The organism is Pseudovibrio flavus, assembly GCF_009711345.1.
GTDB classification, from domain to species: domain Bacteria; phylum Pseudomonadota; class Alphaproteobacteria; order Rhizobiales; family Stappiaceae; genus Pseudovibrio; species Pseudovibrio flavus.
The window spans coordinates 1-57671 of the sequence record NZ_SMMA01000048.1 but is presented as its reverse complement, the minus strand read 5'-3'; the positions used below and the strand labels follow the sequence as shown (position 1 = coordinate 57671).

The window sequence follows — 57671 nt, the reverse complement described above, 5'->3', positions numbered from 1 at the left end:
AATTGGCGCATTGAAAAGAACGACCCTCTTCGCAGCGAGGAAGAAGGCAGCGCCGCTGGCAACGCTATCTTTGCTCCAATGCCGGGTCAGGTAAGAGCCATCAACTGCGCTGTTGGCGATGAGGTCGCAGAAGGCGATACACTCATCATCACAGAAGCCATGAAGATGGAGCACAGCTTAACGGCCCCGCGTAGCGGTGTAGTGTCGGAGCTGCTGGCAACCATTGGCGACCAGATCGAAGAAGGTGCTCTCCTGCTTTCCTTGGAAGAGGCTTGATGCATGCTTCCTAGAAAAGACAGCTACGAGGAAATTTGCGAGGCCTTCGAGTGGCAAATACCCGAGCATTTCAACATCGGCACCGATATCTGCGATAAATGGGCGGATATTGAGCCGGATCGTGAAGCGCTGGTGTTTGTGCGAGAAGATGAACCGACAGACACCTACAGCTTTGGTCAGCTAAAGGCGCTATCAAACCGCCTTGCCAATTACCTGACTTCTAACGGCGTTGAGCAAGGAGACCGTATCGGCATCCTACTGCCTCAAGCCCCGCAAACGCTTACTGGACATATCGCGGCCCACAAAATGGGCGCGATCTCCATTCCTCTATTTGCCCTGTTTGGCGAGGAGGCGCTCCACTACCGCCTCGAGAACTCAGGCGCGCGGGTACTCATCACCAATGATGATGGCGCACGCAAACTGGAACAACTGCGCGACAAGCTTCCTGACCTTCAGCTCATCATAAATATCGATGGCGGCAGCTTCGGCTGTGTTTCCTTTGATGAAGCCATTAGCGAGCAATCAGAGAACTTTGAGCCGGTAAACACCAAGGCAGATCATCCTGCTCTGATCATCTACACTTCCGGTACAACCGGTCAGCCTAAAGGGGCTCTGCACGCCCACCGCACGCTGCTAGGTCATCTACCGGGTGTAGAGCTACCGCATAACATGTTCCCGCAGGAGGGCGACCGGTTCTGGACCCCTGCCGATTGGGCATGGATTGGCGGCTTGCTGGATGTTCTCTTTCCCTCCCTTCACCACGGCATTCCGGTTGTTGCGTGCCGCTTCAAGAAGTTTACCGGAGAGGCTGCCTTTAAGCTGCTGGCGGAGCAGAAAATCCGCAATGCCTTCATTCCGCCAACCGCGCTTAAACTGATGCGGCAGGTGGAAGAACCGCAGACCCGTTGGGACTATCGCCTGCGCTCTATCGGCAGTGGTGGTGAAACCTTGGGGGCGGAACTGCTTGACTGGGGCCGCAAAACCTTTGGTCTCACCATCAACGAGTTCTACGGCCAGACGGAATGTAATCTGTGCGTTGCCACCAATGCGGACATGATGGGCTCACGTGGCGGTTACATGGGTAAAGCGGTGCCGGGCTTTCAGGTTGATATCGTCGATGACACGGGCATTCCGGTTTCCAATGGAACGCTTGGAAACATAGGCATCAAAAAGCCGGTGCCGGATATGTTCCTTGAATACTGGAAGAACCCAGAAGCAACCGCCAAAAAATACTGCGGCGATTATCTCATGACTGGCGACCAAGGCATCAAAGAGGATGATGGCTGGATTCGTTTCGTCGGCCGCGACGATGATGTCATTACCTCGGCGGGATACCGCATTGGCCCCGGAGAGATCGAAGACTTCCTGCTCAAGCATGATGCCGTGGCCATGGCTGGCGTTATCGGCAAGCCGGACAAGGTGCGTACGGAGATCGTCAAAGCCTATGTGGTGCTGAAAGAGGCGGTGGAGCCATCCGTTCAGCTCGCAGAGGAACTGGCGCAGTTCGTCAAGACGGGCTTGGCAGCACACGAATACCCGCGCGAGGTCGAGTTCGTGGATGCGCTGCCAATGACCACCACCGGAAAAGTAATCCGTAGGGAGCTTCGTGAGCAGGCTAAAAGGGAGCTGGGAGACACGTGAGCAAGCATCTAACGATTTTCGAAATGGGGCCTCGGGACGGACTTCAGAACGAAAAGGTCCATATTCCTACCGCAGACAAGATCGCTCTTGTGAACCTGCTCACAGATGCTGGCTTTCAAAAGATTGAAACAGCCAGTTTTGTATCCCCCAAATGGGTGCCGCAAATGGCTGACGGGGCAGATGTACTTGCGGGCATCTCACGAAAGCCGGGTACCAAGTACACAGCGCTCACCCCTAACATGAAGGGCTACGAGCGCGCCAAAACCGCAAACGCTGATGAAGTGGCAATCTTCGGCTCGGCTTCTGAAGGCTTTTCTCAGGCAAACATCAACTGCTCGATCGCAGAGAGCATTGACCGCTTCAAACCAATCGTTGAAGCAGCAAAGGTTGATGGCATTCCTGTTCGTGGTTACGTCTCGTGCATTATCGCCTGCCCTTATGATGGCCCGACCGATCCGGAGCAAGTTATCGCCACCAGCCAGATGCTGCTGGATCTCGGCTGCTATGAGGTCTCGCTGGGTGACACCATTGGGGCAGGAACGCCGGAGAACACGAAACGTCTGCTGGACGCCATGACCAAAGTCATTCCTGCGGACAAGCTGGCGGGCCACTTCCATGACACCCATAACACCGCTCTTGCCAACATCGAAACGGCAATCAGCTACGGCGTCACCACGTTTGATGCTGCCGTTGGCGGCTTGGGCGGCTGCCCATACGCACCGGGCGCAAAGGGTAACGTCAACACGCTGGAAGTCGCCCAGTTGGCAGAGCGCCTCGGCTTTGAAACCGGCCTTGAACTTGCCAAAGTGGAAGAAGCACAGAAATTTATTCTCGACCTGAAACAGGTACTTGCATGACCTACGAAACAATCCAAGTAGAACGCAGCGCCAACGGTATCACCACTATCACGCTGAACCGCCCTGAAAAGCACAATGCAATGAACGCATTGATGATGGACGAGTTGTGCAACGCTGCCGAAACGCTCGATCAAGATGACAAAACCCGCGTTGTTATTCTGGCAGCCTCGGGCGAGACCTTCTGTGCAGGCGGAGACCTGCGCTGGATGCAGGCGCAGGCTGAAGAAGACCGCAATGGCAAAATGAAAGAAGCCAGCCGCCTTGCAGGAATGCTGAAGCGACTGGATGCAATGAAAAAGCCGCTCATTGCCCGCGTTCACGGCAACGCTTTTGGCGGCGGCATCGGCCTTTTGAGTGTTTGCGATATCGTCGTGGCATCAAGCGGTTTGAAGTTCGCTCTTACCGAAACGCGCCTTGGGCTTATTCCAGCAACCATCGGACCTTATGTCGTGCGCCGTATGGGCGAAGGCAAAGCCCGTCAGGTCTTCATGAACGCGAAAGTCTTCGACACAGAGCGCGCCCATGACCTTGGCCTTGTTTCCATCGTTGCTGATCCGCAAGCTCTGGAACACGCCGTTCTGGCTGAAGCGAAAGCCTTCTTCGCCTGCGCACCGGGCGCTGTTGCTGATGCCAAAGCTCTTTGCCAACACCTTGCGCGAACGCAGCCTGAAGGCCAGATCGAGCACAGCATCAATATGCTGGCAGATAGATGGGAAAGCGAAGAAGCGCAAAATGGAATCTCTGCGTTCTTTGGCAAAAGAAAACCGGATTGGCAGCTATAACGCGTGTATCCCATAAAAATACAGCTCTATCCGGCTTAAGTCAGCCGAAATGCCTTCTTCAGAAAAGCACTTCAAATTCACAGAATGATGCAGTAAAAGGCTCCTGTTTTTAAGGGGCGGCGCTCTCGGCACCATTTAAAATGGTATAGCACGCCTTGCCCCTTTTCCCTTTTCTACGGCTCTGTTAGGTATGGCCGATACATATCTGGTAATTCGGTTCCTAAGTGGCTTCTTCCCAACTCACCCTTCATACGCTGTTCTTTATAGGTGCTGTTGTTCTACTCAACGCCATTGGCGCAGGGTTGATAATTCCCGTCACACCAGAATTGGTTGCAACGCTAGCGCATTCCAACATTTCTGATGCCGCAGCTTGGGGCGGGTATATCGCCGCAATCTACGCCGTCATGCAGTTTCTGTTCGGGCCTGCCATGGGTGCACTGTCAGACCGCTGGGGCCGACGACCCATCCTGCTGATCTCACTAGCAATTCTCGCTCTGGATTATCTGGTGATGACGTTCGCGCAGAGCCTATGGGTGCTGTTTACGGGGCGCCTGCTTGCCGGTATCGCCAGCGCTACCTACGCAACGGCCTATGCAAGCATCTCGGATATTTCGCAGAACGGACAAAGAGCGACACGCTTTGGTATGGTTGGCGCGCTGATTGGATTAGGCTTCGTTATCGGGCCTGCCATCGGCGGTTTACTGGCGACATTCGGCCTGCGCGTACCGTTCTACATCGCCGCTGTCCTCCTAAGCCTCACACTCACTTACGGCCTGTTCTACCTGCCGGAGACATTAGCAAAAGAAAATAGACGGCCTATTGAATGGAAGAGAGCAAACCCCATAGGTGCGGCCGCCCAAGTACTTAAAACGCCAGTGCTTCACTGGTTTTTTGGCGCCTTGATCCTCTTCCACTTTGCAAACTTCGTTTATCCAGCCGTTTGGCCGTACTTCACTATCGAAGCGCTGAACTGGACTACAACGCAGGTGGGCCTATCCCTGGCAATTGTCGGCATTGGCTTTTCTGGCGTAAAAGGCGGCTTGATCCGGTGGGCCGTGCCTCGTCATGGTGAGGCGAAAACTGCACTGTTTGGCTTTGCTTTCGGCATCGTAGCCATGATTGGTTTTGCCTTTGCCTCGACCACTCTTTCTGTCGTCGTGCTGCTTCCGCTGTCTGCGCTTGGCGCTCTCATCCCGCCATCCATTACGGCGCTGATGTGCAACCTCGTGCCAGATGACAGACAAGGTGAGCTACAAGGTGCCCTCACCTCTGTGATGGGGCTGACACTTGTTCTCTCGACATTGATGATGACGCAGCTGTTTACATTCTACACAAACGGCGCAACGACCGTCTATTTCCCTGGCGCACCGTTCCTGCTGGCGGCGGTTTTGATGGTATCCGCGCTGCTTCCGTTCGTCATCGGGCTAAAGAAGGCGAAGAGGAAAGCTGCTGCACTGGCTATCGCCAATGCGTAGCGATGCGTAGACGCACTTCCTTTTCCATTGCTTGCCGCAATTGTAACTCTGAAAGCAGATGCATGGCCGCCCGCTTACCGTCATCGGTGGAGGCACTATGATAGGCTCTGTACGCTTCCCTAACTGCAGCGCTTAACTGCACTTCTCGCGGCAACACGCCGTTATCCGTCATAATGCGATAACCGGTTGGCTCGGTGGGGTTCACCTTTCATAGGAAGTGCGGGCAGGTAACGGCTTGCCCTGCCCTTTAAGATTGTCCAGTTTGCCTTGGGATTTGGCTGTCTGGATTTACTGCTCTGCCAACCATTCAAAGCTCATTGAGATCCGTCCTTCTCGCTGAGCACTCAGAATGGCCCGAACCCTATTTGTTTGCAAGGTTTGCGCGCGCGTCCTTTTCTGCACTGAGCTGCATCTGCAAGTCGCTCAAACGCTGCATTGCTTCGCGTTTTGCATCGCCCTCGGCGGCATTAAATGCGCGCAGCGCCTCGGCAATCTGCTTCTTCAGATCTTCCTCACGCTTCAAGCTTCCTGCATCAGAAGCAGCGCTGTAACCCATTGCCTGCGTTGCAGACTTAACGCCCAAACCGTAGCGGCGGGGGATAGCTTTACCCTCACCGGAAAGATTTTTCAGCTCACCGCGAGACTGAGCCATATTGATCTGACGTTCGATAAGTTTGTCGAACATATGCTGAGCGTCCTCTGTTTGGCCGCGTAACACCGCGGTTCTCATATTCATCTCCAATATAGAGATAGAGTTAGACGCGTATAAGGCGAGGAGGCGCAATGTCGCGGCTGCGCCTCTTCATACTGACTGGATCCCGCGTCTAAGCGCGGGATGACTGTGTTTCAATATTGAGCCACGTGCCGTTCAAATGAGGAATTTGGCGCGACGCTCCAATTAGCGATACCAATACCAAACCGTCATCAAATACCGAAAATCTCAAGTATACACCACGACAATGCTAGCATTATCTCCAGCCATAGCGAATGGCCCTTGCCAGTTGTGGTCCCACTGCGCAGTTACAGGATTCCATGTAAGGGCCAATTCACCAGTGCCCCCTCCTGTTGGGGTGGCGTAAACAAAATAGTTCATACCTGCCTGCATTTGGCCGACGTTCTCAGACGCATTTGATTCCAGCGTACGGTTGCAAATTTGAATTGCAGTGGCGTCACCTCCGCCCGCTTCATGAACCTTGAACGTAACTTCACCCGCATTACTGTTTTGAACCGACAGTTCCATCGTTATTCTCCTACTTTTAACTCTTGTTTGTGCGATTAGGAGACGTTGGAGGTTAGTGTTGTGTGACTTCCCTTCAGAACTGTCCTTAATGCAAAGTTTCTCCTTTAGGGCGCAAACGACGAAAAAAGCCGGTCCCCATGGGAACCGGCTTCTTAATGCGTGTTCTAAAATTGAACCTTAGCCACCAAAGTCATCAAGCATGATGTCTTCGCGGTCTACGCCCAGATCAATCAGCATGTTGATCACGGACTGGTTCATGATTGGAGGACCACACATGTAGTACTCGCAATCTTCTGGCGCGGCGTGGTCCTTAAGGTACTCGTTGTAGAGTACGTTATGGATGAAGCCGGTGTAGCCATCCCAATCATCATCGGGTTGAGGATCGGAAAGCGCTACGTGCCATGTGAAGTTCGGGTTTTCTTTCGCCAGCGTTTCGAAATCTTCCACGTAGAACATTTCGCGCTTGGAGCGCGCACCGTACCAGAAGGTTACCTTACGCTTGGTCGCAAGACGGCGAAGCTGGTCGAAGATGTGCGAGCGCATAGGAGCCATACCTGCGCCGCCGCCAACAAACACCATTTCCTTATCGGTATCGCGTGCGAAGAACTCACCAAACGGACCGGAGATCGTTACCTTGTCACCTTCTTTGAGGTTGAAGATGTAAGAGGACATCAGACCCGGCAGGATACCTTGGGAACCAGGAGGCGGCGTAGCGATACGCACGTTGAGCATGATGATGCCCTTTTCCTCCGGATAGTTCGCCATGGAGTAAGCGCGAACGACAGGAACATCGCTCTTTGCTTCAATATCCCACAGCTTGAACTTGTCCCAGTCCTCACGATATTCCTCGGCAACGTCGAACTCCTTGAAGGAGTGCTTGTATGGAGGACATTCGATCTGGATGTAACCACCAGCGCGGAAGTTCACGTTCTCGCCTGCAGGCAGTTCCAGAACCAGTTCCTTAATGAAGGTCGCAACGTTGTCGTTGGAGCGAACAGTACACTCCCATTTTTTCACGCCGAACACTTCTTCAGGCACTTCGATCTTCATGTCCTGCTTAACAGCAACCTGACAGGAAAGACGCTCACCGCAGCGCGCTTCGCGCTTGGTGATGTGGCTTTCCTCGGTCGGCAGAATGGAACCGCCTCCTTCGTGCACTTTCACGCGGCACTGGGCACAGGTACCACCACCGCCACAAGCGGAGGATACAAAGATTTTCTGGTCCGCCAACGCGCCGAGAAGCTTACCACCGGCAGGAACCGAAATGGTCTTCTCGCCGTTGATCTCGATGCTGACGTTACCGGAAGAAACCAGCTTGCTGCGGGCAACAAGAATGATAACAACCAGAGCCAGAACGATAAGGGTGAAGAGTGTAATACCCGATGCAAAATCAGCCATCTAATCGCCTCCCTTACAGTTTCACGCCGGAGAACGCCATGAAGCCCATGGCCATCAAACCAGCGGTGATGAAGGTGATGCCAAGACCCTGCAATCCATCAGGAACGTCAGAGTATTTCAGCTTTTCACGCACACCAGCCATTGCGGTAATTGCCAGCGCCCAGCCGATACCAGAAGAGATACCGTAGACGGTGGATTCAGCGAAGTTGTAGTCACGCTCAACCATGAACAGGGAACCACCAAGGATCGCGCAGTTCACGGTGATCAGCGGCAGGAAGATACCCAGCGCGTTGTAGAGCGCAGGGAAGAACTTATCGAGGATCATTTCCAAGATCTGAACCATCGCCGCGATAACGCCGATGTAGGAAATCAGACCAAGGAAGCGCAGATCCACGCCTTCCAGACCAGCCCAGGAAAGAGCGCCTTCATTGAGAAGGTAAGTGTAGAGCAGGTTGTTCACCGGAACGGTAATCGCCTGAACCACAACAACCGAGATACCAAGACCGAGCGCTGTCTCGACCTTCTTGGAAACGGCAAGGAAGGTACACATGCCGAGGAAGAAGGAGAGCGCAAGGTTCTCGATAAAGATCGCTTTAACGAAGAGAGATACCAAACCTTCCATGATTAGTGACCTCCCTCTGCTTCCATGATTTTAAAGTCGCGCGCTTCAACCTGTGCAGGCTTCCAAGTACGGAATGCCCAGATCAGCAGGCCAATAACGAAGAACGCAGATGGTGGCAGCAACAGCAGACCGTTAGGCACATACCAGCCGCCGTTGTTTACGGTTTGCAGGATCTGCACGCCGAACAGGGAACCGGTGCCGAACAACTCGCGAATAACGCCAACCAGCAGAAGGATCAAAGAGTAGCCAAGACCGTTACCGATACCGTCGATGAAGGACGGGATTGGAGGGTTTTTCATGGCGAACGCTTCTGCGCGGCCCATCACGATACAGTTGGTGATGATCAGGCCAACGAAAACGGAAAGCGTTTTGGAAATCTCATAGAGATAGGCTTTCAGAATCTGGTCAACGAGGATCACCAAGGAGGCGATAATTACCATCTGCACGATAATGCGGATGGAGGAAGGGATCTGGTTACGAATGCAGGAGATGAAGAAGTTGGAAAGCGCGGTAACCGAAGTCACAGCCAGCGCCATCACCATCGCCACCTGCAGGGAGCTTGTTACCGCCAATGCGGAACAGATGCCCAGAACCTGAAGGGTAATCGGGTTGTTGTCGACGAGCGGGTCGAGCAACATCTCTTTTTTGCTCTCAGCCATTAGGCATCTCCGTTCTTCAGGTTTTCAAGGAATGGCTTGAAGCCCTGCTCACCCATCCAGAACTTGATAAGATTATCAACGCCGACGGAAGTGAGGGTTGCGCCTGCAAGCGCATCAATGTGGTGAACGCCGCTACCTGCTTTATTCACGCCGATTGCTACATCGCCATCAAGGTCATAAACCTGCTTGCCCGGCCACAGGGCCATCCATTTCGGGTTATCAACTTCAGCGCCAAGACCCGGAGTTTCAGCGTGCTCGTAGAAACGGAACGCGGATACTTCATTGCCATCAGCATTAAGAGCGATAAAGCCGTAAAGGGTGGACCAAAGACCGTAGCCATGAACCGGCAGGATAATGCGGGTGATTTTGCCAGCATCGTCGCGCAGCAAGTACACGGAAGCCACTTTTGCCTGATTGCGAATAGACGCGATGTCGTTCGCAGGCTCAAAGCTCATGGAAGGATCTTTTGCAGCGGTGCGCTGGTCGTAGGTGTTCACATCGTAAGCGTCGGTAAACTTACCGGTCTGCATGTCGACAAGACGTGGTTCGATTTTCTCGAACGCCTTGGCAACATCAACGCCCGGCTCGTACAAACCAGCCACTTTAAGAATGTTGACCTTCTTATCCAGCACCTTGTTGAGCTGCTGCTGAGGCTTGAGCATTACGGCTGCGCCCGACACGATCATCGAACAGAACAAGCAAAGCACAACAGCAACAGTGATAGTGCGCGGAGCAGAATCGAGCGGCATAGCTTTAAAGCGTGCCAGAAGACCCTGCTTCTGTGGGTTCATTTCTTGAGAATTAGGCATGGCGCTTCATCCTCCGGCTGATGTTGGCTTTGACCACGTAGTAGTCGATGAGAGGCGCGAAGATGTTGCCGAACAGAATGGCGAGCATCATGCCCTCTGGGAATGCAGGGTTCACCACGCGGATGAGGATACACATCACGCCGATCAGCGCGCCGTAAATCCAGCGACCTTTGTTGGTCATCGCAGCTGTTACCGGCTCGGTTACCATGAACACCAGACCGAACATGAAACCGCCGGTTACAAGGTGCCAGTACCAAGGCATCGCAAACATCGGGTTGGTGTCAGAACCAACGATGTTGAACAGCGTGGACAGGCCGATCATACCGATCAAACAGCCTAAGATCAGACGGTAGTTCGCAATGCGGGCAGCCACGAGGAACACACCGCCAATGGCAATCGCCACAACGGAGGTTTCACCGATAGAGCCCTGAATGGTGCCAAGGAAAGAGCTGGTCCAAGTGATGCCCTGAGCTGCAAGACCCTGAAGACCTTCAGCAGCTGCTACACCCAGCGCAGTTGCGCCAGAGAAGCCATCAACCGGTGTCCAAACGGTATCGCCGGACATGGACGCAGGATAGGCAAAGTAAAGGAACGCACGACCAACCAGCGCCGGGTTGAGGAAGTTCTTACCAGTACCGCCAAACACTTCCTTACCGATGATCACACCGAACGCAATACCAAGGCCGACCTGCCACAAAGGCGTGCTGGCTGGCAAAATGAGGGTGTAAAGCATGGAGGAAACGAAGAAGCCTTCGTTCACTTCGTGACCACGGACCGTTGCAAACGTCACCTCGATCACACCACCCACAGCAAGCGTCGTGATGTAGATAGGCAGGAAGTACAACAGGCCGTGAACGACGTTGGCAAAGATGCTGTCCGGATTAAATCCGATACCTAGGGTAGACAGAATCCATGCACGCCAGCCCGGAACAACGTCCAGACCCATCGCTGCGATTGCAGAGTTGGTCTGATAACCGGTGTTGTAAAGGCCGAAGAGAATAGCAGGAATGGTTGCCAGAACCACATAGGTCATGACGCGCTTAAGGTCAGCGTGGTCACGCGCATGCGGTGCAGCGCTTGTTACAGTCTTGGGAGTGTAAACAAGCGTGTCGACCATTTCGTAGATCGGATAGTACTTTTCGTACTTGCCGCCCTTTTCAAAGAGCGGCGCATATTTATCAAATTGATTGCGCAAGCCCACGGGTCAGCCCTCTTTCTCGATCTTTTCAAGGCTGGCGCGTAGAGCCGCGCCATATTCGTTCTTGGAATGGCAAATGAAGGTGCACAGTGCGAGATCTTCTTCATCCAATTCCAGCGCGCCAAGCTTTTGCGAAAGGTCTGTGTCGAGAGTGACCAGAGCGCGCAACAGCTGGGTAGGCAGAATGTCCATCGGAACAACGCGTTCGTAGGAACCAAGCGGCACCATCGCACGCACAGAACCGTTACGGTTTGTACCGAACGGGAACTTCAGCGACGCACGCAGCAAAGAAGACGGGTGCACATTCAGGTTTGACCATTTGCTCATGAAAGGACGAACCCAGCCAAGCACATCCTGCTTGCTGTCTTCTTCCATGAGAGTGACCTGATTGTGGTAACGGCCAAGGTAAGCGAACTGGCCTTCAGCCTTCGTGCCGGAAAGCACTGAACCGCTAACCACGCGAACAGGCACATCCAGATTGATCTCGCCTTCCAGCAAGTCAACCAGATCAGCACCAGCGCGGGTTTCGATAAGGCGAGGATTTTTCGCTTTAGGACCGCTGATAGCAATCACACGGCGGGTGTCCAGCTTACCGGTCAGGAACAAGCGACCAATCGCAATCACATCTTGATAGCCAACAGACCATACGGTCTTGCTTTCGTTAACCGGATCAAGGAAGTGAATGTGGGTGCCAGCAAGGCCTGCCGGGTGAACACCATCAAACGCAGCCATCTGCACGCCAGCGATATCAGCGCCAGGCAGTTGGTCACGTGAATAATGACAGAGGAAAGTACGGCCATCGGTCAGTTTGGAAATAACCTCTAGACCTGCCTCAAAATCGCCACGTGCACCGTTAATGATAGTTCCCGCATCAGCTGCAAGCGGGTTGGAATCCATCGCGGTTACAAAAATAGAATGAGGCACGCTGCCGTAGGCAGGCACCTTCGAGTATGGGCGAGTTTTGAATGAGGTCCACAGGCCAGACTTGGCCAACTCTTCACAAACAGCTTCGCGACTCACGTCGGAAAGGGCACCAGCTTCGAAAGAGGTGTAAGAGACCTCTTCTTCCTGCGCATCCAGACGGATGACAACAGTTTCGAGAACGCGTCGTGCGCCGCGATTAATCGCTTCCACGACACCTGCACCCGGTGCAACATAATTGATTTCAGGTGACTGTTTGTCGACAAACAGCGGATCACCTTTTTTCACTCGGTCGCCTTCGGCAACCAGCATTTTTGGCTTTAGGCCAACAAAGTCACCACCATTTACGGCTACACGACGAACAGGAGCGCCTTGCGAAATCTCCTGCTGTGGTGCGCCGGTAATCGGCAGATCCAGTCCTTTACTTATCTTCATCCCTTAACCCGTCAGGCTCCAAGAGGGCGTGGTTCACGGTGGACTGGCGGGATAGTACCGGACTTTACTGCGACCATCGCGCCGCAGCGCAATCATGTCGCAGAGACAGGCACTTGACTCATGCCAATAAAATAGCAATCCGCACATGTATTGATTTCAGCAATAAACCCGAAATTGCCGAACCCATTGAAAGTTCCACCGTTTTTACTGTTTTTCGCTGCACAGCACACCGGAGTTTGTGTGCCGCACTCAGTAAAATTTTATAGGATCGTGGTTACCCTGATACGCATTTGCATTCAATAGAAATCAACGTATTTTCCGCGACGTTATGGTGATAACTACGTATTTTAATCCCCAGCAGAAGGTGGATATGTTGTCGCAGTGCGACGAACAGACGGTTTCAAGTGAAACTTTTTGCTAAAATGCGTCTGTTAGGTTATTTGCGTATTCTACTTGACATCTCCGTAGTGAGAAGTGCTAGGGCAAAACCGAATTTAAAGGCGTCTTGAGTTGTCTATGCGTTTGTTTTCCATTTTCGCTGCTTTGCTGTTTCTTGCAGCCTGCAGCCCTGAAAACACCTCCCGTGAAATCTACAATGTCTCTGGCTCGACCATGGGCACAACCTACAACATCAAAGCAATCGTCCCTGAAAGCGCCATCTCTCAGGAAGAATTGCACTCTGAGGTTGAGATGGCTTTGACAGCGGTCAACAATCGCCTCTCCAATTGGGTAAAAACTTCGGAAGTAGAACGCTTTAACGCCTCAACCAGCACTGAGTGGACACCCGTTTCCGGTGACATGGCCATCATCATGGAAGAGGCATTTCGCATTCACGACCAGAGCGCTGGCCGCTTTGACGTAACGCTCGCGCCGCTTATCGATCTGTGGGGGTTTGGCCCGTCCAAAGACACACCAGCGCGGCCAAGCCGCGAAGCTATCAAAGACGCGCTTGATTCCGTTGGCATGCTAACCATGCTTGAGTTCGAGGCCAGCCCGCCTGCCCTTCGCAAGATCAACCCGACCACCAGCATAAACCTTTCAGCAATTGCAAAGGGTTACGGTGTAGACAAGATAGCCCGAACCTTGGAAGAAAACGGGTTTTCCGAGTACATGGTTGAGATCGGCGGCGACCTTTATGCGAAAGGTAAAAACGCCAAGAATACGCCGTGGGTTGTCGGCATTGAAAAGCCAGTCAGCGGTGAGCGCGCCATTCAGGAAATCGTCAAGATCAGCAACAAGGGTCTGGCCACTTCCGGCGATTATCGCAACTACAAGGAAGTTGATGGCAAGCGCCTATCCCATATTATAGATCCGGTTACTGGCGAGCCGATTGATCACAAACTGGCATCTGTCACAGTAATTGCAGATACTGCAGCCCGCGCCGACGGCTTGGCAACAGCCCTGCTGGCGATGGGCGACAAGCGCGGCATGCGCATGGCCGAAGCCAACGGCATCGCTACTTATATGATAGTGCGGAACGGCAACGAATTCGTCGAACTTGCCTCCCCCGCATTCACAAAACTTCTAAATGAATCAGAGCAGTCTTCGGAGAACAAATGACCACTTTCGTAATTGCTTTTTTTGCACTGATCCTAGTTGTCGCCGGCATGGCCATTGGTGCGGTCTTCCGCAATAAGCCAATCACCGGCAGCTGCGGCGGCCTCAATGCAATTGAAGGCTCAGATCGTTGCGTAGTCTGTAAGCGTGAAGTGGATCCAAATAGTCCGCTTGCTGAACAGCTTCGCCCATGCAAGCGCCGTCAGCAACAGCAAGATGCCGCTTGATTTGGTAGGGGCTCGCGATAGAGCCCCTTCAATCTTTACGGGCGATTAGCTCGTAAAATCAAAGCTGCCGAAGACCATTAGCGCAAAGCTGATAACGGCAGCTGAGCCAAACACCCAGCAACGGTTCTGCCAGCCTTCGTTTTGCTGTCGCCAGTTATCGCGAAACAATCGGCCAGTGATTGCAAACGTGATCAGGAAAACGATTCCCCACCATCTTGGCATATCTTGAAAAAGGCTCAAAAACGCGTCCATTGCCAACCGTTTCTTCAAATGACATTACATCTGTTCATCTATGCCAGTTCTGAAGCGCGGGCAACTATTACAATGGCTTAAGCCTAGCCTTCTTTCAAAGCCATACCCCCGCCTGCCCTAATCAGCCGCTTTATGAGCCCCGTAGGCGCAAACCAAGCCGACAACGGCACCTTCCAGTACGAACCAGAATGGATTAGCCGCAATGCCAGTCACGCCAAAGGCAGCTGTTGTGAGCGCCCTGAACAGATCATAATTGAACAGCACGATGATAAAGTTCATCCAGCCACCAACCCAAGGCCCCATAAACCACCAGCTGACATTAAAGGGCGTTCTAGCGACTCGATAAAATATCACCCCCAAACCGGCCACGGCTCCAACGGTTATGTACCAGAGCAAAATGCCTAGGCGCAGCATCCAGTCTGCATCTGGCCAAAGATATGGCGTAAGGAAAAAGCCAATTAAACCAAAGCCCAAACCGATAAGTTTAGCAATGGCGACGGCTCTGACATAAGGCTCACTGTAAAACATTAGACACTCCCGAAATCCTGCAATTGGAATTTGTGGTGAAATACGTTCGCTGTGTTCGTCCTTTTCTGTGCCTCTCTTTTGTATTTGGTAGTGGACTTGCGAAAAGTCTACACGTAAAAAGCAGCTGTGAGTCTGTTTACAGGGTTGCCAGCCCGCCTCTTTGCAGAGAGTTAATCACAGCAGCAAGTGCCAAGTTGACGATTTCATAGATGCACAGTACAAGGCGCCCTAAGAAGAACAAAGGCAACAAGAATGCTTTTCATTCCGCCCCGACAGATCGGGGTGAATGCTACTTTCCTCGAAAGAAAACTACATGAACCTTCATGACGGAGTTGCTCCGGCGCTCGCCACAGCTTTGGAAGAGCGCGGCTACACCAGCTTGACACCTGTACAGGCGTCTGTTCTTGAAGCAGATGCCGACGGTAAAGACCTACTTGTTTCTGCACAAACCGGATCCGGTAAAACGGTAGCTTTCGGTCTGGCGATCGCACCAGAATTGCTTGCGGGCCAGGACGAACTTACCCCGACCCAGGAACCGATTGCGCTTGTTGTTGCACCAACTCGTGAGCTTGCACTTCAGGTTAGCAAAGAACTCGGCTGGCTTTATGCCAAAGCAAAGGCCCGTATCGCAACTTGTGTTGGCGGTATGGACATGCGCAAAGAACGTCGCAATCTGGCGATGGGCACCCACATCGTTGTAGGTACCCCTGGCCGTCTGCGTGACCACATCGAACGCGGTTCGTTTGACACTTCCAACCTGCGCACCGTAGTGCTGGATGAAGCAGACGAAATGCTGGACATGGGCTTCCGCGAAGATCTGGAATTCATTCTGGGTTCTGCGCCGGTTGAACGCCGCACCCTGATGTTCTCTGCAACGGTACCAAAGCCAATCGCTAACCTTGCAAAGCAGTATCAGAAAGATGCCGTTCGCATTTCCACCATCGCGGAACGTGAACAGCATAAAGATATTGAATATCGCGCCCTTCAGGTTGCTCCTAACGATCGCGAAAACGCAATCATCAACGTACTGCGCTTCTACGAAGCTCAGAACGCAATGATCTTTGCTGGCACCCGCGAAACCGTAAAGCACCTTGCAGCACGCCTCGGCAACCGCGGCTTCTCCGTTGTTGCGCTTTCTGGTGAACTGTCCCAGAGCGAGCGTAACCACGCACTGCAGGCAATGCGTTCCGGCCGTGCCCGCGTTTGTGTGGCAACCGACGTTGCTGCCCGCGGTATCGACTTGCCGAACCTTGATCTGGTGATTCACGCTGATCTGCCAACAAACTCCGATACCTTCCTGCACCGTTCTGGCCGTACCGGCCGCGCAGGTCGTAAAGGTGTTTGTACTCTGATCGTGCCACACACCCGTCGCCGTACCGCCATCCGTCTTCTGACTGGTGCAAAGGTAAAGGCTGACTGGAGCCCGGCACCAACGGCTGACGAAATCATCCTGAAAGACCGTGAACGCCTGTTCGCATCTGAAGTTCTGACCGAAGCGCCGAACGAAGATGAAGTACCAATGATCGCCGAGCTGCTCGAAAAGTTCAGCCCGGAAGCAATTGCTGCTGCATTCCTTCGCAAAGCACAGGGCGACATGCCTGCACCGGAAGAACTGCTTGCAACTTCGGTTGAAGCGCCAGAAGAGCGTAAACCACGCACCAAGTTTGAAAACGGTGTTTGGTTCCGCCTCAACGTTGGCCGTAAGCACAACGCTGACCCGCGTTGGTTGCTGCCAATGATCTGCCGCGCTGGCCATATTTCCAAAAACGATATCGGCTCTATCCGCATCTTTGATGCAGACAGCCGCTTCGAGCTGCCTGAACATCTGGCAGACAAGTTTGCGGAAACTGTAAAAGTTCATGGCACTGGCGAAAAGTCCATCACCATTACCCGCATCGAAGGTAACCCTGAGCGCGGTAACAGCGGTGGTCGTCCTCCTCGCAAGAACTTCCGCGGTGAGCGCTCTGGTGGCGGCTTCCGCAAAGGTCCACGCGGCGAAGGCCGTGAAGGTCGCGAAGGTGGTCGTGAAGGCCGCGAGTTCCGCGGTAAGCGCGACGGCGGCGGCAAGCGCGGTGGTGACCGTGACCGCCGTGGCCCAAAGGGCGACAACTAAGTTAGAAATTGAAAAAGGCGACCCTCGGGTCGCCTTTTTTATTGCTTCTCAGCAGCTTACTGCCAGCGAATGGCAGAGGAAATAAGTCCGGCCACTTCCAGCGCTTTCCAGTCACCGCCGTTCTCCGCCATCACCATCAAACCGGAACCGAGCGCATTCGGCGCTTGCATCGGCACCGTTACCGCACAGCCATCAGTCATATTGATGATAGAAGTGTTGCGCAGTGCCAGAGCATTCCACGTCTTGAAGTCCTCAAGCACATCATCAAGGGTTGGCGCAACGCAGGCTGTCGTAGGCGCAATCAGCACATCATAGTCGGTGAACAGCTGGGTGTAGGCATCAATAGCATCGCGGCGTTGTTCCCGTGCTTCATGCAATTCCGGCGCGCCTACAGAATGAGCCATCATCACCCGCTCGATAATAAACGGATCACCTTGACGGCGTAGCCCTTCCATGTGAGCACGATGGTTCTGATAGGCTTCAGCTCCGACTATGACCGGATTGATGTTCTTGGCTTCCATCGCAAACGGTGCAGGTGCTTCCTCGATATCCGCACCGGCATTACGAAGGCAGCGAAGCGCCCGGTCAAAATCGGAGGAAACCTGATCATCGAGGTCATCGGTCATTACCGTTTCCAGTAGACCAATCCGGATACCACGCAACCCGCCAATGGTTGGCTCTGGTCGGCGCTGTGCACTGAGCACGGAATAAAGATCAGCGCACAAGTCGAGCGAACGGGCTAACGGACCAATACTGTCATAGCTGCCGGAGAGCGGAAAAACGCCCTCCATCGGAACACTCTGGCTGCTTGGCTTGAAGCCAAAGAGGCCGTTAAACGCAGCCGGAATACGCACAGAACCACCGGTATCGGTACCGAGCGCCGCATCACATAGCCCCAGCGCCACACTAGCCGCAGCACCGGAAGAAGAACCGCCACTGACACGTTCATCATCCAGCGCGTTGGACGGTGTACCGTAATGCGGGTTAAGCCCGAGACCGGAATAGGCCAGCTCACTCATATTGGTTCGCCCGAACGGCAAAACACCAGCAGCTTTGAGGCGTGAGATAACAAGCGCGTCCCGTCCGGCAGGCATACCGCCAGAATAGTAGGCTGAACCTGCGCCGGTTACGCAGCCGGTCTCGTCAAACAAATCCTTGATGGACATGGTAACGCCCAGCAACGGCGGGCGCAGTGCTGCACTTTGCGCACGTTGGTCCATCGCTTCCGCTTCTTGAGTAATACGAGCGGCGTCGAATTCGGTAAAAATGCTGGCGGCGACATCGTGGTCAAGGTCCATAACCCGATCAATGCCGCGCCGTGCGCCATCCTGTGCCCGAAAGAACAGGGAATGCGGCCTACGCCGCGCTTTTGCTACTGTCATAAACCGTCCCCCCAAGAAAAGAGGCAGCCCCTACTAGAGGGACTGCCCTGCCTAGATTAGCGCTTAGGCTTGTTAAATGCAGCTGCGAGAGCCGCAGCCATTGCATTGTTAGCGCCGCTATCTTGCTGCCCACCACGCGGACCATTTCCACGAGGACCATTGCCCCGTGGCGGCTGGTTACCGCGTCCGCCGCCGCGCTGCCCGTCGCGGTTCTGGCGCTCACGCACCTGCTCGCGGGCTTCGCCGCTGTCTTTCTTCATGGTCAAACCAATGCGCTTGCGAGCAACATCAACCTCGACAACGCGCACCTTCACAATATCACCCGCCTTCACCACCGTATGCGGATCAGACACAAACCGGTCTGCAAGTTGGGAAACATGAACAAGGCCATCCTGATGCACGCCGACATCAACGAACGCACCAAAGTTGGTTACGTTGGTGACAGTGCCCTCAAGCATCATGCCAACGCGCAGATCCTTGATAGTTTCAACGCCCTCTTGGAAGGTAGCGGTCTTGAACTCAGGACGAGGGTCACGGCCCGGTTTTTCAAGCTCGTTGAAAATATCCTTCACCGTCGGCAAACCAAAGCGTTCGTCAGTGAACTCTTTCGGGTCCAGAGCAGACAGCGTGTTGGAGCCCATAATCTGGCGCAGATCACGGCCACAGGCTTTCACGATCTTCTCGGCGACCGGATAAGCTTCAGGGTGAACGGAAGAAGCATCAAGCGGGTTGTCACCGTCATTGATGCGCAGGAAGCCCGCGCACTGCTCGAACGCTTTAGGGCCAAGACGAGCCACTTTCAAAAGCTGCTTGCGATTTTTGAAAGCACCCACGGTATCGCGGTGATCAACGATGGACTTGGCAAGACCTGCGCTCAAACCGGAAATGCGGGTGAGTAGCGGAGCAGAAGCCGTGTTGAGATCAACACCAACGGCGTTCACCGCATCTTCCACAACACCATCAAGCGCACGGGCCAAGCGGGTCTGGTTGACGTCATGCTGATACTGACCAACGCCGATGGATTTTGGCTCGATCTTCACCAGCTCCGCAAGTGGGTCCTGCAGACGGCGGGCAATGGAAGCTGCACCGCGCAAAGAAACGTCCACATCCGGCATTTCCTTGGCTGCAAGTTCAGAAGCGGAATAGACCGAAGCACCCGCTTCGTTCACGATCACTTTGGTTGGACGGTAATCGACCGGAATTTCTTTAATTACGTCGCCAGCCAGCTTATCCGTCTCGCGGCTTGCAGTGCCGTTGCCAATCGCCACCAGCTCAACACGGTGCTTGGCAATAAGCGCCTTAAGCACAGCCATGGAGCCAACAACGTCGTTGCGCGGCGGATATGGATAGATGGTTGTTGTCTCTACCAGCTTGCCGGTGGCATCCACGACCGCCACTTTCACGCCGGTGCGAATACCCGGATCAAGACCCAACGTAGCTTTCGGACCAGCAGGGGCTGCCAGCAGCAAGTCTTTCAAGTTACGGGCAAAAACGTTGATCGCTTCTTCCTCGGCTTGCTCGCGTAGTGTGCCCATAAGATCAAGCTCAAGGTGAAGGCCAATCTTCACCTTCCACGTCCAGCGCACCACATCAGAGAGCCAGCGATCCGCAGCGCGGCCCTTGTCTTCAATGCCAGCAGCACGGGCAATCATACGCTCGACAGGCTTAACTGCCGACGGATCATCCTCATCAACCACCAGATCAAGCTGCAAAACGCTCTCATTGCGTCCGCGCAGCAACGCCAGCGCGCGGTGACTCGGGATTTCCGCGTACTTCTCGGAATACTCGAAATAATCGGAAAACTTGGCGCCATCCTGCTGCTTTCCGTCGGCAACGACAGATTTGACCACTGCATTCTTATTTAAATAGTCACGCAGCTGGCCAACAAGCGCAGCATCCTCGGAAAAGCGCTCCATCAAAATCTGACGGGCACCGTCCAATACGGCTTTTCCATCCGCAAAGCCTTTTTCTGCGTCGATGAACGAAACAGCTTCAACCTCAGGATTTTTCGTCGGATCAGAAAGCAGTGCGTCCGCCAAAGGCTCAAGACCTGCCTCGCGGGCGATCTGTGCTTTGGTGCGACGCTTCTTACGGTAAGGCAGGTAAAGGTCTTCCAGCTCCGCTTTGCTCTGGGCAGAAGCGATCTGCTTTGCCAACTCGTCGGAGAGCTTGCCCTGCTCGTCGATGGACTTGACGATTGCCACACGGCGATCTTCCATCTCGCGCAGATAAATCAGGCGCTCATCCAACTGGCGCAGCTGGGTATCATCCAGACCGCCGGTCACCTCTTTACGGTAACGGGCGATGAAGGGAACAGTGGAGCCCTCATCCAACAGCTGAACCGTTGCACTTACCTGCGCAGGCCGACAGCCAATCTCTGTAGCTATTCGCTGGGAAATACGCAGCGCAACATCAACGGGCAAATCTTTGGCTTTTGGGGAAGAGGCTGTGTCCGGGTTCAGGTCTGCCATGAAGGTCTCGCATAATCAAGCACTTGAAAGACATGCAAGGCAACCAAGACAGGCTCCCTCGCATACTAAGACCCGAACGATACGCTCCCCATTGCGGCAACAAAAGGACGTTCTACAATATTCTCACAGGAGTTAATCAAAACAATTTGACCAGCCTCTAGCGGATCTTGGGATGCCAGAGGTTCAACGAAGAGGCGCACTCGATCTCAGGGTTTTGAACTTCTGATATCCGTGTTGTTTTAAGAAGACCTCTAGATGAAATGGCACTTGCACCGAGCGCGGGCCAATATTGACCGAGACCAAAGCATCTTTGTTGTCGCGAAATAGATCTAACTCGAAATACCCACCAATCTGATCCGAATACGGTGAGAATTTCAGGTCGCCCAAGGCGCTGGTGGTGTTTGTTTTTTTGCCATCAATATCACCATCCATCCCCACCCCCTCACTCATAAGTAGGGGAGAGTGAATAAGGCGAACCTCCTGCTCGCTTGCAAAAGCTGGGTTTTTGATACGCAGTGACGCCTGCGCGAATAACATCTGCACTTCGATCGGAAGGCTTTCTGCAGTCCGAACCTGCTCACCAAACAACGAAAAAAGATTTTCAATTATATCGGAGACTCTATCTGGTTCATATATAACCTCTGCACATCCGAGTTGAAGATCTTTAACAGAAAGAATATTGCGCATTGGCACTGCGCGCGTAATTCCCAGAACAGAGCTGTCTACTCCAAAGCATACGCCGGAAGCTTGATTAGCGTATGAACGCCACATTCCGAGATCATCGCCCAGCTTTGAGAAGCTAGAAAAATAGAAGTCGGGCGTATTCGCTCTCCATGTTTCCCAAACTTCATTGGGGTTATTTTTTACTTCCTCAAAATGTTCCTTTTGCAAGCGTTCTAATAACAGACTTGCAAACCAGTTACCCTCAGATAGATCATTCATCCGACCTGACCAGCCAAGTCTAATAACTCCGCTTGTTACGATGCTGTAGAAGGCCTCCCAACTACAATAATGATAAATCACTCCTTTATAGGGTTGATTCTCAACTACCTCGATCACCTACCGACGCCCCAAAAAACTCAAAATAGCTCCACAATGCAGAGTGCAGCCAAACTGCAAACCACTAGTATTTCGCGCCCTTACGAACTAGAAGTCAATCGCAGCAGTTAAAAAGAAACGCTGATTATTCTCTACCGCACCACTGTAATGCGCTCAGCTGCGCGGGTTACGGCTGTATAGAGCCAGCGCTGCTTGTGATCGCGGAACGCCCAGCTCTCGTCAAACAGCACAACATCGTCCCACTGCGAGCCTTGGGATTTGTGAACGGTAAGCGCGTAGCCATAGTCAAACTCGTCCGCACGGCGGCGGATGGCATAAGGAAGCTGGTTCGCCCCCTTCTTCAAACATGGCAGGCAGAACCTTCACCTTTACGGATGAGCGGCTCATATCATCTTCAGAAACCACATCGAAGCGGATGGTATTGCCACGCGGCGGGCGCAAACGCTGCACCGTCCAAAGACCGCCATTCAGCAAGCCCTTGGTCTTGTCGTTGCGAAGACAAACCAGCTTATCGCCAACAGCAGGCATCTGCGTGGTGAATTCTTTCAGTTCGCGAATGCGGTTATTGTAAAGGCGGCGCGTCTTGTTGGTGCCAACCAAAACCTGATGCGCTGCAAGGATCTGCTCTTTGTCGATCTGGCGACGGCTGATTACCTTACTCTCGCCATACCCGCCCCAGTCTAGCTCACCGCCATCGCGAATGGTCATGGACATACGAACAATCGGGTTATCCTGCGCCTGACGGTGTACCTCGGTCAGCATCACATCCGGCTCGGCTTCGGTGAAGAAACCACCACCTTTTACAGGCGGCAACTGGGCAGGATCACCAAGTACGAGCACCTTCTTGCCGAATGACAGTAGGTCACGGCCCAGCTCTTCATCCACCATGGAGCATTCATCGATGATGATCAGGTCTACTTTTGCAGCAGGGCTATCACGGTTGATGGTGAACTGAGGGCTTTCATCCTCATCGTCCTCGTCATCCTTCTTGGTGCCCTTTGGACGGTAGATCAAAGAGTGGATGGTAGAGGCATCATCGCAGCCCTTCTGGCGCAGAACATGGGCAGCCTTGCCGGTAAACGCGCCAAAAGCGACATCTCCGTCAATGCCTTCCGCCAGATGGCGCGCAAGCGTGGTTTTGCCGGTTCCCGCAAAGCCAAACAGACGAAACACCTGTTTGCCGCCCTTTTGGCGCAGCCAAGCGGCTGTATCCCTAAGCGCGTCATCCTGTTGCGGCGACCAATCCATAAACCATTTCCCCACGTGCTATTTCGGTGTTCGGCCGTATGTAAACAAATTGAGCCGCCCCGTCGCGTATTTTTCCGCAATACCTGTAGAAAGGTGAATTAAACGGCAGAGCGTAGCCAAGCTGCACCAACGCAGCCTTTCCACCCGCTGCCGCTACTATTCTATTTGCCTTCAAGCGACGACAAAAGTTCGCTCAAAGCATAACGGGTGTGGTTGTTCCGCCCGCTCACTGTCTCTGCATAAAGCATGGAGTTGAGGATCGCCTCTTCCGTTGCTTCCGCCGTTGCACGGAACACGCGGTCAATACGGCGCTCATCAATCTGCTCAACCGTCATCGTGCGAGCGCGGGACTGGGTGCGCACCGGATCAGACGTTGTGAACGCCAGCGCAATATCACCACTACCATGACCAAGGAAGGAACCGGTACGGGCCAAGCCGACAGACGTGCGCCGCGCCACACGCTTGAGCTGACGCTCGCTCAATGGAAGATCGGTGCCGACGATCATGATGATGGAGCCTTTTTCCGGCCCGTGTTCGCGCTCTTCCACCAGCGGCTGCAGCTTGTCGCCCATTTCCTTGCCCGCCATGATGAAGTCAGGCAATCGGCCCATATTGGAAAGCACCATAACGCCAAGCGTATAGTCGCGCTTGCCAACCTTCACGATGCGCGAAGCACTGCCGATGCCGCCCTTTAGGCCAAAGGCACTCATGCCACGGCCAGCACCGACAGCCCCTTGTTTGAATTCCGGCCCAGCATTTGCTAGCGCTTCCCACACATGGTGCGGGCGCACATGAAAACCGCGAATGTCATTGATAAAGCCGTCATTGCACTCAAACACACAAGCGTTCACCGTGCCAGCTTCGCGGCCGATTTCCTGCGTTTTGGCGCACATATACTCAACAACGCCTTCGGTAACCGCGCCCACGCTCAAGGTATTGGTCAGCAGAATTGGTGTTTCCAACTCGCCCAATTCCTCGATCTGCATAAGACCGGCGCTCTTACCGAAACCGTTAAACACCTGCACCGCTGCGCGAGCGCGTACATGGAATGGATTTTCATTACCGATACGAATTGCCGTAACACCAGTCTGGATATGACCGTCAGCCAGCGTGACATGACCGACATGAACCCCTTCGACATCCGTGATGGCGTTGCGTGCCCCCTTTGGCAGCTCACCAATAGCGAAGCCCTGCTTGGTACTCATGGCCTAGATTTTCTTTCTTAAATTTTTACCCAACGGAAGGAAAATGTTGACGCAATGGAATTTGCTGATTATCGGCTCACAGCCGGAAATTCTGAAAGTTCCAATGCAAGACAACCTACGTCCAAAATGATCTAAGATCATACTTGACCGTAAGGCTACAAAAACACAGCAGCAGACATAACGAAAGAGAAAAATGCTCAAGAAATCACCGGAACTTCAAGGTATTCTGCTGGCTTGCCTAGCATTTCTTGCGTTCTCTTCGTCTGACGCTATGTCAAAGCAAATCGTAAGCTCCATGCATCCGTTCATGCTGGCGCTTATCCGCTTTCTGGTGCAGATGGCGATGGTCTGCCTTGTCTTTCGAGTTTGGCGTGACTGGACTGCGATTTACACCAAGCGTCCCGTATTGCAGGTCATCCGCGGCATTGCGCTTTCCGGCGTTACTCTAGGCCAGTTCCTTGCCCTCCAACACCTGCAGCTTGCCGAGGCAATTGCTATTTTGTTTGCGATGCCGTTGATTGTGACCGCCCTTTCCGGCCCTATTCTGGGCGAATGGCCGGGTATCCGCCGTTGGAGCGCAGCCCTTGTCGGCTTTGCCGGTGTGCTTGTTGTGGTACAGCCGGGAACCGGCGCAATGCACTGGGCAGCAATATACTCATTCATGGGTGCGCTATCGTTCGCCGTTTACACGTTGCTGACCCGTATTCTTACAGCGACCGAGACAAACGAAAGCCTGATGTTCTACAGCGCATTGGCTCCGGCTATCGCCTTGGCCCCTGCTGGCCTCTATTATTGGGAAGCGCCGCAAGACCCGTTTATCTATCCACTTATCGCAGGGGTTTGCTTGGCCGCGATGGGTGGGCACTACATTTTTACCCTCGCTTACCGCCTTGCACCGGCGGGTTTGCTTTCCCCCTTCATGTATACGCAGATCATTTGGATGATCTTTTTCGGTTACATTTTCTTCCATGATGTGCCGACGACTTATACGCTCCTTGGGGCAGCCATCATCATTTCTTCCGGTCTGTATACGCTTTACCGAGAGGGAATTCGAAAGAAAGAGAAAAAAGCTTAAAACTACGCATCAATACGAACCGACATTTCCGCTGGAATGGTAGATACGTTAGGAAAACATCCTCCCTTTCGAAAGCCAGCAAATGTTGCGCGATGCACCCGTCCTCAAGGGCATAGTCTTAATCTGCATATCCTTCTTCAGCATGACCGCGACCGACGCGGTCACCAAATTTGCGGTGCAGAGCATTCATCCAATTGAACTGACGTTCTGGCGCTTTGTCGCTCAGGTCGTTGTTGTCTTCTTTCTCTTCCGTCTCTGGAACCATGTAGACAAATTGAAGACAAGCCGCCCAGTGGCAAACCTTGCCCGCGGCGTTTGTCACGGTATCACCACCGCGCTTTTCTTTCTGGCAGTTCAAAGCCTTCAGCTGGCGCAGGCAACAACAATTCTGTTTGCCATGCCGCTGATGGTGACTATTTTGGCAGGCCCAATTCTGGGTGACTGGCCAACCCGCGCATCCATTGTTGCAGCGGCCGTTGGCTTTGTCGGCGTGATCATCATTACCGACCCGTTTGGCGGTAGCATCAATCCGGCAATGCTATATGCGGTTGCTGCTGCGGTTGTTTACACCGGCTATACCCTGCTCACCCGCTCGCTTGTGCGCACCGAGACAGATCAGACCTTGCTGTTCTACTCGGCTGTTGCCGGTTCCTTGGCGCTCCTGCCGATGGCGTATCCCTACATCGGCGTCGGCGAAGGCAAAGCATACTGGCTCGCCTGCGTTATCTGCGCCGGCGGCATGACAGCCCACTGGATTTTCCAGCACGCATACCGGTTTGCATCGGCAGCGGTTCTTACACCGTTCATGTACACCCAGCTGATCTGGACCGTGATTATCGGCTACCTGATCTTCTCGGATATTCCTCCGCTGACAACAGTGCTCGGCTCTGTCGTGATTATCGGTGCAGGCCTTTATAACTTCCTCTACGAGCGCAACGCGCACAAGAAATCACGCGGGCAAAAAGAAAGCCCCGAGGTTTCCCCGGGGCCTTCTGCTGCCGAATAATCGCGGAGTTTCCGGTTAACGGAAAGTCTTGAGATCGCAATGGTCCATGTCGGCGTAATCTTTATTATCGCCCGCCATGGACCAAATGAACGCATAAGGTCCGGTACCACAGCCTGTGTGGATGGACCATGCAGGACACAGAACAGCCTGCTCATCGCGTACAACTATATGGCGGGTCTCGGTCGGCTCTCCCATAAAATGCATAACCAAGCTGTCCTCAGCCATATTCCAGTAGAAGTACACTTCTGAACGGCGCTCGTGTGTGTGGCATGGCCAAGTGTTCCATGCCCCGCCATCTTCCACCATGGTCATACCCATTGAAAGCTGGCAGGACGGTGCAACATCCGGATTGACATACTGGAACACCACACGGCGGTTTGACCCTTTGCCGATCTCGATGCGCTTTGCATCGGCATGTCGCACAACGCGGGTCGGAATAGCCGCGTGTGCAGGACTGGAAACCAGATAGAAGCGAGCAGGGTTTTCAGGATCAAGGCTTTCAAAGCGCACATCCTGACAGCCCATGGAAAGATAAATCAGATCTTTGGCTTCCAGATCGAAAACCTCGCCATCCACCACAACACGGCCCTTTCCGCCAATGTTCATGGCACCAGCCTCACGCGCAGCAAGGAAGGTATCGTGGCCAATAGGCTTTGCGCTCCATAGCTTGATCGGCGTGTCGAGCGGCATGATACCGCCAACAATAGTGCGGTCGATATGACTGAAGGTCATACGCGCCTCGCCACGGGCAAACAGGGATTCGATCAGGTAGTTTTCGCGCAGCTCAGCACTATCCATACCTTTGGTTTCTTTAGGGCTGCACTGTGGTCTGACTTGCATTGTTTCCTCTAGCGGGTGTTTCCCGCCCTCTTCTGCTCACTAAAAGAAAAAGGGCGTATCGCGATGTCTCGTGATACGCCCTTATGATGGTCTAGCTCTGTAGCTCTTATGCCAGAACTGCGCGGTCGATCTTTACGATCGCCTTGCGGATTTTCGCTGCGCCGGAGTCAGCAGCGACCAGTGGACGGTGCAGTTCGTGCGGGTAGAACACTGCGAAGTCGCCTGGAGCCAGAGCGATGAACTTTTCGTCTGCGATTTCGGTGCAGAATGCTACGTCGTTCGCTTCGAGAAGGTTTTCGGTGATTTCACCAACTGGCTTATGACCCCAGCCGATTACTTCCGCACCTTCGATCAGAATCTGAACGTCGAGGTACTTAGCGTGGAATTCACCACGGCGTTTTTCGAAAGCTTCTGTTTCTGCATCAGCTACAAGGATGAAAACTTTAGAGCCATCGCGTTCGTAGCGGCCTGCTACTGGGTTGGTTGCGAGAAACTCTTTAGCGTCCTTGATGATTTCCAGAAGCTGCGGGTGAGCGAAAGGAACGATATCCAGATTGTCGAGATTGGCGCTGAGCATTGAAGCCTCAAATCGAGCCGCTTATCTGCGGCCATATTTTCTATTTGTTGTCGATGGGACCATCCCCGGCGCACGAGGCGCCGGGAACGATTTCAGTCAGGCTTAGAGAGCTGCCTGGATCTTTTCGATCATTTCAGGACCGAACTGCTTGTTGAACACTTCCCAAGTTGCAGTCACAGCTGGGTGAGCCTGGAATGCAGCTTTGTCAACGTTACGGTTCACAGCCATGCCACGGTCAGCAAGATCGGTGATGAAGCCTTCTTCTTTCTCGATGGAAAGTTTACGCTGGTAGTCGGTAGCGTTCTGAGCTGCTTCTTCAATGATCTTCTGCTGTTCAGGAGTCAGAGAGTTGAACTTGTTCAGGTTCATGGAGATGAACAGAGCAGAGTAGGAGTGCTCGGTCAGAGACAGGTACTTCTGAACTTCGTCGTAACGGAAGGAGTGAGTTACGTTGATAGGGTGTTCCTGAGCGTCCACAACGCCGGTTTCCAGAGCGGTGTAGAGCTCTGCAATTGCCAGAGGCTGTGGGTTGGTGCCCAGTTCAGCAAACATCGCGTTCAGAGGAACGGATGTGTTGGTGCGCATTTTGATGCCTTCCAGGTCAGCAGGAACCACAACTGGCTTCTTGCTGTTGGTTACGTTGCGGTAACCGTTTTCTGGGAAGGACAGACCCTTCATGCCGAACTTGGACATGTCGTCCAGGATCTTCTGGCCAACTTCACCGTCCAGCACTTTGTAAGCGTGGTCGCGGTTAGCGAACATGTATGGAAGGTCGAATGCAGCAGTTTCAGGCATCATACCGTTCATGATAGCCAGACCGGTCATCTGGATATCAACGATACCGGAGCGAGTACCGTTCAACATGGTCTGGTCGTCTCCCAACTGACCTTGTGGGTATGTTGTAACAGTGATTTCGCCGTTGGTACGTTCAGCAACTTCTTTAGCGAAATGCTGAGCGAGGGATTCCTGAAGATCAGTTGGAGGAGCAGCGTGAGCGAATTTCAGCTCAAGTGCCATGGAAAGAGAGGTTGATGCCAGAAGCACTGCGGCAGCAACGAGACCAACTGTTTTTTTCATTGTATTTCCTCCAGTTAAAGTAGTTCTTGCGAACTTAACCCGCGATCAGATTCATCGGTACGATGATGATATCGGGGAAGATGGTGAACAGGATCAGCAGCACAGAGTAGACACCCACGAACGGGAGAATGCCGACGATCGCTTTTTCAACTCGTAGTCGACCAACACCACAGACAACGTTCAGCACAGTACCAACAGGTGGTGTGATCAAGCCGATGCAGCAGTTCATGACAAACATCAGACCGAAGTAAGTTGGGTCGATGCCTGCTTCTTTAACAACTGGCATGAGCAGTGGAACGAGGATCAGTACGGTTGGGGAAAGGTCCATAACCATGCCGATTGCGAACACGAGAAGCATGATGACGAACATCAGCATACGTGGGCTTTCGACAAGTGGGCCAAGCAGAGCAGCAAGCTGCTGTGGAAGCTGAGCAGTAGTGATGAGCCAGGAAGCAACCATCGCACAGCCAACCAGGAACATGATCATACCTGCGGATTTACAGGAGTTGACCAGAACTTCGTAGAACTTGGCCAGTGTCAGTTCGCGGTAAACGAATGCGGAAATGAAGATTGCGTATACGGCAGCAACAACAGCAGCTTCGGTAGGGGTAAAGATACCAAAACGGATACCGATGATGATGATGAATGGCAGCAGCAGAGCCCAGAAGCCGTCTTTGAATGCAGCGCGACGTTCTTCATTATCGGCCTTTTCATAGACTGCAAGGTTTTCGTTGCGCATCATCCAGCGCCAGGTCAGAACCAGAGCAGCGCCCATCATGAGACCCGGTGCAATACCACCCATGAACAGCTTGGAGATAGACAGGTTACCAGCAACACCAACAAGGATGAGCGGTACGGACGGCGGGATAACCGGTGCAATGATACCACCAGCTGCCAGAAGGCCGGCAGAACGGCTTTCAGGGTAACCACCATCACGCATCATTGGCATCAAGATCGCGCAAAGTGCAGCGGCGTCAGCAGCAGCGGAACCGGACAGACCAGCCAGAACCACAGAGGTGAAAATTGCTACGTAACCCAGACCACCTTTTTTGTGGCCCATGTAGGCCATTGCGAGGCGAACGATACGCTGGGACAGACCACCGCATGCCATTGTCTCACCTGCAACGAGGAAGAACGGAATAGCAAGAAGGGAGAAGCTGTCCACGCCGTTAACAAGCGCAGTAGCCAGAATGTCGGACGGCATTGCAAAGCCGCCGGAGAACATGCCCATCTGCACCATCATGGCCACAGCGGACAAAAGCAGAGAGAACGCTACAGGCAAGCCAAGAAGAATGCCGCCCATAAGAATGCCGAGGAAGATAACAAGAGTCATTAGTTAAGCTCCTCAACGGATTTTTCTGAACTTGGAACGAACAGACGCTGCAGCGCCAGCGCACCCATGCAGGTACCGCCAACAACGCCGGCTAGATAAAGAACAGATACCGGAAGGCCGCTCATAGGCAGCTTATTGAATGTGTTCATGCCCACCTGGTTCCATGCACCGGCAACGAGCATTGCGCAGGTTACAGCGATTACAAACCAGACAAAGCGACGCAGGATAAACACGACTTTAGGGGAGACGAAGTTTTCGATGAGACGAAGCTCAAGGTGACTGCCTTCTTTCAAGCACACGATAGCGCCGAGGAAGGTTACCCATACGAACAGCAGGCGGGAAACTTCTGTGGAGATAAGAATACCGCTGTTAAAGCCGTAACGCAGAACAACGTTGGTGAAAACCAGAATGATCATGGCGACCATGGCAACGGACATGAGAAGGTTCAAAGATTCCCAGAACCAGTTACACGCCTTACGTACCAAATCCATGTTTTTGCTCCATAGCAAAGGTGCGGGAACTTCCTAGGCCTTGAGGCCCCTTCCGCTTGAGTTCAGGAAGTCCCTGCATTTTTTTGGCGAACCCGGAAGCGCCCTTGCGGTTGACGCTTCCGAATTTGTCAGGAGTCTTTTTTAGGAGACGAGGTAGTCATAAACCGGCTGTGCTACTGCAACGCCGTTTTCCAGAGAGTTTGCGTAGTAATCTACCTGTGGCTCACCTGGTACCATCACGCGGTCAACGCCCTGTGCTGGACGGGAAGACTGCAGCTCGGAAACCATCTGGCCCATGATTGCGCCGTAGTTAGCAGTACCGAACTTAGCTGGGTCCAGAACGAGGATGTTGGAAGCCAGGTTACGCATCTTGTTGTAATCGCCGTACATCGCATTGATGTGCGGACCGAATGCAGCGCCCATGAACACGCCGGTCAGCGCGTCGATAGCAAGTGCGATACCGTAGCCTTTGTGTTCACCGAAGTGAGTGAGGCAAGCAAACTCGTGCGGGTCAGTGGTGAATGCGCCGTCTTTGTTCAGCACAACGCCATCTGGCAGAGAACCGTTGGTTTCTTTTGCGTGCAGGATTTTACCGAACGCGATAGCAGAGGTAGCCATGTCAACGATGACAGGAGGCTTGCCTTCTACAGGGAAACCGTAAGCGATTGGGTTGGTACCGAAGAACTTGTCTGCACCACCGAATGGAGCCACACATGCGTCGGTCTGGGTCATACAGATGGAAACGCAACCAGCTTCAGCTGCCATTTCTGCAAAGTATGCGAGCGCGCCGCAGTGAGAAGTTTTCTTAACGGAAACAAAACCGATACCGGTTTCTTTTGCCATTTCGATAGCGCGTTCGGTCGCCAGCTTCATGCCGGAGTGACCCATGCCATCGTCGGAGTCCAGAACAGCAGCAGAAGGAGAGATCTGGTCGATGCTCATTTCTGCGTTTTTGTTCATGCCGCCTTCTACGAGACGCTTGCAGTAGTGCTCAACGCGCATAACGCCGTGGGAGCGAACACCGTGGCTGTCTGCGTATACAAGAACGTCAGCAACTTCTTCTGCGGATGCTTCGTTAAGACCAGCTGCAACCAGCTTGTCGTATGCGAGCTTTTTCAGTTCGTCAATTTTTACAATTACGTCAGTCATAGTGCACCCGATCAGTTAAAGGTAATGAGGCCCTTGATGAGCTTCTTGTTGCCTACGACGTCTTCTGCGTAGGTGTTACCAATGGTGTAGAAGTCGAAGGTTGCGTTGTGCAGGAAGTCTTCGCGCAGTTTGCCTTCTTCCAGCAGCTGGATCACGAACTGGTAGTCTTCGATCGTGGAGTTGCGGCTGGAAAGCAAAGTGGTTTCTTTGCGGTGGAAGGTTGGATCGTCGATTTCGAGATCGCCGATGTAAAGACCAACGAACACCAGCTTGCCGCCCTGGCAAATCATGTTCACTGCGTTGGTCATTGCGCGCTTGTTGCCGGTCACATCGAACAGGATGGATGGCAGTTCGCCGCCGAAGTACGCTTTCAGGTCTTCAACATAGGTTTCGTTCATTGGGTTGAACGTTTTGAGACCCAGCTTGTCTTCAATGTGAGCCAGACGTTCGTCCTGAACGTCAGCAACAACAACGTTTGCACCCTTTGCCTTAGCAACTGCTGCAACACCGATACCGATCGGGCCAGCGCCTACTACGAGTACGTTGTCGCCTTCACCTGCTTCAGAGCGGCGCACAGCGTGTGCGGAGATTGTGTAAGGCTCAACATAAGCCGCTGCACAATCGCTGAAGCTTTCAGGAACACGGATGGTGTTAACTGCTTTAACCGCAAGGCTGAATACAAAACCGCCGTCCTGGTGCACACCATAGAGGGAAGCCTTTTCGCAGCAGTTGGTTTTGCCAACGCGGCAAGCAGCACATTCGCCGCAAGATACCACAGGCATTACCGCTACGCGCTCGCCAACTGCGAGACAGGAAACCTCTGAACCAACTTCCTGGACCACACCACACATCTCGTGACCGAGAACGCGTGGGTAGCTGAAGAATGGCTGGTGGCCGGTGTAGGCGTGGATGTCCGTACCACAAATGCCAACGGCGGTAAGTTTCAGAACAACTTCGTCCGCTGCAGGGGTAGGCATTGGTCGGTCAACATAGGCCAGTTCATTTGGCCCGTTGCAAATTAGTGTTTTCATTTTCCACCCGAACTTGGAAAACCATCGATAGCTAGATGATTTCCCTTGCCTGTCACACCTAAGTAATTGTTTTACCTAGATATTAATTCATCAATCAAATCGTCGCCTAGAGGATCGCACTTACGCGGCTGACGGCGATTTGGCCGATGAGCAAACTCAAAAGCGGTGGAGAATACAAAGAACCAAAGGGTATCTGACCAAGAATCCAACGCTATTTCGTTGGAATGAAGCCACAATTTCCTGCCTCCTCAGCGTATATTGTCGACAAAATGTACATTTACAAAGTACATTGTCGACAAAATATACATCGACAAAAATCGCAGATTTTCCTGATTATTCCCGAATTCCTCTATATCCTCTGGTCAACTATATCCGTCCCAGATGTTGGACCAGCGATCGAATTTACCCCCTCACGCTATGCCGTGTTCTACCAACGGTCAACGCGTGCCACTACGTAGGTATAAGACCAATATTGCGCAAAAACGACACAAAGTGGCTTTATATCCCACCAGATACCTAACCAAATTAAACGATCTGTTGGACCAATTCTGGAGAACGAGCCAACCAGCAGGAATATTTAGACCCGATATTATGTTGATACTGGAAACCAAGACCAAAAGACTCTATCAAGAGCTCGCTGAACAGATTGAAAGCGACCTCCAAGCAGATAGCTCACGCAGAGCGGGTGATAAGATCCCCTCTGAACGCGAGTTGTCTGAGCGCTATTCTGTTAGCCGCACCACCGTGCGCGAGGCTCTTATTATGTTGGAGCTGACAGGACTTGTTGAAGTAAAGAAAGGGTCTGGTGTTTTCTATCTGGGGCCAAGAGCTGGGCATACAAGCATTGATCCCTCATCAATTGGCCCGTTCGAACTCCTCCAAGCCCGACAGACTTTGGAAAGCGCGATTGCCGAGCTAGCGGCAAGCAACATTTCCACTACGCAGATTCGGGAGCTGCGTGAAATTACCGCACAGGCAGAAGTCGATTCTTTCAACGAAGAACTGGACAAACGCTTCCATGTGCTTATAGCCGAGGGCACTCACAATAATATGCTGATCAAAGCAGCAAACGACCTGTGGGACATGCGTAAGGCGAACACTATGTGGGACAAGATGCATGCGCGGATTTCCAATCTGGAAGCTCATCGCAAGGCATGGCAACTGGACCACCTGGAGATTTTACATGCTCTCATGCGGCGGTCACCGCAAGATACAAAGCAGGCCGTGTGGAAGCATCTTGAAAACGTGAAAACCGCGCTCTTTGACGCCTCGGACGTTGAAGACCCGGATTTTGATGGTTTTGTTTTCGCTCGAAGCGAATAAGGAAAAAAAGAGGATACTAAATGACCGCAGAAATCATCAGCTTTGGCGAGCCGCTTTTTGAGTTCAGCCAGGTTAAGACTCCGGTTGCTGGTGCAGACTACCTGAGCGGTTTTGGTGGCGACACCTCCAACTTCGCATGTGCAGCTGCTCGTCAGGGTGCAAAGGTTGCTGTTCTGGCACACCTTGGTTCCGACGTATTCGGCGACAAGTTCGTTGAACTCTGGAAAAGCGAAAACGTAATCACCGATCTGGTAGAGCGTCACCCAGTTGCTCCAACCGGCATCTACTTCATCTCTCACGATGAACGTGGTCACCACTTCACTTTCGCACGTAAAGGCTCTGCTGCTTCCCTGATCACCCCAGTTCAGATGCCTGCAGAAGCTATTAAAGCTGCGAAGCTGTTCCACGCTTCCGCTATCACCTGCGCAATCTCCGACACCTCTTGCGACTCCGTATTCAAGGGTATCGAAATCGCGAAGGAAGGTAACACCCTCACCTCTTTCGACACCAACCTTCGCCTGAAGCTCTGGGGTCTGGATCGTGCACGCGGCGTTATCCATGAAGTAGCACGTCACGTTGACTTCATCATGCCTTCCGTTGACGAAGCAGAAGTTCTGACCGGCATCTCCGATCCAGACGCAATCTGTGACTTCTACCTCGGCCTCGGTGCGAAAACCGTTATCCTGAAGCTGGGCAAAGAAGGCGCAATGTACGCAACTGGCGAAGGCCGTGAACGCATCGCTGGTAACCCAGTTGAAGCAGTTGACGCAACCGGCGCAGGCGACTGCTTCTCCGGTTCCTTCTTCGCGAACATCGTTGCAGGCAAGTCTCTCGCAGAATCCCTGAAATACGCAAACGCTGCTGCTGCTCTGACCGTTCAGGGTTACGGCGCTGTTGCTCCAATTCCTTACCGTAAGGACGTTGAAGCATTCATGATCGAGCGCGGCGTGAAGTAAGCTTTTGGCATATTGCTGAAACGAAAAAGGCTCCGGAACCCCGGAGCCTTTTTTATTGGCCTTTAGGCTAAAGTACTCATACCAATACCGCCCAAAATCCAACGCCTCTACCATCATCAAGTACGAAATAGACTCTATATTTCAGCAGATTATGATGGTTGGGCAAGTATGAAAAATTTTACGCGGCGCGAATTTGTTGCAACAGTAGCAACGGCTACGGTCGGCGCAACAGCACTAGCGAATGGAGTGGTGGCCGCATCACCTTCTAGGCCAACGGCACTTGATGAATTCGTCGATTACGACGCTTTGGGGCTGGCGAAACTTGTAAAGAGTAAGCAAGCGTCTCCCAAAGAGCTTCTAGAAGCCTCCATCCGCCGTGTAGAAGCTTTAGATGGGACATTAAATGCCCTCACCACGCGGCTATATGAACGCGCGATGGACAGGGCAGCAACCATCAGCCCAGACAGTCCCTTTGCCGGTGTACCTACACTACTCAAAGACACGGTGGATGTTGAAGGGGTGCGCCGGACCGACGGATCGAAACTATTCCTAACACGGGTAGGTACAACAACAGCTCCTTATATCAAAGCACTGGAAAAAGCCGGCCTAAACCCATTTGGTCTAACCAATCAGCCGGAACTGGCAGCACAAGCAATCACAGATAACGAGGCATTTGGTCCAACACGTAACCCTTGGGAGCTGGAACGCACCCCGATGGGCTCGACCGGTGGCGGTGCTGTGGCAGTTGCCGCAGGTTACACCCCAATCGTACATGGGACAGATGGCGGTGGATCTAACCGCATGCCACCACACGCTTGCGGTATTCTTGGTATGAAGCCAACAAGAGGCCGAATGGTCCCCGGTGAGGGTACTGGAGAACATGACTTCTTCCGCACCCACCAAGCGCTCAGCCGGACAGTCAGAGACAATGCAAAGCTGGCCGCATTAACGGAAGATCCATCAGCAACACACCTTCCGCCGATGGGCTGGGTCGAGGGACCTTCAAAAAACCGCCTGCGTATCGCGATGACAACCGTAAACTTCTTCGGTACCGATGCCGATCCGACAGTTAAAGAGGCCATCGAAAAGACCGCGACCCTTTGTGAAGAGCTCGGCCACAGCGTGGAAATCATTTCCAACCCTGTCAACGGACATGACTTTTACCGAGCCTACGAAGCCGTATTGGTTCAAAAATTTCCGTATCTCGCCGACCTAGTAGAGAACTTGACCGGCCTACCTATTGAGCAGTCAGGACTCCTAACAAAGTCTACTGCGACCATCGCCAACTACGCCAGCACTCTACCAGATGACGCGGCTGAAAAGGGAATGGCCTACATCCATCAACTTACAGCTGAGCACCTGACCTTCCATGAAAAGTTCGATATTTTCCTGACCCCAGTTGTACCACATGAAGCACCGATGATCGGCGACTACACCTATGACGTTGCCTATGAAATCGCAAAGGAGCGAATGCAGGCACTGATGAGTTTTACTCCTGTCGCAAACGCCTTGGGAGCTCCTGCTATGTCTGTTCCGCTATTCTGGTCAAGCGTTAGCGGGCAGCCAATCGGTTCTCACTTCCAAGCAAAAGCGGGCAATGACCGCATGCTTTATGAATTGGCTTATGAGTTGGAAGAGGCTCGCCCTTGGAAAGACAAGTGGGCACCATTTTCTGCAAAGTTCATACCTGTGTGACGAACTAAAAAAGGGGAGCAACACGCTCCCCTGTTTGTCTAGCTATATTTGCCCAACTGATCGCCGAAAAAACCGATATGGTTCCTCATTTCCCAGCGGGCACGCTCAGGATCGCCTGCCTTGATGGCTTCAAGAATCGCGCGGTGCTCCTGCAAACCGTGACGGACAGCAAAGTCCGGCAGCACGGTATATAGGCCGCTGCTCATATTGATGCCGATCTTCACATGCGGGCGCATGGTCTCGTAAAGAGCAATAGCAAAATCGTTCTTTGTCGCCAGCACAATGGTCTCATGGAACTTCATATCGGCATCAACAGTGCTGGTACCGCTTATGTTGTTCTCGATAATCTCGCGAAGAGCCTGCTCCATGGCATCGATATCAGCCTGATCGCGTCGCTCTGCTGCAAGCGCCGCCATCTCACCTTCAAACGCCATGCGCGTTTCCTGACACTTGATGATGTCACCAATGCCCTGAAACTTGTAGGTCATCATTGTATGACTGCACGCGTTAACAGGGTCGCTGTTCGCCGTAGCAGCTTCCGGGCTCTTACCCTTAAGCACAAAGCTGCCAGAGCCACGCACAGTCTCGATAACGCCTTCATCACGCAAACGCTCCATAACAGAGCGCACAACCGGACGAGACACGCCGAAACGGTCACACAATGTACTTTCGGTTGGTAGTTTCAGTCCTTGGGGAAACTCACCGGACTCGATGCTACCTTTCAGCTGCTCATAAACAGCATTGGAGAGATTTGCCGGACGTGCCAAAGCGACCTCTTCTTATTGGGTAGCGCTTTTATTTTGGCACTACCTTCTCATTCTTCTACTAGGTTTTATTATAGGGTTAACACAAAATAGCGTCCATAAGCACTTAAACGCATCTCGCAGGGCAAACTGGGAGAAAAGTAACAATTCAATGCTTTTACGGAGAATTATCGACAGGAAACAGGGAAATTTTGATCCGGATCACCGACAGCGGATAACAGATATATCATAAATATAACCAGAATCCATTGTCATACGCTAGCTGGAAAAGGAGCGACATCATGCTTCCAACACAAGCTCATCGCAGGCCCGGATACACTCGCAACATCATCAGAAGCATTCTGGTTACCACTTTCTATGCCGCCATCATCTTCGGCCTTTTCACGTTCACGCTGGATCGGATTTGGTAAACACGCCTGAGTTGATATATGAACATGCAGCCCCGACTGGGCAATTTTCCGTATTTGCCAGTTAGAAGCCGCACGGGTACTTTCCCGATACCTGTCCTGGGAAAAATAAGAGACAGGTTGTAAGGGCAAACTCTTCTCGCCCCCATTACACCTCGGGAAAATCCAATGTCAGATATCCTCCAGCTTAGTCCGTATGCGCCAGACGAGCTCAATCGTGAACTAGAAGCCGTAGCAAAGGTCCACCGCTGGTGGGAGCTTGGCAAACCGGAGAGTATTCCGGCAGACATCGCCGCATCCATTACAGCGGTGGCGACAAAGGGTGACCTTGGCCTGAATAGTGCTCTGATGGCCTCCCTGCCAAACCTCAAGCTCATCTCTGTTTACGGCGTAGGCTTTGACGCGATTGACCTTGAGCAGGCCCGCACACGCGGCATCAAAATCACCACCACCCCGGGCGTACTAACCGACGCCGTTGCCGATATGGCCGTCTCTCTTGCGCTAACCGCAAGCCGCCGCATTGCGGAAGGAGATCGCTTCATTCGTGATGGCAAATGGCTGGAAGGCAAACTGGGCACCAGCTTCAGCATTCGTGGCAAAAACATCGGCATCTTTGGTTACGGCCGCATTGGCCGTCGCATTGCAGACATCCTGCGCGCGTTTGATGCCAACATCCTTTACACCGACCTTGCTCCGGCAGCAGGCGAGGAAGAGAACTTTCGCGCCAATGCGCTGGAACTGGCAAAGGACAGCCGTATCCTTATTGTGGCAGCTGCAGGCGGCAAATCCACCGAAGGCTTGATCAACAAGGATGTTCTGGAAGCTCTTGGACCAGATGGCCTTCTCATAAACGTTGCCCGAGGCAGTGTGATCAACGAAGGCGACCTTGTTACAGCGCTTGAAGAGCGCAAGCTCGGCCATGCAGCCCTTGACGTATTCATGGGCGAGCCGAAGATCAAACAGGCGCTTATCGACAGCCTGCACACCACCCTCACCCCGCATATTGCAAGCGCGACGGTGGAAACCCGCATCAACATGGGCCGCAATGTTATTGCCAACATTCAAGCCCACCTTGCTGGTGAAGAGCTGATCTCCGAACTAAAATTCTAAAGCGTTCCGGCTGCCACCAGCCGGAAACCCGCTTGCTGCAATTAAAAAACGAAGGTGCCCTCAACATCCTCCCAAGAGGAGTTGAGGTGCGCCTTTAGCAGCTTCTCAGCCCTATCAGGGTCTCTTTCCAGAATCGCCTCATAAATCGCGCAGTGCTTCTCGTAATTGGAGCGGTTCAACTCCGGCGTACGTTCCATCTCCAGCCAATGCTGTGAGAGCCAAGCGGTAAACGTGCGATGAAGAGCAGGAAACACAGGGTTCTCGGGAATTTCATAGAAGATGCTATGAAACGCGATGTCGCTCTGGTCAAACGCCACCGGATCATCAATCGCCGCCAGATTCACCTCCAAGGCTTCCTTCAGCTTGGAGATGTGCTCGCGGGTTGCATGTGTAGCTGCCTGCCGCACAAGGCTTGATTCAATAAAGATGCGCAGCTCATAAAGGTTGGAAACGCCCTGCTTGGTGCCCAGCAAATGGCGGGCAATACCGCCAAGCGCATCCATCGCTGCATCATACCCCGGCTTGCGCACCACAGGACGAAAACGCGGCCTATTTTCCAAAAGTCCACGGTTGGTCAATGACGTAATCGCCTCTCGAACCACGGTTCGACTGGTTTCAAACTGCGTCATCAGTTCCCGCTCTGGCGGCAGAACAGACCCTTCCGGCAGTGCGCCGCTCAGGATTTGCTCCTCCAGATATTTTTGCAGCGCATCAGCTGCGCGGGTACCCGCTTTTTTCTCGCTTGCCATTACCAACCTGAATTCAGAAACCGATAGCCTTTTTAATCATACCATACTCGAAGATAACTACGCCTGAATACTCATATTGACCAAAAAATCTTGACCAAAGTGCCATACTAGATAAGTTTGGTCGTACCAAACAACAAAACTTCGATTTGAATTCGAGTTTCACCGTCAAAAAGCAAGGTACGACATGTCCTCGACGAAGATTATCAAGGTAGAGCCAAAGCTGTTCAACGTTCCACTGAAGGAACCAATGGGCGATGCAATGCACGGCATTCACACCCACTTCCAGCTGGTAACTGTAGACATCACTCTGGAAGACGGTTCTGTTGGCACCGGCTACACCTACACCGGCGGTAAGGGCGGTACTGCTGTTCTGGCGATGATCCGTGACGACCTTGCACCAATGCTGCTCGGCAAAGACGGCGACGAAGTAGAAAAACTCTACGACGCAATGCAGGTTCACATCCACTACGTTGGCCGTGGTGGCATTGCATCCTTCGCTATCTCCGCATGTGATATCGCTCTTTGGGATATTCGCGGTAAAAAGCGCGGTGAACCTCTTTGGAAAATGGCTGGCGGCGCAGACAACACCTGTAAAGCATACTGCGGCGGCATCGACCTCAACCTGCCTCTGGAGCGCCTGATTGAAAACTGTCAGGGTTATCTGGATCGCGGCTTCAACGCTGTGAAGATCAAAGTTGGCCGCCCTGACCTGCAAGAAGATCTTGACCGCGCCCGCGCAATCCGTGAACTGCTCGGCCCAGACCGTGACTTCATGGTGGACGCGAACTACGGCCTTTCCGTTGAACAGGCAATTGAAGCTGCAAAAGGCTTTAAAGAGCTGAACGTTCTGTGGTTTGAAGAGCCAATCATTCCAGACAACTACAAAGGCTATGCCCGCATCACCGAAGAAACCGGCGTGCCAGTTGCAATGGGTGAAAACCTTCACACCATCCACGAATTCGAATACGCGTTCGAACAGTCCAAGCTCAGCTACGTTCAGCCAGATGCTTCTAACTGCGGCGGCGTTACCGGCTGGCTGCGCGTTGCAGAACTGAGCCGCGAAAACGGCAACATCCCTGTCTGCTCCCACGGCATGCAGGAACTGCACGTAAGCCTTGTTTCCGCTCAGCCAAACGCTGGTTATCTGGAAGTGCACTCCTTCCCGATTGACGAATACACCACTCGTCCGCTCGTCGTAGAAAACTTCCGCGCTGTAGCACCGGACACCCCAGGTGTTGGCGTTGAGTTCGATTGGGACAAGCTCGCAGAATTCCGCGCAGCATAAGCAGCAGAGCACACTTCCCCATAGTGTTCAGCTAAGCGCATAGAGGGTCTTTAAGAAACCCTAGAGCGCACGAGTTACTCCACGGCCCTTGACCCCATCAAGGGTCCCTCCCAAGAAAAAGGCCGAAGCTTTTGCTTCGGCCTTTTTTATTGTCGTCTCTCTAGTCTGCTCAATGGCGCTAGATGAAGATGATCACCGCACCTGCTGCCACCAAGCCAATACGCACAAGCGCATTAAGCGGGGCAATAACGCCGTAGGAGATCAGGCTGATACCCAGACCGATTTTCAACGCTGCATAGATTGCTGCAAACGGCGCATGCTCGAACCGGATCAGATCAGGGTTTGCGATGAGGCCAAGCGGCACAAGGTACAAACCAAGGCCAAGCGCCATGGAGAAAATCGCCACCTTCAGCCAGTTTTCCTGCACCATACCCGCTGCGATGAACACAGCACCGCAAACCGGCGGTGTGATGGTGGAAAGCAGTGCGAACCAGAACACAAACAGGTGTGCCTGAAGTGGCTCAAGACCAAGGTTCATAAGTGCAGGGCCAGCCACGGACACACAGATCACATATGCGGCAGTGGTCGGCACTTCCATACCCAGAACCAGACATGCAAGCGCGGTTAGCAATACAGCAGGCCACAGCATACCGCCGGAGCCAGCAAGGATCAGCGAAGTGATCTTGATGCCAAGGCCGGTAATGCCAAGGGTACCGATGATGATCGACGCACAGATAATGATAGCCGCGATAATCGACACCTGACGGCCAGCTGCCAGCATTACAGCTTCAAAACGCTGCGCCGTACGCTTCATGTCCCAGCTGAGGTTTGCATCCAAGAACAGCAAAACCGCGCCAACAAGAATGGAGATACAAGCCGCGTACTGAGGTGTGTAGCCAGCAGAGAACATGCCCCACAGCAACACAAAGAACGGTACGAGGAAGAAGCCGGAGGTGATGATCACAGCCCGCATAGTTGGCTGTGCATCTTCATTGAGGCCCTTCAGGTTATAACGGCGAGCAAAGGCGTTGATACCAACCCACACCGCAACGAAGTAGAGGATCGCTGGCAAAATGGCAGCGGTCATAATGCTGGTGTACGGCGTACCGGTCAGCTCAACCATTACGAACGCGCCAGCCCCCATCAGCGGAGGCATAATCTGGCCACCGGAAGAAGCAACCGCTTCAACCGCGCCAGCAAGCGCACGCGGATAGCCCAGCTTTGTCATCGCAGGCAGTGTGATCGCGCCGGTGGAAGCAACGTTTGCAGAAGCAGAACCGGAGATAGAGCCAAACAGAGCGGACGAAATAATGGATACCTTAGCCGCGCCGCCTTTCAAACGGCCAGCAGCGGCGGCTGCCACATTCATAAAGCCCTGCCCTGCTTCACCGGAGTTCAGCACAGCGCCAAAGATAACGAAGATCGCAACAACGCCAACAGAGGTACCGGTAAGGCTGCCCCAGATACCGCCTTCAGCGATTGTCAGAGTACCGAGGTAACTTTCCAGCGGAATGTAGGTGTAACCGAATTCACCCGGCAGCAAATGGCCCCAAAGGCCATAAACCAGCGCAAGTGAAGCAACCAGCGGCAAAGGCCAGCCGATAGAGCGACGCGCCATTTCAAGAACGACCAGCAGCAAAACAATTGCAATGCCGGTCTGGAAAGTGCTGAGCAGATAGCCGTACTGGTCGGCCAACATGGAGTGGTTCAGCGCAATCCAGCTGGTCGCGAAAACGCCCAGCGCGGTCAGAATGTAGCCAGTAATAGTCTCGAAGCGGTTACGGGCAAGCAGTATTAGCGTCCATGGCAGCGCAAGCGCCATATGGATTGGACGGCTGACGAGGTTGGGCACCAGACCATAAAAAATCAGGCCCAGGTGGAAAACAACCGTTGCAGCACCAAGCGCAATCCAGACGTATTTTGTTTTTCCTTGCACGGTATAGTCCCGAAAAGAAGAAGGGCCCGAGCGTCATCTGCCCGGGCCTTTTTGGTTAACTTTTTAGCTAGGAAGTAGCCTGATTAACGAAGCGCGGCAGGGATCTCTACACCCACTTCGTCATAATATTTCAGAGCGCCCGGGTGCATCTTGGTCTTGATGTTACCAAGATCCTCGGTGGTGATACCGGCCCACCATGCAGCGTTTTCAGCCATGGCTGCCTTCTGGTCCCAGAAAGCTTTTGTAATGGTGTAGGCGGTGTCTTCGCTCATCTGTGTGGTCGCGTAAACGATCACAGGCAAAGTGGTGGTGTTGATCGCTTCTTCCTGATTGGAATAGGTGTTTGCCGGAATAACAGCCTTAGCGCTGCCAGTCTGTGCAATCTGCTCATCGCTCAAGGAAAGGAAGCTGACGTCGGAACCAGCAGACGCTTCCATCACGTTTGGAGCAGGGAAAGAAGAAGAGGTCGCGAATGCGTCGATCTGGCCGTTCTTCAGTGCAGGCACTGCGTTGGAAAGTTCAACGTCGATGATTTCGACTTTGTCTTTCACGCCAAACAGATCGAGATAACGTGCAGCTTCACGCGCACCGTATGTACCCTTACCAATCAGGACCTTCTTACCGGCCAGGTCATCAAAGCTCTTAATGTCACGGTCGGAGCGCACAACGAAGTGCATAGAAAGACCCGGAATTGGGAACATGGAGCGGATTTCGTCAAAGCGCGGATTTTCGCGGCCTTTGAATGGACCTTTTCCGTTCTGTGCAGCAGGGACCAAGGCAGGTGGCGTCGTAAACATATAGTTGCCAGGACGCACTGCAGCTTCCATGACATTCTGAACCGAACCCTGACTTTCTTCAACAGTCACAATTACTTCGCCATTGGTCGCTGCGCGAACTGCCTCTGATACCTGTACAGCCATCTGGAAATAGGAGGTCGAAGTCTTTGCCGCTTTATAGGTTACCCGCTCACCTGCAAATGCAGTTGCAGAAAAAGCAACAGCTGCTGCAGCAAGAAGGGTAGTTTTGACAAGTTTCATTTTAGATCCCCCACAGAATGATCTGAGTAATCAGTAGACTTAAAAACTTGCGCGATCATATTCCAAAAGCCGCTGATCTCAAGCGCGATTAATAGAATATTCTGTCGTATTTCATTAGATTAACTCATTTTAGTTGCTTCAATTATTCAAGTGTTAAAATATTACGTATCGATACCTATGCCGATTTGTAATTTCACAATCCCGACTCAATATCCAAATACCCCCGTCAAAAGAGGATATTCACAGGCCCGACTTAAGTGACTTATGCATAAGTACTTTTCGTCCACAGCCGCGAAAACACGCTCACTCAGCCCATACCTATTCCTTGGAAAGTCGCAGTAGTGCCGCATCTAAGCCGTAAAGAAGGGCAAAAAGCGCCAGCCGCAATGAACTGTGAGATACATATGAAAACAACAATTCGCGCAGCGCTTACTTTGGGCGCGCTATCACTTCTTTTCTCAGGCGCCGCCCATGCCAGCGAACCAACAATTATTGAACGCAACGATCTGGAGACTATTTTCTCCCAAGCGGGCGTTGTTGGCACCTTCTCTATGCTGGACACCGACAAGAACGAGCTGACCGTTGTAAACAGCGAACGCGCTGCCGAGCGTTTTGTGCCTGCCTCAAGCTTCAAAATTGCCAATGCCTTGATTGCCCTTGAGACCGGAAACGTTACCGACGTGAACGAGGTCGTTCCTATTGGCGATCAGGAAGTCTTTCTTGAAGTTTGGGCCGAGCCGATGGGCATTGGTCGCGGCATGCAGGTTTCCAACGTGCCTGTTTATCAGGAAGTGGCCAAAAAGACCGGCTTGGAAACTTATCAGCACTGGCTTGCAGAGCTGAACTACGGCAATGCCGACACAGGGCCAGAGGTCGATCGCTTCTGGCTTGATGGTCCGCTTGAAGTCAGCGCCAATGAACAGGCGCTTTTCCTTGGCAAGCTCTCCCAAACAAAGCTGCCTCTAAAGCCTGAGGTTCAAAAAACCGTCCAAGACATTACCGTTCTGCAGGAGACAGATAACTATACCCTGCACGGAAAAACCGGTTGGGGTACAGCATCAGAACCTGGCATCGGCTGGTTCGTTGGCTGGGTAGCCAAGGGCGACAACACCTACGCCTTCGCCCTCAACATGGATATGGACGACGCTGACCAGCTTCCACTACGCACTGAACTGGCAGATAAACTCCTCACCGAACTCGGCGTGAAGTAAAGTTTTGAAAAGGGGCTGCGTTAGAGCGCTGCCCCTCTCTCTAAATCAGTAAGCTAGAGCATCTCTAGCGGTTCAGCATAGGTCGGCGCAGGGAACAAAGCTTCCAGCTTGGCCTTCAGCTCACCTTCCAGCTTAATCTCCGCTGCCTTTATGTTCTCCCGCAAATGCTCAAGGCTGGATGTCTTGGGAATTGCAAGGGTTTGATCACGGTCCAGCACAAAGGCCAGCGCCAACTGCGCCGGAGTGTAGCCATACTGCTTTGCCAGCAGAACGAAACTACGATCATTCAGCAAACGGGCCTGCTCGATAGGAGAATAAGCCATCGCAGCAATGCCGCGCTTTTCCATCCATGGCAGCAGATCAAACTCCGGTCCGCGGCGGGTCAGGTTATAGAGGATTTGATTGACCGCTACATGATTGCCGCCAGAACACGCGGTAAGCTCGCGCATGTCGAAGATATCGAGATTACTAACACCCCAACTGCCGATTTTCCCTTGTTCTTTCAGCAGCTCAAATGTCTCGATTGTTTCAGCGAACGGCACAGAACCGCGCCAGTGTAGCAGATACAAATCAATCCGATCCGTACCCAAGCGCTTCAAACTACGCTCACACGCTTGTATCGCTTTTTGACGCCCAGCGTTGAACGGATAAACCTTAGAAACAACGAAAACTTCATCACGAATTGGTGCGATCGCTTCTCCCACAAGCTCCTCGGACCGACCATCGCCGTACATTTCCGCTGTATCAATTACTCTCAGCCCACATTCCACGCCATCACGCAGAACGACGATTTCCTCGGACCGTTTGGCCGGATCATCACCAACGTACCAAGTTCCCATTCCAAGCGCTGGAACGCTGTCTCCTAACGGTAACGCCACCGTTTTCATAAAAGAGCCTCCCTTCATGCAATCGCAAAACATAGGCGCGAAAACGTTTCGTCTACAATTAGGGCAAGAGCGAACCAGCAAATACACCTGCTGGGATTTGCCTAGTCGGCATCATTGATGGTGAACGATACGCCAGCGGTACAAACCTCACCGCCATACTCCAAAGGGAACTTGCAAACATGCAGGCGAAGCGGACCGCGCGGCGTTTGCTTTACAAACTCCGTCATCGTCGCCATAGCGCCCTCTTTCAGAACCTTGTTGTCGTGCTCAACCAGCTTATCGGCGTTCTCCGCCCATGGCAGCTGATGGTCTGTTTTGCCAACAACCGCCTCTCCGGCCATATCGTGCAACGCTTTGTTCGCCCAGATATAAACGCCATCCGAGCTTTTCACCCAAAAGAAGAACGGCATCTGGTCCATCAACAAAAGATCTGCGGGTGTCATAGGTGGCCTCCTTCGCAGCTGTTTTTCTTAGGCACAGCAAGGATATGGCCAAAGCGCGGACAGAGAATAAATCCATCCATTCAAATGCAAATTGCTTTATTTTCAGATTATTGACTCAATCTGGGTGTTGGAGAGATTGACAGAGCCCCCTCACCACGGCTAACAGTTGTTATGTTATATTATAACAGAATCAGTCCACCAAAGAGGTCCCCGTGTTAACCAGAATGACCCGCACCGCCGCGGTAGCCGCCACCCTGCTTGCCTCCACATCTGCCTACGCCCAGATCGATGTCGTAACCTCCATCAAGCCAATCCACTCGCTTGTTGCATCGGTCATGCAAGGTGTGGGCGAGCCTGAACTTATTTTGAAGGCAGCCGGTTCCCCTCACGCGCAGAGCCTGAAGCCTTCGCAAGCGGCGGTAATCCAAGGTGCGGAAGTGATTTTCTGGGTTGGACCTGAACTGGAGACGTTTCTGGCAAAGCCTCTGCAAACAGTCGGTGCCGATGCACGCGTTGTAGAGTTGATGCAAGCTCCCGGCCTGCAAGTGCTCAACCTTCGAGAAGACGAGAATTTCGAAGCCCATGATCACAGCGCTCACGGCGGTGAACACGAAGAGCATGCCGATCACGAGAGCCATGACCATGACGAACATCACGATCATGAAGCGCACCATGGGCATGAGCACGAAGGTCATGAGCATCATGACGACCACGACGAAGAACACCACGCCCATACCCATGATGACGATCACGGCCACCACAAGCACGAAGGCGTAGACGGGCATATCTGGCTAGATCCGCAAAACGCAGCAGCCATCGTTAAAACCGTTGCTAAAACTCTTTCCGAAGAAGATCCGCAAAACGCTGAAACCTACAGCAAGAATGCAGAAGCAACGTTGGAGCGTCTATCCAAACTGGAAGCCTCTATTGATGCAGAACTAGCCCCGTTTGAGGCAAAGCCGTACTTTGTATTCCATGACGGCTATCAGTATTTCGAAAACCGGTTCGACGTACCTGCAAGCGGTGCGATTACACTGAACCCGGAAGTTCAGCCTGGCGCAAAGCGTATCGCCGCTATTCAAAAGAAGCTGAAAGAATCCGGCGCGAGCTGCATTTTCGCAGAGCCGCAATTCCAGTCCCGCTATATCGATCTTGTTGCTTCGGGCACAGACACAAAGATTGGCATCATCGATCCAATCGGGGCCGAGCTTGAAGAAGGGCCTGCGCTTTACGAGCAGCTGCTGCAGAACATGGCAACATCGTTCTCGCAGTGCCTGAAATAAAACGCGGACATCTGGCTCTCACTGAGCGACCAAAAGCGCTTCGAGAACAGAAACGAAAAACAAAACGGGCATGCGCGCGCAGCATGCCCGTCCAAAGTATATTTGATTTCAATAGATTGCGGCAATCAGGCGGGCCACCGGCCCGCCTATTATGTTTCCAACGGACCTAAGCAGGCACGCCTTGGGCATAAAGGCCAGACAAAGCGGAAAGCGCGACGGGCCATGCATCTTTATGCTCTCTGTCCCGCAATGTGTTACACAGCGCCGAGCCTAGAATCTCCCGCGTACGTCCTTCACTATCCAAATAAGCCTTCACAGACTGCTCCGGATTTTCAAGCAGGAACCCGAACAGCTTTTCGGCAGACAGCAATGGGTCAATCTGGCTCAAAAGCGCCATTGCCCGCTGGCGAACAAGCGGAGAAGCATCTTGCAGCTTCTCAACCACCAAAGCGCTATCCATGTCCAAGGAGCTGGCGGCAATCATCGCTTCTGCCCGAACAAACGCTTCGCTATCCCCCAGCAGCGCCACAATGCTATCGGTAAAGCTTTGCGCTTGCCCATCCAGCTTTGCCACAAGCCGAAGACCAAAAAGCCGTACCTGAGCGTTGGCAGAATGCAGCGCTTGAAGCAGCACCGAACTCAGGTTTTCGGCTTTGTTGTCAGCTCCATAGCGCTCTACGTTGTTCACCAAAGCTGAAAGCGCTGCGATCTTGATTTCCCAAGCATCATCAAGACACAGCTCGCAAAGCACCTTTTGAACGCCTGCTTGCTCACCCAGAAGATGGATAGCGGTTATCCTCGTCTCCTCGCTAAGCTTATCCTCATCCCCATCCAGATCGATCTTGCGGCGGGATATGTTGCGCGTAGCTCGGGAAAGAAGGGCTTGCTCGGACGGCGTTAGCAGAACTGACGCTTCCTCATCCTCTGCCTCCTTCAAGAGATCATCAGCGGTTTCGTCATGTCCAAGAATGGCGCCTAGACTGGAAGTCGGTCCGGTTGCCTCATCCAATGGTGCATCACCAATATCAAGACCAGCAGCTTTTAGCGCGTCTCGCTGGTCAAGCGGATGAGCTTCATCGCCCGCTTGTTTTTCCGGCTCATCAAAGGCTTCATCGACATCAGCGCCGCACAGTTCCAAAAGCACTTCTAAAGCCGCTAGCCGTTTGATCGGATTAAGGTCCTCATCACCAAGAACTCCGCCCAGAGCTGCCAATGCCTTCAGCCGAACTGAGCGGCTAGAGCTATGGCAAGCAACCTGAAGCCAGTCAGTCGCGATCTCGTCGCTAGAAACGGCAAGACCATCAACAGCCGCCCACTGTCTGCGCTCCACATCAGGATCATGACCGTTTTCTTCGGCAAACAATGTCTCAAGCTGGCTTTTCATGAGGTTTGGTGCTCTGGCAACTAGAGTACCAAAGGCTTGCGCTCTTACTTCGCCGTCTTCTGCTTCCATCAAAAGGTCCAGCAAGCGAAAGCTAACATCCTGCTTGTTGTCGATCAGGGTTTTGCGATCAAAGCGGCTAATAAGAGCAAGCTGAACAACAGGACTTGGATCCTTCATTACGATGTTCATCAACTGCCATTCTTCCAGCTTTAACAGCTTGAAAACAGCAGCTCGAACCCTTGGACTCTCGTCTGAAATCGCCTTTTCATAGAGGCGGATATCTGGCTTGCGCTCCACCATAGTTTCAAAGGCAAGCTGACGGATTGCAGGATCATCATCATTCATCGCCCGCTTCATCAGCAGGTTGGAGTGGTTTCCGCGAATGCGGGAAATAAAGAGATAAGCGTTGTGTCTACGAATGCGGGCGGAGGATTCAGCAATCTGCCCAAGCGCGCCAAGTGCTGCTGCTCCAATGTGTCCCAGCGCTTCACAAACGGCGGCGTCTAGGTTCTGCGCCTCTGGATCATCAAGCGCCTGCATGAGAAGTGGAATAGCCTCCACATCGCGCAAGTGCCCAAGACCTCGGATCGCCTCGATCTGAATGTCCAGCCAACCGTCCCAGTCGTCCTGATAGTATTCCCCGTCATCCCACTGGATGCTCTCACCGCGCCCAACCGCTAGTTCTCTAAACAGCGGTTTCGCCTCAGCAGCCTCCAACTCGGTCAAAGACTTGGCGCAAGCCAGCTTTACATCCGCGCAAGGGTCAAACTGAAGGTTCTCAAGAAGAGGCACAATCGCATCTTGCAGGCCAAGCGCACCAAGGGCGGTGGCCGCATCGACGCGGACATCCTCGTCCTCATCCTTCAAAGCCTCAATAAAAACGGAGAGTTGAGAGCTTGCCTTAAGAGCGCCCAGACCTTGGATGGCCTTGAGCCGCAACACGTCAAATTCGCTAGTTGCGTGGGTTACCAGAACGTCTTCAGCCTCTTGGAGGCCCCGGGTTACTGTATCACTCATAGAAATCTGCCATGTTGTGGGGGAATTGGGAAAGGATTGGGGGGTGAAGGTCCCTCCCCCAAACAAAGGGACCTTCACCGGTAAGACCGGTTACCCGGTCAGGGATTGGCAAACATGGCAACCAGCCAACCCCATTCTTGCAGCCATCAATCAAACAATATCGCGCGGAGCAAAAGACATTGTTCTGAAAGAGGTTTTGTAAGGAGACGGGCCAAGCTTTTTGATCTTTGCAACGCCCATCTTGTAGTTGTAGTTGCCGCTGATCCAGTCCACCACGCGGCCTTCCAAAGCGTTCGCTGGCTGCTGCATATGCAGGAAGTCCATGTAAAGAACGCTCTTCTTGATCGCAGGTGTGACCATGGCCACCGCCGTAATCGCAGCTTTGGTTAGCTCGATATGGCCGTTTTCCATGAGCTTGGAGAACTGGAAGTCATCAGCCTCGACACCAAGGATGGTGTGCTTGTGACCCGGCACGCGCTCGGAGTAGATCATCACATAGTCACCGCTCTCGATACCGCGGGCCTCAGCATCATCCGGATGGATTTCCACCCAGTTCTCAGGCCAGCGCTGAACGATGTACGGACGGCGACGATCATCAAAACCAGATTGCCAACGCTCGTTAATACGACCGGAAGTACACCACAGCTCGCCTTCATCCTTGGCAGGTTTGAGCCACTCCCAGTAGTCCGAGAACAGGTTCCACGGAGACTTCTGGATGTTGCACTTACCCGTTTGGGAGTTGAAGTGCGTGAGCTTCTTATTGATCATATTGATGCCAGCGGCACCGGTTTCCGGCAGCTTGCGGGTAGTGTCATGCAAGCGCTTGGTCTCGATAATGGTCTTGCCATCATCTGCCAGCATTGCAGGGCACTGGATACCCGAAGTACCAAACTCCGCGACCTTCTGGTGCAAGGTCTTGCCTTCATCATGGGCCAGCTTCTTTAAAACAAAGAAGTCCTTGCGGCTGCCACGGGTAAAGCGAACTGCTTCTTCCGCAACCTCGTTGGAATTTTCCCAATCGAAGCCATCAAAGCCCATACGCTTTGCAAGGTTGGCAATGATCCACCAATCCGGCTTTGCAGCACCTGGAGCATCATAGAACTTCTGATAGAGACGGACACGGCGCTCGCCGTTCGCCCGAAGGAAGTCCTCTTCACCCCAAGTTGCGGCTGGGAAGACGATATCTGCGTAGCGATTACCAATCGGGTCTTGCAGATAAATGTCTTGGTTGATGACAACCATGCCGCCACTGTCAGCACGCTTCTTCAAGGTTTCGATAATCTCTGCCTTGTCGAAAGAGCGGATCTGATGCGGGTTCTGAACGGTCAGTTCTTCGAACTTGTCTGCCAGCTGCTGACTACCGCACATGGCCTGAATCCACGTTGTCCCGATCACGTGGGCAAAACGTGTATGCCCTGCAATGAGATAACGGTCGGTATCCATAGCCCGGCGACGACGACCCGGCAGCTTTTCCGGAGACTTGTTACGCGGGTAGCTACCACCCTTAACGCCGCCACGCTGGTGACCACCGGCGCGCCCAATAACCTGACCCGGACGGCCACCACAGCCTGTGATGATACCAAGAGCAGAAATCGCTTGGGTGTTGCCGGTATTGTTGGACCAGTAGAAGCCCTTCTCGATCATGATAGACGTCTTAGGACGGGTTCCATCTTCACGAGGTTTAGCCATCCACTCGGCAGCTGTGTAGATCTTTTGAACATCGATCTCGGCAACTGCCGCAGCGTTTTCAGGAATAAACTCATCCTGAGCCAGCAACCACTTCTTCCAGTCCTCAAACCCAGCGGTCTGGAACTTGCCCCAAGTGGTACGCCACTGCCATGGCGTGTTGCGGGTACCCTGACCAAAGCCGGAAGAGCTTTCCCACTTGTTGTTGACCCATTTCTGGATCCAGTCGGAATCTTCCCAGCCGTTCTCGACGATAACGCGGGCAATTGCGTTGACCACCAGAAGGTCGGTGCCCGGAGTAATGTCGATGTGCAGACCACCCATCTTCTCGGCATATGCAACACCGGCAGAGCGACGCGGAATGAGATAGATCTCTTTCTGGCCGTTCTGCATACCCTTCATCATCCACTGGGTATAGAGAATGGTCTTGGTCTCATATGGATCGGTACCGCAAACCAGCAGGGTTTCAGCATTCATCCAGTCCTCATAGGCAGGACCGAAATTGTCGAAACCAGCATCACGGAAGCCCGGCGTGGAGGTCACATCAGACGGCGTATCATGAAACGTGAAGTTGGCCGTATTGATGTGGCGCAGAGCGTACTTGGAGATCGCGTAAGTGTTCTCGATGTACTGGTAAGAGAACGTCTTCACACCATAGGCGTTGGTGCCGTGCTTCTTGATGACATGCTTGCCAACTTCAGCAGCAACTTCTAGCGCCAGATCCCAAGGAACCGGCATAAGCGTGCCGTAAATCCGCATAAGCGGTGTTTTCAGGCGGTCGCGGGTCGGGGTCTGCGGATTGTAACACTTTTGCGCAATACAGCCGCCACGAAGGGAGCTGTCGCCATCGGTGTTTACATGCTCTGCGTCCTTGTCCGGCACAATCACCACGTGGTGCGGCTTGTTCTTATGCAGAACGATATTGTGCTGGTTTGGCGCAACCCAAGCACCGAGTGGTGCAACAGGGAAGTCCTCATCAAAGGCATTGCTATCGGCAGTCGGACCGCCGGACTTTGCAGTCACCGGCCAGCGGTACACTTTGTAACCGCATGCTACGACGCAATAGTCGCAAGCTGTCGAGATAACATCCGCCCCTTTTGGAGGAAGTGGAACATTTGTCTCTGGAACATAGTAGGGAGTAGCCATAAGCAGCGCTCCTTTAAGATGCTAAATTATCGTAGCGGCCATAGATGAGGCCAAACATGCCGACGGCGTAGATATCGTCGCCGTCCAGCTCCAGCAGAACCTGCGGAAGGGACTGGTAAGCCTGACCGGAAACAAGAATGCCGTGACGGGTCAGGTCATAGGTCGAGAGGTGAAGCGGACACGGCCCCAGAACCTTGTGTTCCGGCTTGTAGCTTTCGTACATGTCGCCGCCCTGATGGGTACACGTCATGTTAAAGGCCACAAGGTCGCGTTGCTGGCCAACGCCGCCCCCACACTCGACACCGGTCTTCACCAGAATAGAGGTGGAGTAATCGCCCTCGTCCGGATAGCTGAACTCAACCGGAACATCCTGATGCATTTCGGATAGCTTACCGATGTGCTTACGAGGATAGGTCGAGACCAGAGCCGGAACCTGCTCAGCATGCCCTTTGCCGCTTCTGACAGTCACCATTACGGTGAAAGCCGTGGCGCCGGACGCAAACAGAAACTGACGACGGTTAATGGTGCAGTTCTTCTTGGCTTTGCCTTTGCAACTGCATGCTTTTTTGGAATGTTCAGCCATGCTAGCCCCCTATTCCACATTGGCTGCTGTTGGCAGCGGTGCATATTCTGGCAACTCGGGTTCATCGATCAGAATCTCGTCGCCGGACAGGGATTTAATGAAGTTCACCAGATCGGCTTTTTCCTCTTCACTCAGGCCCAGAGGTTTAAGCAGCTTGGTCTTGTTTTCAGCGAACTCGTTGGTTCCGCCGCCTTGGTTATAAAACTCGACCACATCTTCCAGTGTCGCCAGCATACCGTTGTGCATATACGGCTCGGTATAGGCGGTGTAGCGCAAGGATGGCGTGCGGAACTTGCCCTTATCGGCCTTTTCCTTGGACCGGAAATAGAAGCCCGGATCATCCTTGGTTTTGCGGTACATTTCCTCGGTAGAGCCTTTTGCATAAAGCTCGTAGCGGAAGGTGACCTGCCTCAACCCGTCGTCATCCCACTCATCCAGAGGCGGAACGCCGGTGTTGTAGTACTTCTCATCGGAAAGCAACGGGCCGTTATGGCATTCCATGCAGCCAGCCTTACCGCGGAACAATTCCAGACCGCGCTTCTGGCTTGCATCCAGAGCGTTGTCATCACCACGCAGATAACTATCAAACGGGGTGTCTGTCTGAACGATGGTCCGCTCGAAAGCTGCAATCGCTTTCCAGGCATTGCTGATACGCGGCCACTCATCACCGAACACATCATTGAAACGCTCGCGATATTCAGGAATGAACGCAAGGCGCGCTTCCATCATGTCGCTTTCGCCATTTCCAGCAACCGCGCCTGTTGCAGCGGACTTGGCTTGTTTCTCAAGAGAAGAAGAAGAGCCAGCCCAGAACAGCTTTCCATAGTAAGCGGAGTTCACGATGGTCTGGCTGTTACGCCAGTGAACCGTGCCCGGATACCCAAAAGAGATCTTGTCTTCCACGTCCCAGCCAACGTACGGGCTGTGACATACAGAACAAGGCATTGTGCCATTGCCGCTTAACCGGCCATCGAAAAAGAGCATCTTACCCAGTTCGATTTTCTCCGGTGTTTGCGGATTGTCTGCCGGAATCGGAGGTTCACCCAGCGCGGCCAAAGGCGCATCAGGGTCAGGGTCACCGCCCGAAATTAGCGATTCAATCTGGCGTTCGCTTTGCGCAGCAGCAGGAACAATCACTCCCCCAAGAGCAAGGGTAACGATCGCTGTTGCAGAGGCCAGAAGACCAAGGTGTTTGGTCACGAACATTGTCATGGTCTGCCTCCCTTAATTCAATGTTTCGCGCCAGTTTTCGATCGCCGGATAATCAGTATCGATTTCTTCGGCTACGAATTCAGGGCCGGTTAGCGGATCGCCAGAAAGCGCTTCAAGGAATGCAACAAGGTTGCTTTGTTCGCTTTCACTCAAGCCTAAAGGCTGAAGTCTTGGATCCTTGTTGGCAGCATCCCCACCACCTGCGTTGTAAAACGCGACCACATCACCTAGCGTTTCAAACATGCCGTTATGCATGTAAGGCGCTGTGTAGGTCAGCTCGCGCAGAGTCGGCGTCATGAAAGAGCCGACGGTAGAACGATCTTCAGGGTGCTCGACGATATAGGCGCCCACGTCCTCACGCAGGTTCATGTAGTTTTCGATACCCATGAACTTTGCAAAGGTCACAAAGGTCATATGACGCTCAGGATCTGCAAAGATTTCCGGATTTGTCGGTACGCCTGTGACATGCGCCAGATCATCGGTGAAGCGCTCACCACTGTGACACGCAGCGCAGCCAGCCTTACCGGTGAACAGCTCGTATCCCGCCTGAGCGCTAGCGCTCATGGTGCCGGTATCGAAGGCGGACCCGCGGGAGGTCAACGTCTTTAGATATTCCGGAATAGCTTTACGAACGCTGCCATTGGAAGGCTCGCCATATCCAGCAGCCTTGAACATCTCCACATAAACAGGATCCTGCTTGATGCGCTCCTGCATCAAACGCATATCCATATTCATGAGATAGGTCTCGGTGATGGATTCGCGGGTTACGTCGTTCAGGTTCGTACCGATGCGTCCATCATGAAACCATGCATCACGCAGGGCTGTATTGATGAGGGTCGGTGTGTTTCTAAACCCGAGCGAACCGGTGTAAGCGTCAGAAAGTGCCTGCCCGTCAGTAAAGCCCAATTCCGGCTGGTGACAGCTTGCACAAGACATGGAAACATCACCGGAGAGGCGTGGGTCAAAAAACAGGCGCTTACCGAGCGCAGCCTTGGCGGCATCAACTTCAATCGGCGAAATTGGTCCCGGTTCGCCTGCTACTGAATCAAGAGGGAATGTAACCCCCATCAACGCCGCAACCGCAACACCGGCAACCATTTTTAGCCGCAAATTCAACTTGCTAGCCATTGAGTTCTTCCTTTGGTCCTGACTGGTTTCATCCCAGTCATGCTCAACAACTCAACGGTAGAAGCGGCTTGTAACGCTCAGGTTTCGCCAAATCCTGAAGCAGTAAAAATTGGTTTGTTTTTGTAAAGACCTGTAACAAACGGGGTGTTTGCTTAATATTTAGGCGGCGACCTCTTGATATACGTCAAAGAACGTATCGGCATAATATGCGCTTATCCTGACATATGTACTCTCACGTAAAACTTGCGGAGCAAAGAGTACTCTGGGGAAGAATCGGGGGCATTAATGACACGGGATCGAATTCTGATAGTGGATAGCGACGCGCAACTCACTGCGACTTTGACCCGATACCTCGAAAAGCAATCCTTTAAGGTAATTAGCGTTGCAAGCGCCGAGCAGATGGATACGGTTCTGACCTGTATGGATGTCGATCTGTGCATCCTTGAGGTCAACCTACCTGACCGCGACGGTTTTGAAATTATCAGAACCGTTCGTGCTTCTTCCAATCTGCCGATTATTGTTCTCAGCGAACGCGATGATGCCTATGACCGAGTTATAGGTTTGGAACTGGGCGCGGACGATTATATGAGCAAACCGTTTGAAACACGGGAGCTACTCGCCCGCATCAAAACAATCCTGCGCCGCTGCAAAGTGGAGGCTCTAGCCCTTCGCCAGCTTGAGGAAGAAGCACCGCTGCTGCAATTTGGTGATTGGATCATGAACCTGCAGGACAGAACACTGCGCTCTGCAAAGACAGGTAAAAAGCTGAGTCTGACCACATCAGAATTTGAGTTGCTACAAGTGCTCACCCGCCGCCCTAATACGGTGCTGAACCGCGCCCAGCTTCTTGATGACATTCGTGGGCGTGAAGCCTATCCCGGCGACAGAACAATCGACGTTCACATCATGCGCTTGCGTAAAAAGATCGAGCCAGATCCAGCCATGCCGATCTACATCAAAACCATCCATGGTATCGGTTACTGTTTTATCGCCAATGTTACCCGTCCGTCGAACAACGGTCATCATCACGCACGCACCGAAATCAAAACCAAACATGAGCCAGTGGCAATCAGCTTCTAAGGTGGACTAGTAGAGGCCTGCCCACTTTCTATACCAGCGCGACTCACTTCCTAAGTAAACTTACAGAAACATCAATTTACCTAGGTATTTAGCATCAAAAATCATCATCGCTTTTTGTCGACAATAATCATTTCTGTGATAAACTAGCTACCTACCATACCAGTTCTTGACCTTTCCACAACGCCGTGGGATCCATTTACATACCCGCGGTAGATCCACTCTCAATTTAGGCTATTAAATTTCGGGAGCGGTCACGCCTATAAGTTGGCGACGGGAACAGAATACGGATGCGCTATCCTGCCTTTTCCTAATGCCTATTGAATTAGCCACAGGAGCAAAGCCGACGCAAAGCCACACCAACAAACGTGGCATGCGTTCAGCGAAGAGGAACAGCCGATGATTATTGGGGCTCCTA

51 protein-coding genes and 1 pseudogene (1 of these 52 running past the window's edge) are annotated in these 57671 nt (G+C 52.9%); 19 read left to right on the top strand and 33 right to left on the bottom strand.

Annotation, left to right across the window (positions count from 1 at the left end; all coding sequences use genetic code 11):
* The 5 genes from E1162_RS02265 to E1162_RS02245 form a co-directional block, all read left to right on the top strand.
* Positions 1-276, top strand: the end of a protein-coding gene (locus tag E1162_RS02265) for an acetyl/propionyl/methylcrotonyl-CoA carboxylase subunit alpha (RefSeq protein WP_371311769.1). The gene continues 1707 nt to the left of window position 1, outside the view; only the last 276 of its 1983 coding nucleotides appear in the window; its start codon lies off the left edge, out of view; it ends in the stop codon at positions 274-276.
* A 3-nt stretch (positions 277-279) separates the two neighbouring features.
* A complete protein-coding gene (locus E1162_RS02260) occupies positions 280-1917 on the top strand; it encodes an acyl-CoA synthetase (protein WP_155126172.1) in 1638 nt (545 codons plus the stop codon).
* Positions 1914-2774, top strand: coding sequence for a hydroxymethylglutaryl-CoA lyase (locus E1162_RS02255; protein WP_371311768.1), 861 nt, complete (start codon positions 1914-1916; stop codon positions 2772-2774). The genes E1162_RS02260 and E1162_RS02255 overlap by 4 nt, the downstream gene beginning before the upstream one ends.
* The gene (locus E1162_RS02250) at positions 2771-3556 is read left to right on the top strand and encodes a crotonase/enoyl-CoA hydratase family protein (protein ID WP_155126170.1); all 786 of its coding nucleotides are present in this window, start codon (positions 2771-2773) and stop codon (positions 3554-3556) included. The genes E1162_RS02255 and E1162_RS02250 overlap by 4 nt, the downstream gene beginning before the upstream one ends.
* A gap of 224 nt (positions 3557-3780) precedes the next feature.
* Entirely contained in the window at positions 3781-5031 is a 1251-nt protein-coding gene (locus tag E1162_RS02245) for an MFS transporter (RefSeq protein ID WP_371311767.1), read from the top strand.
* A 201-nt stretch (positions 5032-5232) separates the two neighbouring features.
* Here E1162_RS02245 and E1162_RS19745 read toward each other — a convergent pair whose 3' ends face one another.
* From E1162_RS19745 to E1162_RS02200, 9 genes are all read right to left on the bottom strand, one after another.
* Positions 5233-5319: a DnaJ family domain-containing protein gene (locus E1162_RS19745; protein ID WP_371311770.1), complete on the bottom strand. Its 87-nt coding sequence runs from the start codon at positions 5317-5319 to the stop codon at positions 5233-5235.
* Between the two features lie 73 nt (positions 5320-5392).
* Complete coding sequence (locus tag E1162_RS02235) at positions 5393-5716, bottom strand: DnaJ family domain-containing protein (RefSeq protein ID WP_257098589.1); 324 nt, start codon at positions 5714-5716, stop codon at positions 5393-5395.
* Between the two features lie 255 nt (positions 5717-5971).
* On the bottom strand, positions 5972-6271 hold the full coding sequence (locus tag E1162_RS02230) for a hypothetical protein (protein WP_155126166.1): 300 nt from the start codon (positions 6269-6271) through the stop codon (positions 5972-5974).
* A gap of 177 nt (positions 6272-6448) precedes the next feature.
* Entirely contained in the window at positions 6449-7669 is a 1221-nt protein-coding gene (gene nqrF, locus E1162_RS02225) for an NADH:ubiquinone reductase (Na(+)-transporting) subunit F (RefSeq protein WP_155126164.1), read from the bottom strand.
* Positions 7670-7682: 13 nt separating this feature from the next.
* On the bottom strand, positions 7683-8291 hold the full coding sequence (nqrE, locus tag E1162_RS02220; protein ID WP_155126162.1) for an NADH:ubiquinone reductase (Na(+)-transporting) subunit E: 609 nt from the start codon (positions 8289-8291) through the stop codon (positions 7683-7685).
* Positions 8292-8293: 2 nt separating this feature from the next.
* Positions 8294-8950, bottom strand: coding sequence for an NADH:ubiquinone reductase (Na(+)-transporting) subunit D (locus E1162_RS02215; protein ID WP_155126160.1), 657 nt, complete (start codon positions 8948-8950; stop codon positions 8294-8296).
* Positions 8950-9759: a Na(+)-translocating NADH-quinone reductase subunit C gene (locus E1162_RS02210; protein WP_257098588.1), complete on the bottom strand. Its 810-nt coding sequence runs from the start codon at positions 9757-9759 to the stop codon at positions 8950-8952. Before E1162_RS02210 ends, E1162_RS02215 begins: the two co-directional genes overlap by 1 nt.
* Positions 9752-10960: an NADH:ubiquinone reductase (Na(+)-transporting) subunit B gene (locus tag E1162_RS02205; RefSeq protein ID WP_371311766.1), complete on the bottom strand. Its 1209-nt coding sequence runs from the start codon at positions 10958-10960 to the stop codon at positions 9752-9754. Before E1162_RS02205 ends, E1162_RS02210 begins: the two co-directional genes overlap by 8 nt.
* A 3-nt stretch (positions 10961-10963) precedes the next feature.
* Positions 10964-12313 (bottom strand): Na(+)-translocating NADH-quinone reductase subunit A, encoded by a 1350-nt coding sequence (locus tag E1162_RS02200; RefSeq protein WP_155126158.1) that lies wholly within the window; start codon positions 12311-12313, stop codon positions 10964-10966.
* A 516-nt stretch (positions 12314-12829) separates the two neighbouring features.
* Here E1162_RS02200 and E1162_RS02195 point away from each other — a divergent pair.
* Entirely contained in the window at positions 12830-13873 is a 1044-nt protein-coding gene (locus tag E1162_RS02195; RefSeq protein WP_155126156.1) for an FAD:protein FMN transferase, read from the top strand.
* Positions 13870-14097, top strand: coding sequence for a (Na+)-NQR maturation NqrM (gene nqrM, locus E1162_RS02190; protein ID WP_155126154.1), 228 nt, complete (start codon positions 13870-13872; stop codon positions 14095-14097). The genes E1162_RS02195 and nqrM overlap by 4 nt, the downstream gene beginning before the upstream one ends.
* A gap of 369 nt (positions 14098-14466) precedes the next feature.
* On the opposite strand, the gene E1162_RS02185 is transcribed toward nqrM, so the two are convergent.
* Positions 14467-14877: a hypothetical protein gene (locus tag E1162_RS02185; protein ID WP_155126152.1), complete on the bottom strand. Its 411-nt coding sequence runs from the start codon at positions 14875-14877 to the stop codon at positions 14467-14469.
* Between the two features lie 313 nt (positions 14878-15190).
* Here E1162_RS02185 and E1162_RS02180 point away from each other — a divergent pair, with 313 nt between their 5' ends.
* Entirely contained in the window at positions 15191-16990 is a 1800-nt protein-coding gene (locus E1162_RS02180; protein WP_155126194.1) for a DEAD/DEAH box helicase, read from the top strand.
* A gap of 56 nt (positions 16991-17046) precedes the next feature.
* Here the strand turns inward: E1162_RS02180 and E1162_RS02175 are convergent, their stop codons facing one another.
* The 5 genes and pseudogenes from E1162_RS02175 to E1162_RS02155 form a co-directional block, all read right to left on the bottom strand.
* Entirely contained in the window at positions 17047-18372 is a 1326-nt protein-coding gene (locus tag E1162_RS02175) for an amidase family protein (RefSeq protein ID WP_155126150.1), read from the bottom strand.
* A gap of 56 nt (positions 18373-18428) precedes the next feature.
* On the bottom strand, positions 18429-20843 hold the full coding sequence (locus tag E1162_RS02170; RefSeq protein WP_155126148.1) for a Tex family protein: 2415 nt from the start codon (positions 20841-20843) through the stop codon (positions 18429-18431).
* A gap of 183 nt (positions 20844-21026) precedes the next feature.
* On the bottom strand, positions 21027-21902 hold the full coding sequence (locus E1162_RS02165) for a DUF2971 domain-containing protein (protein ID WP_155126146.1): 876 nt from the start codon (positions 21900-21902) through the stop codon (positions 21027-21029).
* 131 nt (positions 21903-22033) lie between these two features.
* Positions 22034-23150, bottom strand: a pseudogene (locus E1162_RS02160) (ATP-dependent DNA helicase).
* A gap of 161 nt (positions 23151-23311) precedes the next feature.
* Positions 23312-24355 carry a DmpA family aminopeptidase gene (locus E1162_RS02155; protein ID WP_155126144.1) on the bottom strand — a complete coding sequence of 348 codons (1044 nt, stop codon included), beginning with the start codon at positions 24353-24355 and terminating at the stop codon, positions 23312-23314.
* A gap of 193 nt (positions 24356-24548) precedes the next feature.
* Here E1162_RS02155 and E1162_RS02150 point away from each other — a divergent pair, with 193 nt between their 5' ends.
* Together E1162_RS02150 and E1162_RS02145 are read left to right on the top strand one after the other, a co-directional pair.
* The gene (locus E1162_RS02150) at positions 24549-25430 is read left to right on the top strand and encodes a DMT family transporter (protein WP_155126142.1); all 882 of its coding nucleotides are present in this window, start codon (positions 24549-24551) and stop codon (positions 25428-25430) included.
* An 82-nt stretch (positions 25431-25512) separates the two neighbouring features.
* Positions 25513-26436 (top strand): DMT family transporter, encoded by a 924-nt coding sequence (locus E1162_RS02145; RefSeq protein WP_155126140.1) that lies wholly within the window; start codon positions 25513-25515, stop codon positions 26434-26436.
* 15 nt (positions 26437-26451) lie between these two features.
* Here the strand turns inward: E1162_RS02145 and kduI are convergent, their stop codons facing one another.
* The 7 genes from kduI to E1162_RS02110 all read right to left on the bottom strand — a co-directional run bounded on the left by kduI (position 26452) and on the right by E1162_RS02110 (position 32934).
* Positions 26452-27276: a 5-dehydro-4-deoxy-D-glucuronate isomerase gene (kduI, locus tag E1162_RS02140; RefSeq protein WP_155126138.1), complete on the bottom strand. Its 825-nt coding sequence runs from the start codon at positions 27274-27276 to the stop codon at positions 26452-26454.
* A gap of 106 nt (positions 27277-27382) precedes the next feature.
* Positions 27383-27853, bottom strand: coding sequence for a NanQ anomerase/TabA/YiaL family protein (locus E1162_RS02135; RefSeq protein WP_155126136.1), 471 nt, complete (start codon positions 27851-27853; stop codon positions 27383-27385).
* Positions 27854-27955: 102 nt separating this feature from the next.
* A complete protein-coding gene (locus E1162_RS02130; protein WP_155126134.1) occupies positions 27956-28930 on the bottom strand; it encodes a DctP family TRAP transporter solute-binding subunit in 975 nt (324 codons plus the stop codon).
* Between the two features lie 34 nt (positions 28931-28964).
* Complete coding sequence (locus tag E1162_RS02125) at positions 28965-30263, bottom strand: TRAP transporter large permease subunit (RefSeq protein WP_155126132.1); 1299 nt, start codon at positions 30261-30263, stop codon at positions 28965-28967.
* Positions 30263-30754 carry a TRAP transporter small permease gene (locus tag E1162_RS02120; RefSeq protein WP_155126129.1) on the bottom strand — a complete coding sequence of 164 codons (492 nt, stop codon included), beginning with the start codon at positions 30752-30754 and terminating at the stop codon, positions 30263-30265. Before E1162_RS02120 ends, E1162_RS02125 begins: the two co-directional genes overlap by 1 nt.
* Before the next feature lie 141 nt (positions 30755-30895).
* Positions 30896-31903, bottom strand: coding sequence for an Ldh family oxidoreductase (locus E1162_RS02115; protein WP_155126127.1), 1008 nt, complete (start codon positions 31901-31903; stop codon positions 30896-30898).
* Positions 31904-31914: 11 nt separating this feature from the next.
* On the bottom strand, positions 31915-32934 hold the full coding sequence (locus E1162_RS02110) for a zinc-binding alcohol dehydrogenase family protein (protein ID WP_155126125.1): 1020 nt from the start codon (positions 32932-32934) through the stop codon (positions 31915-31917).
* Between the two features lie 492 nt (positions 32935-33426).
* On the opposite strand from E1162_RS02110, the gene E1162_RS02105 reads away from it, so the two are divergent.
* From E1162_RS02105 to E1162_RS02095, 3 genes are all read left to right on the top strand, one after another.
* Entirely contained in the window at positions 33427-34257 is an 831-nt protein-coding gene (locus tag E1162_RS02105) for a GntR family transcriptional regulator (RefSeq protein WP_371311765.1), read from the top strand.
* A gap of 20 nt (positions 34258-34277) precedes the next feature.
* Positions 34278-35213: a sugar kinase gene (locus tag E1162_RS02100; RefSeq protein WP_155126121.1), complete on the top strand. Its 936-nt coding sequence runs from the start codon at positions 34278-34280 to the stop codon at positions 35211-35213.
* Between the two features lie 168 nt (positions 35214-35381).
* A complete protein-coding gene (locus E1162_RS02095) occupies positions 35382-36908 on the top strand; it encodes an amidase family protein (RefSeq protein WP_155126119.1) in 1527 nt (508 codons plus the stop codon).
* Positions 36909-36946: 38 nt separating this feature from the next.
* On the opposite strand, the gene E1162_RS02090 is transcribed toward E1162_RS02095, so the two are convergent.
* Positions 36947-37675 carry a FadR/GntR family transcriptional regulator gene (locus E1162_RS02090; protein WP_155126117.1) on the bottom strand — a complete coding sequence of 243 codons (729 nt, stop codon included), beginning with the start codon at positions 37673-37675 and terminating at the stop codon, positions 36947-36949.
* Positions 37676-37953: 278 nt separating this feature from the next.
* Here E1162_RS02090 and E1162_RS19420 point away from each other — a divergent pair, with 278 nt between their 5' ends.
* Complete coding sequence (locus E1162_RS19420) at positions 37954-38082, top strand: hypothetical protein (RefSeq protein ID WP_257098587.1); 129 nt, start codon at positions 37954-37956, stop codon at positions 38080-38082.
* 165 nt (positions 38083-38247) lie between these two features.
* A complete protein-coding gene (locus E1162_RS02085) occupies positions 38248-39189 on the top strand; it encodes a 2-hydroxyacid dehydrogenase (RefSeq protein ID WP_155126115.1) in 942 nt (313 codons plus the stop codon).
* Between the two features lie 41 nt (positions 39190-39230).
* Here E1162_RS02085 and E1162_RS02080 read toward each other — a convergent pair whose 3' ends face one another.
* Positions 39231-39938, bottom strand: a complete 708-nt coding sequence (locus E1162_RS02080; RefSeq protein WP_155126113.1) for an FCD domain-containing protein — start codon at positions 39936-39938, stop codon at positions 39231-39233.
* 184 nt (positions 39939-40122) lie between these two features.
* Between E1162_RS02080 and E1162_RS02075 the strand changes: the two genes are divergently transcribed.
* Positions 40123-41223, top strand: coding sequence for a mandelate racemase/muconate lactonizing enzyme family protein (locus E1162_RS02075; protein ID WP_155126111.1), 1101 nt, complete (start codon positions 40123-40125; stop codon positions 41221-41223).
* 178 nt (positions 41224-41401) lie between these two features.
* Here the strand turns inward: E1162_RS02075 and E1162_RS02070 are convergent, their stop codons facing one another.
* Together E1162_RS02070 and E1162_RS02065 are read right to left on the bottom strand one after the other, a co-directional pair.
* On the bottom strand, positions 41402-43159 hold the full coding sequence (locus E1162_RS02070; protein ID WP_371311764.1) for a TRAP transporter permease: 1758 nt from the start codon (positions 43157-43159) through the stop codon (positions 41402-41404).
* A gap of 83 nt (positions 43160-43242) precedes the next feature.
* Positions 43243-44196: a TAXI family TRAP transporter solute-binding subunit gene (locus tag E1162_RS02065; protein ID WP_155126109.1), complete on the bottom strand. Its 954-nt coding sequence runs from the start codon at positions 44194-44196 to the stop codon at positions 43243-43245.
* Between the two features lie 404 nt (positions 44197-44600).
* On the opposite strand from E1162_RS02065, the gene blaOXA reads away from it, so the two are divergent.
* The gene (blaOXA, locus tag E1162_RS02060) at positions 44601-45407 is read left to right on the top strand and encodes a class D beta-lactamase (protein ID WP_155126107.1); all 807 of its coding nucleotides are present in this window, start codon (positions 44601-44603) and stop codon (positions 45405-45407) included.
* Positions 45408-45460: 53 nt separating this feature from the next.
* Here blaOXA and E1162_RS02055 read toward each other — a convergent pair whose 3' ends face one another.
* Positions 45461-46294 carry an aldo/keto reductase gene (locus tag E1162_RS02055; protein ID WP_155126105.1) on the bottom strand — a complete coding sequence of 278 codons (834 nt, stop codon included), beginning with the start codon at positions 46292-46294 and terminating at the stop codon, positions 45461-45463.
* A 101-nt stretch (positions 46295-46395) separates the two neighbouring features.
* Complete coding sequence (locus E1162_RS02050) at positions 46396-46737, bottom strand: PAS domain-containing protein (RefSeq protein ID WP_257098586.1); 342 nt, start codon at positions 46735-46737, stop codon at positions 46396-46398.
* Positions 46738-46949: 212 nt separating this feature from the next.
* On the opposite strand from E1162_RS02050, the gene E1162_RS02045 reads away from it, so the two are divergent.
* Positions 46950-48020, top strand: coding sequence for a zinc ABC transporter substrate-binding protein (locus tag E1162_RS02045; protein WP_371311763.1), 1071 nt, complete (start codon positions 46950-46952; stop codon positions 48018-48020).
* 166 nt (positions 48021-48186) lie between these two features.
* Here E1162_RS02045 and E1162_RS02040 read toward each other — a convergent pair whose 3' ends face one another.
* The 5 genes from E1162_RS02040 to E1162_RS02020 form a co-directional block, all read right to left on the bottom strand.
* Positions 48187-50421, bottom strand: a complete 2235-nt coding sequence (locus E1162_RS02040; protein ID WP_155126103.1) for a HEAT repeat domain-containing protein — start codon at positions 50419-50421, stop codon at positions 48187-48189.
* Positions 50422-50571: 150 nt separating this feature from the next.
* A complete protein-coding gene (locus E1162_RS02035) occupies positions 50572-53253 on the bottom strand; it encodes an arsenate reductase (azurin) large subunit (protein ID WP_155126101.1) in 2682 nt (893 codons plus the stop codon).
* A gap of 13 nt (positions 53254-53266) precedes the next feature.
* The gene (locus E1162_RS02030) at positions 53267-53836 is read right to left on the bottom strand and encodes an arsenate reductase (azurin) small subunit (RefSeq protein ID WP_155126099.1); all 570 of its coding nucleotides are present in this window, start codon (positions 53834-53836) and stop codon (positions 53267-53269) included.
* 9 nt (positions 53837-53845) lie between these two features.
* Positions 53846-55048: a cytochrome-c peroxidase gene (locus E1162_RS02025; RefSeq protein ID WP_257098585.1), complete on the bottom strand. Its 1203-nt coding sequence runs from the start codon at positions 55046-55048 to the stop codon at positions 53846-53848.
* A gap of 12 nt (positions 55049-55060) precedes the next feature.
* Entirely contained in the window at positions 55061-56176 is a 1116-nt protein-coding gene (locus E1162_RS02020; protein WP_155126097.1) for a cytochrome-c peroxidase, read from the bottom strand.
* 285 nt (positions 56177-56461) lie between these two features.
* On the opposite strand from E1162_RS02020, the gene E1162_RS02015 reads away from it, so the two are divergent.
* The gene (locus tag E1162_RS02015) at positions 56462-57256 is read left to right on the top strand and encodes a winged helix-turn-helix domain-containing protein (RefSeq protein WP_155126095.1); all 795 of its coding nucleotides are present in this window, start codon (positions 56462-56464) and stop codon (positions 57254-57256) included.
* Positions 57257-57671: the final 415 nt, after the last annotated feature.

Excerpts from the sequence above, each read along its gene's own strand:
- E1162_RS02250 (WP_155126170.1), top strand. The coding sequence starts at position 2,771 with ATGACCTACGAAACAATCCAAGTAGAACGCAGCGCCAACGGTATCACC.
- E1162_RS02150 (WP_155126142.1), top strand. The coding sequence starts at position 24,549 with ATGCTCAAGAAATCACCGGAACTTCAAGGTATTCTGCTGGCTTGCCTA.
- E1162_RS02015 (WP_155126095.1), top strand. The coding sequence starts at position 56,462 with ATGACACGGGATCGAATTCTGATAGTGGATAGCGACGCGCAACTCACT.
- E1162_RS02195 (WP_155126156.1), top strand. The coding sequence starts at position 12,830 with ATGCGTTTGTTTTCCATTTTCGCTGCTTTGCTGTTTCTTGCAGCCTGC.
- E1162_RS02065 (WP_155126109.1), bottom strand. The coding sequence starts at position 44,196 with ATGAAACTTGTCAAAACTACCCTTCTTGCTGCAGCAGCTGTTGCTTTT.
- E1162_RS02055 (WP_155126105.1), bottom strand. The coding sequence starts at position 46,294 with ATGAAAACGGTGGCGTTACCGTTAGGAGACAGCGTTCCAGCGCTTGGA.
- E1162_RS02185 (WP_155126152.1), bottom strand. The coding sequence starts at position 14,877 with ATGTTTTACAGTGAGCCTTATGTCAGAGCCGTCGCCATTGCTAAACTT.
- E1162_RS02200 (WP_155126158.1), bottom strand. The coding sequence starts at position 12,313 with ATGAAGATAAGTAAAGGACTGGATCTGCCGATTACCGGCGCACCACAG.
- E1162_RS02215 (WP_155126160.1), bottom strand. The coding sequence starts at position 8,950 with ATGGCTGAGAGCAAAAAAGAGATGTTGCTCGACCCGCTCGTCGACAAC.
- E1162_RS02230 (WP_155126166.1), bottom strand. The coding sequence starts at position 6,271 with ATGGAACTGTCGGTTCAAAACAGTAATGCGGGTGAAGTTACGTTCAAG.
- E1162_RS02040 (WP_155126103.1), bottom strand. The coding sequence starts at position 50,421 with ATGAGTGATACAGTAACCCGGGGCCTCCAAGAGGCTGAAGACGTTCTG.
- E1162_RS02110 (WP_155126125.1), bottom strand. The coding sequence starts at position 32,934 with ATGAAAACACTAATTTGCAACGGGCCAAATGAACTGGCCTATGTTGAC.
- nqrE (WP_155126162.1), bottom strand. The coding sequence starts at position 8,291 with ATGGAAGGTTTGGTATCTCTCTTCGTTAAAGCGATCTTTATCGAGAAC.
- E1162_RS02020 (WP_155126097.1), bottom strand. The coding sequence starts at position 56,176 with ATGGCTAGCAAGTTGAATTTGCGGCTAAAAATGGTTGCCGGTGTTGCG.
- E1162_RS02050 (WP_257098586.1), bottom strand. The coding sequence starts at position 46,737 with ATGACACCCGCAGATCTTTTGTTGATGGACCAGATGCCGTTCTTCTTT.
- E1162_RS02135 (WP_155126136.1), bottom strand. The coding sequence starts at position 27,853 with ATGCTCAGCGCCAATCTCGACAATCTGGATATCGTTCCTTTCGCTCAC.
- E1162_RS02170 (WP_155126148.1), bottom strand. The coding sequence starts at position 20,843 with ATGGCAGACCTGAACCCGGACACAGCCTCTTCCCCAAAAGCCAAAGAT.
- E1162_RS02085 (WP_155126115.1), top strand. The coding sequence starts at position 38,248 with ATGTCAGATATCCTCCAGCTTAGTCCGTATGCGCCAGACGAGCTCAAT.
- E1162_RS02235 (WP_257098589.1), bottom strand. The coding sequence starts at position 5,716 with ATGTTCGACAAACTTATCGAACGTCAGATCAATATGGCTCAGTCTCGC.
- E1162_RS02030 (WP_155126099.1), bottom strand. The coding sequence starts at position 53,836 with ATGGCTGAACATTCCAAAAAAGCATGCAGTTGCAAAGGCAAAGCCAAG.
- E1162_RS02115 (WP_155126127.1), bottom strand. The coding sequence starts at position 31,903 with ATGACTGACGTAATTGTAAAAATTGACGAACTGAAAAAGCTCGCATAC.
- E1162_RS02210 (WP_257098588.1), bottom strand. The coding sequence starts at position 9,759 with ATGCCTAATTCTCAAGAAATGAACCCACAGAAGCAGGGTCTTCTGGCA.
- E1162_RS02095 (WP_155126119.1), top strand. The coding sequence starts at position 35,382 with ATGAAAAATTTTACGCGGCGCGAATTTGTTGCAACAGTAGCAACGGCT.
- E1162_RS02075 (WP_155126111.1), top strand. The coding sequence starts at position 40,123 with ATGTCCTCGACGAAGATTATCAAGGTAGAGCCAAAGCTGTTCAACGTT.
- E1162_RS02175 (WP_155126150.1), bottom strand. The coding sequence starts at position 18,372 with ATGACAGTAGCAAAAGCGCGGCGTAGGCCGCATTCCCTGTTCTTTCGG.
- E1162_RS02025 (WP_257098585.1), bottom strand. The coding sequence starts at position 55,048 with ATGACAATGTTCGTGACCAAACACCTTGGTCTTCTGGCCTCTGCAACA.
- E1162_RS02145 (WP_155126140.1), top strand. The coding sequence starts at position 25,513 with ATGTTGCGCGATGCACCCGTCCTCAAGGGCATAGTCTTAATCTGCATA.
- E1162_RS02125 (WP_155126132.1), bottom strand. The coding sequence starts at position 30,263 with ATGACTCTTGTTATCTTCCTCGGCATTCTTATGGGCGGCATTCTTCTT.
- E1162_RS02180 (WP_155126194.1), top strand. The coding sequence starts at position 15,191 with ATGAACCTTCATGACGGAGTTGCTCCGGCGCTCGCCACAGCTTTGGAA.
- E1162_RS02100 (WP_155126121.1), top strand. The coding sequence starts at position 34,278 with ATGACCGCAGAAATCATCAGCTTTGGCGAGCCGCTTTTTGAGTTCAGC.
- kduI (WP_155126138.1), bottom strand. The coding sequence starts at position 27,276 with ATGCAAGTCAGACCACAGTGCAGCCCTAAAGAAACCAAAGGTATGGAT.
- nqrF (WP_155126164.1), bottom strand. The coding sequence starts at position 7,669 with ATGGCTGATTTTGCATCGGGTATTACACTCTTCACCCTTATCGTTCTG.
- E1162_RS02035 (WP_155126101.1), bottom strand. The coding sequence starts at position 53,253 with ATGGCTACTCCCTACTATGTTCCAGAGACAAATGTTCCACTTCCTCCA.
- E1162_RS02260 (WP_155126172.1), top strand. The coding sequence starts at position 280 with ATGCTTCCTAGAAAAGACAGCTACGAGGAAATTTGCGAGGCCTTCGAG.
- E1162_RS02130 (WP_155126134.1), bottom strand. The coding sequence starts at position 28,930 with ATGAAAAAAACAGTTGGTCTCGTTGCTGCCGCAGTGCTTCTGGCATCA.
- E1162_RS02120 (WP_155126129.1), bottom strand. The coding sequence starts at position 30,754 with ATGGATTTGGTACGTAAGGCGTGTAACTGGTTCTGGGAATCTTTGAAC.
- E1162_RS02155 (WP_155126144.1), bottom strand. The coding sequence starts at position 24,355 with ATGAGTACCAAGCAGGGCTTCGCTATTGGTGAGCTGCCAAAGGGGGCA.
- E1162_RS19420 (WP_257098587.1), top strand. The coding sequence starts at position 37,954 with ATGCTTCCAACACAAGCTCATCGCAGGCCCGGATACACTCGCAACATC.
- nqrM (WP_155126154.1), top strand. The coding sequence starts at position 13,870 with ATGACCACTTTCGTAATTGCTTTTTTTGCACTGATCCTAGTTGTCGCC.
- blaOXA (WP_155126107.1), top strand. The coding sequence starts at position 44,601 with ATGAAAACAACAATTCGCGCAGCGCTTACTTTGGGCGCGCTATCACTT.
- E1162_RS02080 (WP_155126113.1), bottom strand. The coding sequence starts at position 39,938 with ATGGCAAGCGAGAAAAAAGCGGGTACCCGCGCAGCTGATGCGCTGCAA.